55 protein-coding genes, 1 tRNA gene and 2 pseudogenes (1 of these 58 running past the window's edge) are annotated in these 56012 nt (G+C 67.7%); 28 read left to right on the top strand and 30 right to left on the bottom strand.

All coding sequences use genetic code 11. From position 1 onward, the window contains the following. Positions 1–214 (bottom strand): annotated as a pseudogene (locus ABD830_RS47925) (hypothetical protein); the annotation flags it as partial. Between the two features lie 213 nt (positions 215–427). After that, on the bottom strand, positions 428–877 hold the full coding sequence (locus ABD830_RS47930; RefSeq protein WP_345002271.1) for a cytochrome P450 family protein: 450 nt from the start codon (positions 875–877) through the stop codon (positions 428–430). 168 nt (positions 878–1045) lie between these two features. Between ABD830_RS47930 and ABD830_RS47935 the strand changes: the two genes are divergently transcribed. Next, entirely contained in the window at positions 1046–1168 is a 123-nt protein-coding gene (locus ABD830_RS47935; RefSeq protein ID WP_345002272.1) for a helix-turn-helix domain-containing protein, read from the top strand. Positions 1169–1298: 130 nt separating this feature from the next. Further along, entirely contained in the window at positions 1299–1559 is a 261-nt protein-coding gene (locus tag ABD830_RS47940) for a GbsR/MarR family transcriptional regulator (protein WP_345002273.1), read from the top strand. A gap of 389 nt (positions 1560–1948) precedes the next feature. On the opposite strand, the gene ABD830_RS47945 is transcribed toward ABD830_RS47940, so the two are convergent. The 3 genes from ABD830_RS47945 to ABD830_RS47955 form a co-directional block, all read right to left on the bottom strand. Beyond that, positions 1949–2230, bottom strand: a complete 282-nt coding sequence (locus tag ABD830_RS47945; RefSeq protein ID WP_345002274.1) for a hypothetical protein — start codon at positions 2228–2230, stop codon at positions 1949–1951. Beyond that, positions 2185–2571, bottom strand: coding sequence for a hypothetical protein (locus ABD830_RS47950; protein ID WP_345002275.1), 387 nt, complete (start codon positions 2569–2571; stop codon positions 2185–2187). The genes ABD830_RS47945 and ABD830_RS47950 overlap by 46 nt, the downstream gene beginning before the upstream one ends. Before the next feature lie 292 nt (positions 2572–2863). Next, the gene (locus ABD830_RS47955; RefSeq protein ID WP_345002276.1) at positions 2864–3565 is read right to left on the bottom strand and encodes a hypothetical protein; all 702 of its coding nucleotides are present in this window, start codon (positions 3563–3565) and stop codon (positions 2864–2866) included. Positions 3566–4591: 1026 nt separating this feature from the next. On the opposite strand from ABD830_RS47955, the gene ABD830_RS47960 reads away from it, so the two are divergent. Next, positions 4592–5119, top strand: a complete 528-nt coding sequence (locus ABD830_RS47960) for a GNAT family N-acetyltransferase (protein ID WP_344988999.1) — start codon at positions 4592–4594, stop codon at positions 5117–5119. 76 nt (positions 5120–5195) lie between these two features. Here the strand turns inward: ABD830_RS47960 and ABD830_RS47965 are convergent, their stop codons facing one another. After that, on the bottom strand, positions 5196–5891 hold the full coding sequence (locus tag ABD830_RS47965; protein ID WP_345002277.1) for a DUF6461 domain-containing protein: 696 nt from the start codon (positions 5889–5891) through the stop codon (positions 5196–5198). 313 nt (positions 5892–6204) lie between these two features. On the opposite strand from ABD830_RS47965, the gene ABD830_RS47970 reads away from it, so the two are divergent. Both ABD830_RS47970 and ABD830_RS47975 read left to right on the top strand, forming a co-directional pair. Continuing rightward, positions 6205–6768, top strand: coding sequence for a hypothetical protein (locus ABD830_RS47970; protein ID WP_345002278.1), 564 nt, complete (start codon positions 6205–6207; stop codon positions 6766–6768). A 220-nt stretch (positions 6769–6988) separates the two neighbouring features. Next, positions 6989–7195, top strand: coding sequence for a hypothetical protein (locus ABD830_RS47975; protein ID WP_345002279.1), 207 nt, complete (start codon positions 6989–6991; stop codon positions 7193–7195). A gap of 65 nt (positions 7196–7260) precedes the next feature. Here ABD830_RS47975 and ABD830_RS47980 read toward each other — a convergent pair whose 3' ends face one another. From ABD830_RS47980 to ABD830_RS47995, 4 genes are all read right to left on the bottom strand, one after another. Beyond that, positions 7261–8097 (bottom strand): NAD(P)H-binding protein, encoded by an 837-nt coding sequence (locus ABD830_RS47980; protein WP_345002280.1) that lies wholly within the window; start codon positions 8095–8097, stop codon positions 7261–7263. A gap of 243 nt (positions 8098–8340) precedes the next feature. Next, on the bottom strand, positions 8341–9087 hold the full coding sequence (locus tag ABD830_RS47985; RefSeq protein ID WP_345002281.1) for a TetR/AcrR family transcriptional regulator C-terminal domain-containing protein: 747 nt from the start codon (positions 9085–9087) through the stop codon (positions 8341–8343). Between the two features lie 639 nt (positions 9088–9726). Continuing rightward, positions 9727–10203 (bottom strand): NUDIX domain-containing protein, encoded by a 477-nt coding sequence (locus tag ABD830_RS47990; protein WP_345002282.1) that lies wholly within the window; start codon positions 10201–10203, stop codon positions 9727–9729. A 30-nt stretch (positions 10204–10233) separates the two neighbouring features. Beyond that, complete coding sequence (locus tag ABD830_RS47995) at positions 10234–11448, bottom strand: helix-turn-helix domain-containing protein (protein WP_345002283.1); 1215 nt, start codon at positions 11446–11448, stop codon at positions 10234–10236. A 125-nt stretch (positions 11449–11573) separates the two neighbouring features. On the opposite strand from ABD830_RS47995, the gene ABD830_RS48000 reads away from it, so the two are divergent. From ABD830_RS48000 to ABD830_RS48010, 3 genes are all read left to right on the top strand, one after another. Next, a complete protein-coding gene (locus tag ABD830_RS48000) occupies positions 11574–11945 on the top strand; it encodes a hypothetical protein (RefSeq protein WP_345002284.1) in 372 nt (123 codons plus the stop codon). A gap of 85 nt (positions 11946–12030) precedes the next feature. Next, complete coding sequence (locus ABD830_RS48005) at positions 12031–13596, top strand: IS1182 family transposase (RefSeq protein ID WP_345002285.1); 1566 nt, start codon at positions 12031–12033, stop codon at positions 13594–13596. 940 nt (positions 13597–14536) lie between these two features. After that, on the top strand, positions 14537–15424 hold the full coding sequence (locus ABD830_RS48010) for an IS5 family transposase (RefSeq protein WP_378521066.1): 888 nt from the start codon (positions 14537–14539) through the stop codon (positions 15422–15424). Positions 15425–15511: 87 nt separating this feature from the next. Here the strand turns inward: ABD830_RS48010 and ABD830_RS48015 are convergent, their stop codons facing one another. Then, a complete protein-coding gene (locus ABD830_RS48015; RefSeq protein ID WP_345002660.1) occupies positions 15512–16738 on the bottom strand; it encodes an IS701 family transposase in 1227 nt (408 codons plus the stop codon). Positions 16739–17077: 339 nt separating this feature from the next. Then, a complete protein-coding gene (locus tag ABD830_RS48020) occupies positions 17078–17692 on the bottom strand; it encodes a hypothetical protein (protein ID WP_345002286.1) in 615 nt (204 codons plus the stop codon). A 290-nt stretch (positions 17693–17982) separates the two neighbouring features. Here ABD830_RS48020 and ABD830_RS48025 point away from each other — a divergent pair, with 290 nt between their 5' ends. Further along, positions 17983–19719, top strand: coding sequence for an ATP-dependent nuclease (locus ABD830_RS48025; protein WP_345002287.1), 1737 nt, complete (start codon positions 17983–17985; stop codon positions 19717–19719). 483 nt (positions 19720–20202) lie between these two features. Here ABD830_RS48025 and ABD830_RS48030 read toward each other — a convergent pair whose 3' ends face one another. The 3 genes from ABD830_RS48030 to ABD830_RS48040 form a co-directional block, all read right to left on the bottom strand. Continuing rightward, positions 20203–21456, bottom strand: a complete 1254-nt coding sequence (locus tag ABD830_RS48030) for an IS110 family RNA-guided transposase (RefSeq protein WP_344998072.1) — start codon at positions 21454–21456, stop codon at positions 20203–20205. A gap of 344 nt (positions 21457–21800) precedes the next feature. Next, positions 21801–22217: a hypothetical protein gene (locus ABD830_RS48035; RefSeq protein WP_345002288.1), complete on the bottom strand. Its 417-nt coding sequence runs from the start codon at positions 22215–22217 to the stop codon at positions 21801–21803. Between the two features lie 85 nt (positions 22218–22302). Next, positions 22303–23172 (bottom strand): GntR family transcriptional regulator, encoded by an 870-nt coding sequence (locus tag ABD830_RS48040; RefSeq protein ID WP_345002289.1) that lies wholly within the window; start codon positions 23170–23172, stop codon positions 22303–22305. A gap of 110 nt (positions 23173–23282) precedes the next feature. Here ABD830_RS48040 and ABD830_RS48045 point away from each other — a divergent pair, with 110 nt between their 5' ends. The 3 genes from ABD830_RS48045 to ABD830_RS48055 are packed head-to-tail and all read left to right on the top strand — an operon-like array spanning position 23283 to position 26142. After that, positions 23283–24764, top strand: coding sequence for a replication initiator (locus ABD830_RS48045; protein ID WP_345002290.1), 1482 nt, complete (start codon positions 23283–23285; stop codon positions 24762–24764). After that, positions 24761–24961 (top strand): helix-turn-helix domain-containing protein, encoded by a 201-nt coding sequence (locus ABD830_RS48050; protein ID WP_345002291.1) that lies wholly within the window; start codon positions 24761–24763, stop codon positions 24959–24961. Before ABD830_RS48045 ends, ABD830_RS48050 begins: the two co-directional genes overlap by 4 nt. Next, positions 24958–26142, top strand: coding sequence for a site-specific integrase (locus ABD830_RS48055; RefSeq protein WP_345002292.1), 1185 nt, complete (start codon positions 24958–24960; stop codon positions 26140–26142). Before ABD830_RS48050 ends, ABD830_RS48055 begins: the two co-directional genes overlap by 4 nt. 59 nt (positions 26143–26201) lie before the next feature. Here the strand turns inward: ABD830_RS48055 and ABD830_RS48060 are convergent. From ABD830_RS48060 to ABD830_RS48090, 7 genes are all read right to left on the bottom strand, one after another. After that, a tRNA-Val gene (locus ABD830_RS48060) sits at positions 26202–26273 on the bottom strand. A 17-nt stretch (positions 26274–26290) separates the two neighbouring features. Continuing rightward, the gene (locus ABD830_RS48065) at positions 26291–27232 is read right to left on the bottom strand and encodes an ROK family protein (protein WP_345002293.1); all 942 of its coding nucleotides are present in this window, start codon (positions 27230–27232) and stop codon (positions 26291–26293) included. A 212-nt stretch (positions 27233–27444) separates the two neighbouring features. Continuing rightward, the gene (locus tag ABD830_RS48070) at positions 27445–27777 is read right to left on the bottom strand and encodes a hypothetical protein (RefSeq protein WP_345002294.1); all 333 of its coding nucleotides are present in this window, start codon (positions 27775–27777) and stop codon (positions 27445–27447) included. Positions 27778–27786: 9 nt separating this feature from the next. Next, complete coding sequence (locus ABD830_RS48075) at positions 27787–28248, bottom strand: peroxiredoxin (RefSeq protein ID WP_345002661.1); 462 nt, start codon at positions 28246–28248, stop codon at positions 27787–27789. 31 nt (positions 28249–28279) lie between these two features. Further along, a complete protein-coding gene (locus ABD830_RS48080) occupies positions 28280–28708 on the bottom strand; it encodes a DUF3052 domain-containing protein (protein WP_345002295.1) in 429 nt (142 codons plus the stop codon). 117 nt (positions 28709–28825) lie between these two features. After that, complete coding sequence (locus ABD830_RS48085; RefSeq protein WP_345002296.1) at positions 28826–29233, bottom strand: secondary thiamine-phosphate synthase enzyme YjbQ; 408 nt, start codon at positions 29231–29233, stop codon at positions 28826–28828. Between the two features lie 9 nt (positions 29234–29242). Further along, entirely contained in the window at positions 29243–29425 is a 183-nt protein-coding gene (locus ABD830_RS48090) for a DUF1918 domain-containing protein (RefSeq protein ID WP_345002297.1), read from the bottom strand. Positions 29426–29531: 106 nt separating this feature from the next. On the opposite strand from ABD830_RS48090, the gene ABD830_RS48095 reads away from it, so the two are divergent. The 5 genes from ABD830_RS48095 (at position 29532) to ABD830_RS48115 (ending at position 37200) form a co-directional block, all read left to right on the top strand. Beyond that, complete coding sequence (locus ABD830_RS48095) at positions 29532–30950, top strand: sensor histidine kinase (protein WP_345002298.1); 1419 nt, start codon at positions 29532–29534, stop codon at positions 30948–30950. Next, a complete protein-coding gene (locus ABD830_RS48100; RefSeq protein ID WP_345002299.1) occupies positions 30947–31600 on the top strand; it encodes a response regulator in 654 nt (217 codons plus the stop codon). The genes ABD830_RS48095 and ABD830_RS48100 overlap by 4 nt, the downstream gene beginning before the upstream one ends. Before the next feature lie 388 nt (positions 31601–31988). Further along, complete coding sequence (gene aceE, locus ABD830_RS48105) at positions 31989–34736, top strand: pyruvate dehydrogenase (acetyl-transferring), homodimeric type (protein ID WP_345002300.1); 2748 nt, start codon at positions 31989–31991, stop codon at positions 34734–34736. Between the two features lie 184 nt (positions 34737–34920). Then, the gene (locus tag ABD830_RS48110) at positions 34921–36426 is read left to right on the top strand and encodes an alpha/beta hydrolase (protein WP_345002301.1); all 1506 of its coding nucleotides are present in this window, start codon (positions 34921–34923) and stop codon (positions 36424–36426) included. A 39-nt stretch (positions 36427–36465) separates the two neighbouring features. Continuing rightward, positions 36466–37200 (top strand): maleylpyruvate isomerase family mycothiol-dependent enzyme, encoded by a 735-nt coding sequence (locus ABD830_RS48115; RefSeq protein ID WP_345002302.1) that lies wholly within the window; start codon positions 36466–36468, stop codon positions 37198–37200. 213 nt (positions 37201–37413) lie between these two features. Here the strand turns inward: ABD830_RS48115 and ABD830_RS48120 are convergent, their stop codons facing one another. Together ABD830_RS48120 and ABD830_RS48125 are read right to left on the bottom strand one after the other, a co-directional pair. After that, the gene (locus ABD830_RS48120) at positions 37414–37773 is read right to left on the bottom strand and encodes a VOC family protein (protein ID WP_345002303.1); all 360 of its coding nucleotides are present in this window, start codon (positions 37771–37773) and stop codon (positions 37414–37416) included. An 81-nt stretch (positions 37774–37854) separates the two neighbouring features. Continuing rightward, positions 37855–38583, bottom strand: coding sequence for a helix-turn-helix transcriptional regulator (locus tag ABD830_RS48125; RefSeq protein WP_345002304.1), 729 nt, complete (start codon positions 38581–38583; stop codon positions 37855–37857). A 507-nt stretch (positions 38584–39090) separates the two neighbouring features. Between ABD830_RS48125 and ABD830_RS48130 the strand changes: the two genes are divergently transcribed. After that, complete coding sequence (locus tag ABD830_RS48130; protein ID WP_345002305.1) at positions 39091–40752, top strand: TROVE domain-containing protein; 1662 nt, start codon at positions 39091–39093, stop codon at positions 40750–40752. 7 nt (positions 40753–40759) lie between these two features. On the opposite strand, the gene ABD830_RS48135 is transcribed toward ABD830_RS48130, so the two are convergent. Together ABD830_RS48135 and ABD830_RS48140 are read right to left on the bottom strand one after the other, a co-directional pair. Further along, on the bottom strand, positions 40760–41737 hold the full coding sequence (locus ABD830_RS48135) for an aldo/keto reductase (protein WP_345002306.1): 978 nt from the start codon (positions 41735–41737) through the stop codon (positions 40760–40762). Positions 41738–41769: 32 nt separating this feature from the next. Continuing rightward, a complete protein-coding gene (locus ABD830_RS48140) occupies positions 41770–42168 on the bottom strand; it encodes a sensor histidine kinase (protein ID WP_345002307.1) in 399 nt (132 codons plus the stop codon). Positions 42169–42261: 93 nt separating this feature from the next. Here ABD830_RS48140 and ABD830_RS48145 point away from each other — a divergent pair, with 93 nt between their 5' ends. The 7 genes from ABD830_RS48145 (at position 42262) to ABD830_RS48175 (ending at position 51393) form a co-directional block, all read left to right on the top strand. After that, the gene (locus ABD830_RS48145) at positions 42262–42738 is read left to right on the top strand and encodes a GNAT family N-acetyltransferase (RefSeq protein ID WP_345002308.1); all 477 of its coding nucleotides are present in this window, start codon (positions 42262–42264) and stop codon (positions 42736–42738) included. Between the two features lie 206 nt (positions 42739–42944). Further along, entirely contained in the window at positions 42945–44255 is a 1311-nt protein-coding gene (locus tag ABD830_RS48150) for an MFS transporter (protein WP_345002309.1), read from the top strand. A gap of 1 nt (position 44256) precedes the next feature. Beyond that, positions 44257–46269 carry a molybdopterin oxidoreductase family protein gene (locus ABD830_RS48155; RefSeq protein ID WP_345002310.1) on the top strand — a complete coding sequence of 671 codons (2013 nt, stop codon included), beginning with the start codon at positions 44257–44259 and terminating at the stop codon, positions 46267–46269. Next, positions 46266–47663, top strand: a complete 1398-nt coding sequence (locus ABD830_RS48160) for an FAD-dependent oxidoreductase (RefSeq protein WP_345002311.1) — start codon at positions 46266–46268, stop codon at positions 47661–47663. The genes ABD830_RS48155 and ABD830_RS48160 overlap by 4 nt, the downstream gene beginning before the upstream one ends. Beyond that, on the top strand, positions 47660–50089 hold the full coding sequence (nirB, locus tag ABD830_RS48165) for a nitrite reductase large subunit NirB (RefSeq protein WP_345002312.1): 2430 nt from the start codon (positions 47660–47662) through the stop codon (positions 50087–50089). Before ABD830_RS48160 ends, nirB begins: the two co-directional genes overlap by 4 nt. Further along, entirely contained in the window at positions 50086–50409 is a 324-nt protein-coding gene (gene nirD, locus ABD830_RS48170) for a nitrite reductase small subunit NirD (protein WP_345002313.1), read from the top strand. The genes nirB and nirD overlap by 4 nt, the downstream gene beginning before the upstream one ends. A gap of 396 nt (positions 50410–50805) precedes the next feature. Next, the gene (locus ABD830_RS48175) at positions 50806–51393 is read left to right on the top strand and encodes a nuclear transport factor 2 family protein (RefSeq protein ID WP_345002314.1); all 588 of its coding nucleotides are present in this window, start codon (positions 50806–50808) and stop codon (positions 51391–51393) included. A 43-nt stretch (positions 51394–51436) separates the two neighbouring features. Here ABD830_RS48175 and ABD830_RS48180 read toward each other — a convergent pair whose 3' ends face one another. Next, positions 51437–51583 carry a hypothetical protein gene (locus ABD830_RS48180; protein WP_345002315.1) on the bottom strand — a complete coding sequence of 49 codons (147 nt, stop codon included), beginning with the start codon at positions 51581–51583 and terminating at the stop codon, positions 51437–51439. Between the two features lie 63 nt (positions 51584–51646). Beyond that, positions 51647–52597, bottom strand: a complete 951-nt coding sequence (locus ABD830_RS48185) for an RNA-guided endonuclease InsQ/TnpB family protein (RefSeq protein ID WP_345002316.1) — start codon at positions 52595–52597, stop codon at positions 51647–51649. Between the two features lie 287 nt (positions 52598–52884). Here ABD830_RS48185 and ABD830_RS48190 point away from each other — a divergent pair. After that, a pseudogene (locus tag ABD830_RS48190) lies at positions 52885–53033 on the top strand (IS200/IS605 family transposase); the annotation flags it as partial. A 263-nt stretch (positions 53034–53296) separates the two neighbouring features. On the opposite strand, the gene ABD830_RS48195 reads toward ABD830_RS48190, so the two are convergent. Both ABD830_RS48195 and ABD830_RS48200 read right to left on the bottom strand, forming a co-directional pair. Continuing rightward, a complete protein-coding gene (locus ABD830_RS48195; RefSeq protein WP_345002317.1) occupies positions 53297–53956 on the bottom strand; it encodes a FadR/GntR family transcriptional regulator in 660 nt (219 codons plus the stop codon). Positions 53957–54031: 75 nt separating this feature from the next. Next, a complete protein-coding gene (locus ABD830_RS48200) occupies positions 54032–55069 on the bottom strand; it encodes an ADP-ribosylglycohydrolase family protein (RefSeq protein WP_345002318.1) in 1038 nt (345 codons plus the stop codon). Between the two features lie 74 nt (positions 55070–55143). On the opposite strand from ABD830_RS48200, the gene ABD830_RS48205 reads away from it, so the two are divergent. Both ABD830_RS48205 and ABD830_RS48210 read left to right on the top strand, forming a co-directional pair. After that, complete coding sequence (locus tag ABD830_RS48205; protein ID WP_345002319.1) at positions 55144–55491, top strand: hypothetical protein; 348 nt, start codon at positions 55144–55146, stop codon at positions 55489–55491. A gap of 99 nt (positions 55492–55590) precedes the next feature. Continuing rightward, on the top strand, positions 55591–56012 hold the 5' end (the start) of the coding sequence (locus ABD830_RS48210; RefSeq protein ID WP_345002320.1) for an RNA-guided endonuclease InsQ/TnpB family protein. 778 nt of this gene lie beyond the right edge of the window; the window shows 422 of its 1200 coding nt (coding positions 1–422); the start codon lies at positions 55591–55593; the stop codon falls past the right edge of the window.

The following is a 56012-nucleotide window of genomic DNA, read 5'->3' on the forward strand; positions in this document are numbered from 1 at the left end:
CTGCCGCCGAGCTCCACGTCCTCCAGCACGCCGCGCATACCGGTGGCGGCGACGGACAGGTACGCAGCAGCTCCTCCACGGCGCCGATGGCCAGGTCGGGGTCGCCGCGCAGGGCGGCGAGCTGGGCCGGGTTGCGCAGCAGGGCGAAGGCGCCGAGCGCGGAGCATGTTGGGCGGTGGTGTCCGAGCCCGGCGCCGAGCAGGAACGCGGCCACGCCGCCGAGCTTCCTCGTCGGTCAGGTCGCCGCCGGTGGCCAGGTCGCTGAGTCAGGTCGTCGGTCGGCTTGGCCCGCTTGGCGAGCGCGAGCTCCGCAGGTACGTGCCGAGCTCGACGAAGGCGGCGTACTGCGCCTCAGCGGTCCGGCGTCCGACAGGGCCTGGGTGGAGCTCTGAACTGGTCGCGGTCCTCGTACGGTACGCCGAGCAGCTCACAGATCATCAGCGCTGGAACGGCTGCGCGAAGACCTCGACGAGGTCGGCGGGCGGCCCTGCCGCTCCATCGCGTCGAGCCGCTCACGGGTGATCTCGGTGACCCGCTCGGTGAGCAGGTTCATCCTGCGGGCGGTGAACTTGCCCGCCAGCAGCCTGCGGAAGCGGGTGTGCTGGGGTGCGTCCATGCCGGTCAGGTCACCGACGGGGGCCGGCGGCAGGTGCCCGCCCGCCAGGGGGTGGTAGTGGGTTTCGTAGCGGGAGCTGAACCGTGGGTCGGCGAGGATCTGGCGGACCAGGTCGTATCCGGTGATCATCCAGACGCCGGGGGCGCCCTCGGGCACGGCCAGGCGGGCGATGGGTTGGCTCTGCGCGCAGGGCGGTGAGCGAAGGGGCGGGATCGAAGGGACAGGCGGGTGAGCGGTCGAGGGACGGAGCGACCGGCTCATCGCGATAGTACGTGTTCATCACAACTGAAGCTACGTTGCATTCAGAAATTATGTCAATCAGGTGAGGCACATCATCCCAGGCCAGAGCCGATAAATTGATGCGTTGACGCTGAAACTGAATGCAATGAAACATTGCATTGTGTGGCCCCCGAACGCAATAGTGGTGTCATGTCAGAAGGAAGGTTGACCCTGCAGGACCGTCACCGCATCGCGACCGGCCTCGCCGAAGGCCGCTCCTACGCCGAGATCGCCAGGCGGCTGAACCGGCCGGACCTCGACGATCAGCCGTGAGGTCGGCCGCAACGGCGGCCCCAGCGACTACGCCTGAGGCGGGCGCACCAGGCGACAGCGCGGCGGGCGCGGCGCCGGCACCCCGGCACGTTCGCGCCGAGGCGCGAACCCAGGACCGCAGGTCGTCGAGGTGCAAGAGGAAGCCGTCGAGATGGCGGTCGGGATGGGCCTGCCGAAAATGATGGCGCGCGTGCTCATCGGCCTGTGGCTGAGCGAGGACGGCAGGCTCACCGCGGCCGAGCTGTCGCGTGGGCTGAACGTCAGTCCCGCCTCGATCTCCATGGCAGTGGGCTACCTGACCCAGCAGGGGCTGATCAGGCGCGAACGTGATCCGCAGCGGCGGCACGACATCTATGTGGTCGACGACGACGCCTGTACCACTCGACGGTGATCAGCTCGAGGCAGACGCTCGAGGCGGCTGAGCTCACGAAGGCGGCGGGGCGGCGGCTCGGGCTCGACACACCGTGGGACGCCGCCTGGCCAGGGGCGGCGCGTTCCTGGAGCGGATCAGCCTGGACGCTCTGGAGTCGGCCGAACGCTGGCGCGACCTCCCGCCATGATCAGACCGCAGGCGGATGTCAAGTGCTGTCGTGCAAGAGCTCCCTCAATGCCCAGCGAGACCTGTTCGACCCGCGTAACGAAACCCCCGCTCCCAGCCGGAACCCCCTGCGAGGCTCCCGAATGCAGGCTGACCGTCAGCCGGCCTGCGACGGAACGTCGCCGCCGCTCCTGCTCAACCGCCTGCCGAGTTCGCGCGTCGGACTACGACGCGATCGCGGCCTACTCCGGATTGCCCGGCTGCGCGACATCCCCGCTCAGCGCCAGCCGCTGGCGACGTCCAGTCGGTACCTCGCCGTAGGGCGGGACGTGCTGCCAGAGCGCCTGCTCCGAGGGCTCGGAGAGGCGCGTGGGTGGGACAGCGGTCCGCCGCGCGGTCGCCGATGCTGGTGCTCTCGCGCTCGGCGAGTCAGCATGCTCCCGCAGTGCTGGCAGGAGTATGCGGTGCCACTCGACCGTCACCCCGATCTCGCGGTGGTGGTCGAGCAGTGCCTCCGCGCGCATGTCGGCCAGGAGTTCCGATCGTCTATGCCGTCGGCGTCGCTGTCCGGCTCCGGTTCGCCTCCGACGTGGTCGTAGTCGTCGTCGAATCCCATTTCCGCGAAGCCGGGGATCTGCAGGCGGAGCAACGGGATCAGATCATGCTCCGCCACAAGTGCGCCCTGCTGGTAGATCCGCAAGGATAACTCCTGGCCCGCCGACGCGGTCAGCTCGAAGCCGCCGCCCGAGCGGACGTAGTCCCGGATGGCCGACTCCGCCGCAGCCACGCTCCGGTGGACCCCCGCATACTCCGTCACCACGCTGCCCGACGTGTTCGAGCCTTCAACGAGAAGAAAACTGTGCATGGCAGCCATGCATACCAGGCGGGTGGGCGACGTCGCGAGGGAAGAGGGGTTCGATCAGCCATGATGGCAGAGCAGGCACAGGTCTCCTCAATGATCTCAGAGCGCTGCAACTCCATGATCGCCAAGCCCTGCGCCCGCTCAACTCCCTGGGTACTCCATCGCGCCTATCTGCGCGGCCTCTAAGGCACATCAGGAAGGGGTGGGATCTTGGCCGATACTTGCCCCCCACCTGGGGTTATCGTCCTCTGTGGTCCTCTGGAGTCCAGGGCCGTCCGGGACGATTGTCGCTCACTTAGTCACCCAGCATCTGGCCCGTGGGCTGGGGCTGCTGCCATACGTCACGGCCGTTGCTCCACAGCTCGGAAGCGTGGTACGCGAATCGGTCGAACAAGCCGTCGTCCTGGTACCGCCGCAGGTGCAGCATCGGCGAGTCGTGCCCCACTAGCTTGGCCAGGTGAGGCGTGACCAGCATCTCCGAGTCGAAACGGAACACGCTCATGGCGATGTGCTCGTCGCCGTACCGGGCCTCGATGCCGGGGACGTCGCGTAGCTGCTCGATCTCCGAGAGCGTGATCCGGATGCGCGTGGATACGGTCAGCGGGACGTTCTCCACCTCCTCGCGGCGGTGGGTGACCTCGCTGTCCGGGTCGCCGACGAGAAACCGGATCTTGCAGCCCTGCTGTGCTTTCCGCTTGAGAACCTTCGCCAGGTTCGGGTGTTCCAGCCACAGGAAGTAGTTCGTGTAACCGGCGAACACAATCTCGTTGCGCGCCGCGTTGATGAGGTTGCGCCAGATTGATTTCGGGCACGCGGAGCGATACGGATAAACCGTCAATACTTCCTTGTCCGGCCCTGTTTTCACCGTATTGCGAATTGCGTCTGGCCATAGCACGGCTGTCTCAACTCCTAGTGCCTCTGCGGCGGCCCACTGGTGCCGCAGGTGCGGGACACGAGCCTCGTCCTGCAGCCAGCGTTCCACCGTCTTGACGTCCACGCCACACCGGTCGGCCAGGTTTCTGGTTCGTGACCTTGGCGTTCAGCATGGCGCTGCGTAGGGCGACGTTGGCCACGGTACACCTCGGGACGGAGGACGTCAGGGACGTTTTTGAGCGTAACGCCATAACGTCCTGGACGTCTCTATAACGCGGTGGGTTCGTCACGCAAAGGTAAGCACGCTGATCCCATGTCAACCCCGGTAATTCTCGGAGACCTCCAAGCGGCTTTTCCCGGTTGGTGTATTTGGCGTAGTTCTGTGGGGCGTCTCTGGGCAACTCGAAACGGCCGACGTCTATCCCAGTACGAGGTAGACCACGGTCTCTGCCAGACGATCGACGCGGATGGCGTCGCTCAACTCAGCATGCGACTACCGGCTCGGCCTGTCCGACCACGAGAGGAACTCTGTACAGCATGCCGTACGGGCCAAGCAGAAGATCGGCTTGTGCGGCGAAGCAGTGAGCCCGCTGCCGACCCTTGGCTGGTGCTTGCCTTTCCTACCCACGGCTACGCGCGCCTGCCCGGCGTGCGTCCATCTGGCCGAACGGCCTGCGGAAGAGGGGGCGGTGCCTTCCACGGTCCCTCTTCCCTCGTCGTGATAGCCGCTCAACCGTGTTCCGGCTGAGCGGGCAGGTTGGTACTCACCTCGTACGCCGTCGACTCACCGCGTAGCGGCAGCGGGCCGGGGACGGAGTGTCAAGCCCGGCTTCGTGTGTACGTTCGCTGGTCGCCGTTCCTCGGTCATGCGTTGTCCTGCGGTCAGGGCCGGGTTTGATGCGGAGGAGGCGGGCTGCTGGGCTTGCCTGAGTCGATGGTGTGCGAGGTGACCACCTCGGTGCCGGAGCGCTCCCGCCGGAGGCATAGGGCTTGAAGAGTCGTCCCGTCTTATGTGAGCGGAGCGGCCGGCGCCCATGCGAAGCACCCGGAGGGCCGCGAAGTGGGTGCGGGCCGGCGGCAGAGTGGCGACGACGTCGCTGAGCCCGATAAGGGCTTGGTGCCACCCACCCTCGCAGGCATCATGGTCGCCATGCCAGAGTTCATCGATCCGATCGGCACGTTGCGGACGTCGTTTCTGGCCGCGGCGGCCGAGTTCCGTGCTGACCCTGACTATCCGGTTCCGTGGTACATCGACGATGTCGACCCGCAGGCTCTGGTGGACCCGGCGGCCTTCGAGGCGTACACCGCGCGAGTGGTCGACGAGCGGAACTCATGGGGTGTACGCCCCGGATTCGTGCCGATGACCACCCTATGGTGGGTCGACCGCGAGGAATTCCTGGGAAGATTGGCCATCCGTCACCGGCTCACCCCGGCACTGGAGAAGTTCGGCGGCCACATCGGCTATGACGTCCGCCCCAGCGCACGCCGCCAGGGTCACGCGACGGCTATGCTCGCCGCGGCGCTGCCGATCGCCCGATCTTTAGGCATCTCTCAGGCTTTGGTCATGTGCGACAAGACGAATATCGCCTCTCAACGGGTCATCGAAGCCAACGGCGGACGGCTGCTCGACATCACCGAGCAGAAGCGTCGCTACTGGGTCCCGACCACGAGGTCTTGATCCCCGCCACCGCCCCGAAAGGAGGGGGCTCGGCTTTGAGCGTTCACGCTTCCTATACGTCGCGCTCTGTCAACGTTCAGATCGCCGGGGTAGCGACTCCGCCTGCGGAATAGAGTGACGAGGTCGGGTAGCGGGGTACCTGCGTCGCCAGCAGGTCTTCCGTCAGCCGAAGTCCCGTCAGGCGGGTGGCCAGGGCCAGCGCGCAGCATAGAGCGAGTTGCCGTTTGCCGGGTGTCGCGGCGTAAATGTCCTCTTCTTCGTCTTCGTTCTCGTCTTCTTCAAGGTCGTCGTCGAAAGTTGGGAAGCCGAGATCCGCTATGTGGGCCGCGATGGTGTCGGGCGAGCGTCCGCGCCTGGTTGCCGGATCGTCAATGGTGAAGGCGGAGATCACCTCGCCGTTTTCCGCGTAGGCGAAGTAGACGTCGGTCTCGAATGTCCGTGAGACGCCGGCGGCTGCCGCGCCGGTGGACAGGCTCTCCATGATGGGGTGGAGGGCGCCCATGTAACCGCCACGTTCGACCGTGATGGTGCCTGCCGGATGAGCGTGGACGGACGCGATGAAAGGCCCTCCTGGAGTGAGCATGCTTGCCACATCCACTGGCGTACGTAGGTCCAGTGCTCCTAGCAGCGATGCACTATCCCGATCGCGCACGAAAATCACCGAAAATCCGGAAATCCGCAGCCCGGCGTAGCGTTCATGGGTTATCCATGCATATGAATCCGCCGTGGCTTCGCCAGGCATATCAGGTCCTTTCTTAATCTGTTCGTCCATGGCGGGTCCGGCGTTGCCCACCGTACCCGCCATGGTGGCGTATCAGCTTCGAGCACGTCCGGGATACAGCCGAGGATGACGGCAGCACCATTCGCGTGCTGACCTGCCGCCGGTGCGGTTCATGCAGGGCGGCGCCGTTTTTCCACCGACCCCCTCGGGTCGCCGAAGTCGTTTCACCCCTGCCTTTATCGGCGAGTTCTACTCAAGAAGATCAACAGAAGGGATTCTGGACCGAGCTCGGCGGCTCGGTCACGATGAGAGAATGGCGAAGAACGGATCAGCGCAGCCGCCGGGGGCGGGCGGAGGAGCAGGATTGCGCCTGAACTGGCCGGCTGTGAGCGCTCTGGCGGGTGCGGTCGCCGCCGTCGTCGCGCTGGTCGCCTACCTCATGCCGCCGGTCTCGCCTCAGCAGCCCCAGTCCGACGCGGTAGGCCCCACCACGGCCGCGCAGTCATCGTCACCAGATCCGATCACCACCCGGCCCGTACCGCCAACCCCGAGTCCATCGCCTGAGTCCAGCACGCCCCAGCCACCGATGCCAAGCCCCACGCGACCGGTTCCGGTTTCCTCCGCACTGCTGTCAGCGGTCCGTCCTGGCGGCTGCGACGAGGCGGCGGCGGCGCTGACCGCATACCGCCGGAACGCCGGGACCGTCCGCAGCAGCCAGGCAGCAGCGGCTCAGCATACGTACCACGACCTGATGGGCGCAGTCCTCAAAGCGGAAGGAGTGGTAGGGGCGAAGATCAGCCGGCTGGCCGCCGAATTCCAGGAACTGAACTTCCGCTTGAACGGCATGACCGGCGGCGATCCCAACCAGGTGATCGCGGATATCGATACAGACGTCGCGGAGCTCTACAGGCTGTGCGGATCCAGCTGACCTGATCACACGTCAAGGCGCACAAGCCCGATCGGCTCGGCTACGCCGGTCGGCGAGTCCTGGTTTCCGCAGGTGGTCCAACAAGACCCTGGCCGAGCAGAAGCAAGGCCGCCGCGCCTGGGTCCTGGAAGCTCTCGGCCGGACCGACCAGGACCAGACCCCCAGCGCTACGTGGTAGACGCCGCTGCCGAGTGATTCGCCCGCGAGCAGGAGCGGGCTCGTGACAGGTGAGGTGTTGTCCACGCAACTCGGTGATCAGGAGCCTGCGGTTGTCTGTCTACACGTCCGCGCTCTTGAGCGCCACTGGTTGTACCTCGCCTCCATCCAAGACCGCGACGGCGCGCACCCGCTGCCGGAGAAGTGCTCCACCATCGCGCCGGAAGCCCGTGATCTGCCTTCCTTCTTTCTGATGGAACACCCGATCTGAGGTTGAGCTGAGGCCGGATACCGGACCCGCCGGTGGCCTCAGCATGAGCACCCTGTCAAAGGTCTTCAGGCCGAGGTGCGGAGGAAGTCGTCCGCGTGGTGGGCGGCCCACTGGGCGTAGGTGTGCGCCGGGCGCCCGGTGACCTTCTCGACGGTGGGCAGCACCTCCGCCGGCCGGCCGACCGCCGAGGCGAGCGCGTCGAGCAGGAGGTCGGCCACCTGCGGGGGGAACTGACCGATCATGCGTTCCCTGGCCTGCTCCCTCGACAGCTCCTCGAACCGTAGCTCGCGGCCGATCGCCTCGCCGAGGATCCGCACTCGCTCGATCTGGGTCAGCGACTCCGGCCCGCCGATCAGGTGCGCCTCCCCGACCTGCCGGTCGAGCAGGGCGCGGACGGCGACCGCGGCGATGTCGCGCTCATCGATCGGCGCCGCGGCCGCGCCCCCGTACGGCGCCCGAACCACATCGCCGGTCGCGATCTGCGCGGCCCAGGCGAGGTCATTGGCCATGAACATGCCCGGCCGCACATGGGTCCACGACAGGCCGGACTCCTCTACCGCCCGCTCGCACTCGAGGTGCCGGTCCCCGATCCAGTTGGGTGTCAGTGAGGTCACCGCCGCCGAGGAAAGCAGCACGACCTGCTCCAGCCCGGACTCCTTGCCGATCCGGAGGAAGTCGTCCAGCGAGCCGAACACGGGGAAGAGGAAGGCCTGCTCGACCCCGCGCAGCGCGGCGGGCAGCGTCTCGGGCCGGGTCAGGTCGCCGGGGAGCACCTCGACGCCGTCCGGCAGCCCGGCACTCTCGGGATGGCGAGTGATCGCCCGCACTTTCTCGCCCGCGTCGAGCAGTTGCCGTACTACGTTGTGGCCGACTTTTCCGGTTGCGCCGGTTACCAGAATCATGATGAGTATCTCCTTGGTGTGGGCGTGTCCCCTGTGCGGGACTGTCGAGTCGGAATGTTTCAAAGGATCTCTGGCGGGCCGTGGGAGAGGCCGTTTCGGGGTCGTGCCGGTCCATCGCTCGCCGGAACTCTTCCGTCCGGCGATGAGGGTCGCCAGGCAGAGGAAGGCGGCGCCCGCTGTCCGTTCGCGCCGAGGCGGCGCATGCGCGGCCCAGACGATCTGCGGGGTGTCAGGTAGGTCCGGTCACGAGTTGGCATTTTCGGTGGGTCTTGCGGTGCTGCGCACTCTGGCTGCGACCCCGTCAAGCACGCAGGCGAGGCCGAAGTCGAAGCGCTCGTCTTCGGTGGCGTCTTCGGCGTCGAGGACCCGGCGGGCGAACTGCGGGTAGGCGCCGCCGGCGATGACATCGCGGATGTAGGGAGCGACGCTGTCTCGCCATTGGTCCTCGGTCAAGCCGGATCGTCGCCGTGCCTGGTCTTCGGCGAGTTCTCGGGCGACCGCGCCGAAGACGTACGCCAGGACCGTGTCGACCACCTTGGAGGCAAGGGTGATGTCAGAAGTGAGCGCGGTGGCGGCGGTGAGCGCGACGTCGTGCTGGCGTAGCGAGTTCGCGCCGAGAGCCGGGCGGCCGGCGAGCTCAGGGCCAAGCCACGGGTGGCGAAGCAATGTGGCGCGTACGTGGCCGGCGACGCTGGTGAGGTCGGTCCGCCAATCGCGGGACAGCGGCGGCGGATCGGTTTCGCCCTGCACTGTGTCGATCATCAGATCCAGCAGGTCGTCGCGGCTGGCCACATACCGGTAGAGCGAGGCCGTCCCGGAGTTGAGATCGGCGGCGACGCGACGCATCGACAGCGCAGACAGCCCTTCGGCATCGGCGATCACGATGGCGGTGTGCACAATCTGCTCCACGCTCGGGGCCTGACGGCGGGGGGTGCGCCGGTTCTTGCTCCACACCAGGACAGGTGCGGGCTCCTTCGCCGGATCGGTCATTGCGAGGCCCCTCCTCTTGCGAACAGCGTATCGGCACTGGCTACGTTGTAGCCGATTGCGAACAGTGTAGCCACAAAGGGGGAGAACCACATGCCCTTTAACGAGAAGGCAGCACCACCGTGCTGTTGCCAGGGCTCACCGCGGCGTCCACATGGCGGGTCTGGGCAGGACACGGCTGCGTTCCGCGAGTGGCGGGCCATGCTGCTCGGCTACAGCAACGGCAACGGCGAGTCCGAGGCAGCCAAGGCCGGGCCGAGATCGAGGGGGCTCGTCGAGTAACTGGGGGTCGAGGACAGCCAGCCACCTACCGGAAGCAGGGCGATACGAACATCTTCGACATTGTGTCGCCAGCGAGACAATATGGGCCCTGATCGGGTCAATCCGGTCAACACGTGTGCCTCTGGAATGCTTGCTTGCGCTTGCTAATGGCACGTTGATGGCACGAAGCCCCGTTTCCATGATCGGAGACGGGGCTCTTCCTGCTGGTGGGCGGTACTGGGTTCGAACCAGTGACCCCTCGCTTGTAAGGCTCGCCGCGAGAAGGTGGGACCTCGGGCGATTCGGGGTCTCACCTCGGCGAACGTTCCGCCCTGGTCCTCGATCGTCCACGCTCGTCCTGGGCCGTTGTCACTCAGATAGTCACTCAGTGGGAACGGCCTCGCCCTGCTCCAGATAGACGGTCTTGCCAAGCTCGCGTGCAGTGGCGGCGGCCTTGACGCGACGAGCAAGCCGCTCGATCAACAGTCCGTCCAGTTCCTCGACGGGATGAAACTCGTAGGCGCTCAGCTCGTTGTCCACGAACCTGATCTGCTTGAGCAACTCGCCGTCCAAGGTGCCTCCGTCGAACACGAACAGGACCTTGTCGCCCTCCTTAGGGAGAGGCGCCCAATCGACCACGAGGAGGCGACCGATGGCCGGCTGAATGCCCAGCTCCTCTTGCACCTCTCGAATGCACGCCTCGTACGGGGTCTCCCCCGGCTCGACGTACCCGCCCGGGATGTCCATGGAAGGCTTGTACGTAGGACGGACGAGAAGCACACGGCCACTGTTATCGAAGAACAGCGCACCGGCGGCGGCACGGGCCTGGGCGAACGGCGGAGCCTCCTGATCGTTCACAGCCCCGACCTTACGCCACAGGGACTGCCTTCACACGATGTGCAGTCGCCGGGCGAGAGCTGCGAGCTGGAAACTGGGTTTGCCCTTCTGCCTTCTGATCCACGACATCGTGAGCTGGCGGCTGAGGTAGTGATGGCGCACCTGCTCGGGAGCGATGGTCTCGGCCTCCAACAGCGCGGTCATCGCGTCGTCGGTACGGTTCCACAGGCTCAAGGCATGCGCCACGGCCAGGCCGTGACGAGCGCGACGTTCGATCGGAAGCCCGCTGGTATCCAGCTTCGGCCCGAGCTCCACAGCCACCTGGATGTCACCCAGCTCGATTGCCGTCGCCACTTGATGGATGCGGACGTTCGTCGGCCCGAACGCGGTCCAGACATGGTTGGCGTCACTACCAAGCCGCACTGCCGCTTGCTCCGCCTCGGCGATGAACGCGCGTGTCGTGCTGCGGTCGTCATCTCGCGCCGCCGCCATCGACCCCGCGAGGTACAACGTGCCGTACACCGAAAGCAGCTCAGCCGTGGCGTGCGGGAGGTCAGGAGACAGCAGGTCGGCGGCGTCCATCGTGAGCTGCTTGGCTGCCTCGTAACGGCCATTGGACAGAAGGGCGTGGGTCACGGAGCGAAGCAATGAGGCCGTCACGAGCTGATCACCGGATTGCCGTGCGAAGGACAGTCCCCGCTCAGCGGCGATCCACGCGAGGTCAGCCTCACCTACCTTGGTCAGGATGCTGGCAGCGACGTGGTAGACCTGCCCGAGCACTCCCGACGCCGCCATGCGCGCGTCACCGTCCGCAGCGCGTGCAGCATGATGCGCCTCCCCCAGGAGCCCAGGCAGAGTCCGAATCACGTAGCTGTACCGGGCTCCCTGGTACGCCCGCCACACCTCGGCAAGAGCTCGTCGCAGGTCGGCCTGACCGGAGGGTTCCGCGCTCTCCACGAGCTCGGCCATTGGCGAGAGTTGCCGATAGTCGGTGATCGCGGCGCGCAGTGCGGGGATGGTCTGATCGCCGCTTCCGTCCGTCCACTCGAACAGGTGTGGCTCGGCCAGTAGATCACCGAGGGACACGTCCAATACGCTCGCCAGGGACTTGATGACGGACAGACGATCCAAGGTGATGCGGTCGTTCTCCACCTTGCTCAGCCAATCGGTGGTCCGTCCCACCAGCCCGGCCAATACGTCTTGAGACATCCCACGCCGTCGCCGGTACCAGGCCACGCGCTGGCCGATGGACAGATTGCTGGTCATTCCTCGCATGCACCTCATCCTCATCGGATGCCTACGACGGCCCCCTGAATTTCTTTCCGGCCTCACAGCTCAGCCGACACATACCGTCACGCTACGTCACTGCTGTACGTGATGGGAGGCCACTCATGCAACCGCCGAACCGACAGTTCACGCCAGAGAAGCACGCCGCCGATGCCCTGGCCGTCGCCCTCGCCGCTCATGGCGTATCCGCAGACGTGCATGACGGCTACGGCCTGAGCCTGGTGTCCGTGTGGGTCGGGCTCGTCGTCTGGTGCGACGGGGATTGGTACTGGTGGCGGGCAGGCTGGGACGACCGCCGCAAACGGGTGCTGTACGCCCGCCATCCGGCCATCGAACCGTCGAGAGCCGCGCGCCGGGTCGCCTTCCGCTACGCGGACCTCCAGCGACGACACCCCCTTTCGGAAAGGATCCGCGATCTAGGTGACTGGTGTTTTTTGATCTATCTCGCGTCGGTCTCGCCTGTTGTGCCATGGTGATCGGTGTTGGTCACCGGGAGCGGGGAGAGACCGAGCGATGGCAGTGGGCCAGACTCCGATGCAGCCGGGGTTGCTGTCTTCCACGGTGAGTTTTGTCGAGGGTCGGCTGGCGCCGAACTCGATCTACACGGTGCTGCACCGTGAGTGCCGGAATCTGTTTCCGGACGAGATGTTCGCCGACCTGTTCGCTGAGGATGGGCGCCGGTCGGTGCCGCCGATGATCGTGGCGGTGGTGATGGTGCTGCAGCGGCTGGAGGGGCTGTCGGATCGCGAGGCGGTGGATCGGTTCGCCTTCGATGTGCGGTGGAAGTACGCCGCCGGCGGGCTGGACTTCGACCATCCAGGGTTCGTGCACACCGTGCTGGTGGACATGCGGGCCCGGCTGGCCGCCTCCGACCGGCCAGACCGGATCTTCGAGCGGACCGTGGAGGTGGCCGCCCGGGCCGGGCTGATCGGCCGCAAGCGGGTGCTGGACTCGGCACCGATCTATGACGCGGTGGCCACCCAGGACACCATCACGCTGATCCGCTCGGCGATCCGGGGCGTGCTGCGCGCCTCCGACCGGGAGTTGCGGGTCGCGCTGCGGGCGGTGATCTCCAGCGGGGACGCCTACACCGATCTCGGTAAGCCGGTCATCGACTGGACCGAACAAGCGGAGCGGGAGGCGCTGATCGACTCGCGGGCCCGCGATGGGTTCGCGCTGCTAGCCGTGCTGGACGGACGGAAGGTGGCTGAGGAGGTCGATCAGGCGGCACGATTGCTGGCCACCGTGCTCGGCCAGGACCTGCAGCACGGCGAGGACGGGGTGTTTCGGATCGCCCGCAAGGTGGCCAAGGACCGTGTCATCTCCACCGTCGATGCCGAGGCGCGACACGGCCGCAAGACGGTGGAGCGCTCGTTCGACGGATACAAAGGCCACATCGCCGAAGACCCCGACAGCGAGATCATCACTGCCACCCGGGTGACGGCAGGCAACGTGGGCGATGCCGAACCGGCCGCCGAACTCCTGGCTGACCTCCTGTCCGAGCAGGCCGAGCAGGCCGAGCAGGCCGAGCACGCCGAGCAGGCCGAGCAGGCCGAGCAGGCCGAGGTTTATGGTGATGCCGCCTACGGCACCGGGCCGATGCTTGCCAAGCTCGACCGGGCGCAAATCGAGGCGATGGTCAAGACGCAGCCCTCCAGCGCGCCCGGAGGTCGCTTCACCAAGGATGCCTTCACCGTCGATCTGGAGGCCGGGCGGGTGATCTGCCCGAACCAGATCGTCAAGGAGATCCGCTGGCATCGCAATGGCAGTGGCGTGGCGGCCTTCGGCTCCGCATGCGCGGGATGCCCGCTCCGGGAGCGGTGCACCACCGCCAAGGACGGCCGCGACATCAACCTCAGCCCGCACGAGGCACACTTGGCCCGGGGCCGGGCCAACAGTGCCGATCCCGGCTGGCTGGCCCGATACCGCGCCACCCGGCCCAAGGTCGAACGCAAGATCGCGCATCTGATGCGGCGACGGCATGGCGGACGCCGCGCCCGCATGCGCGGCACCGCCAAAGTCGACGCGGACTTTTCTTTGCTGGCCGCCGCTGTCAACCTGGCACGCCTGGCGGTGCTCGGCGTTACTTCCACCTCAACCGGGCGATGGGCAGCGACAATGGCCTGACCAGGGAGAACAACCGCACGCCACGGTTACGGAAGGCCAGCGGACACCCTTCGGAACCCCTGTGGATAACTCGGCAGAGCAGGGCTGACCCGAACCCCGCAAAGGCCGGGCCACCCAAGCTCGATCACAGGCCCGGCTCAGCAGATCGCGATCGAGATTCAACCGGCCGGGATCGACCGCTTAACACCAGCGACCTAGGCCGGGAGACCAGGGAAGCGAGCCCTCAGTGAAGGAAGCTCGCGAGAAGTTGGGATGTCGGGTCGAAATCGTGGCCATGCTCCACAGTCCCGCCCGCACTCGGGCCGTTGGAGATTTGTTGATCGGGCAGCGCGGAATGGTGGTGGAGGTCCTGCGTAGTGGCACTCTGGCGCTCGTAGAACTGGAAGCCGACTGGGCCGACCTTCCGGGCGGGGTGCGGCGCTGGCCAGTCCAGTGGGACGACTTGTTCATCTGCTCGGTAGAGGGCGAGCCAGACGCCGTTCACGCCGACTATCGCCTTGGCCTGTCTGGCTCAGGCCGCGAGGCGATACGGCATGCAGTTCCAGCGGACACCGAGGACAGTCTGTGCGGGCAGGAGGTGTACCCGCTGCCCATCTGCGGTTGGTCCGTCTCCTTTACCTCAACATCCAAGCGTGCTTGTGTGGTCTGCGCTCGGCTCGTGCTGGAACAAGCCAGCCCCTGACAGGTGAATCATCCACACGTCGTGGCCTACGACAAGGCTCGGGCGTTGCGGCTGCCGGTAGCCCAAGCAGGCTTCGGACCACGACGAAGTTCCAATGTCGATCAACGACGCCTGGAACTCTGGGGTGCACTCCTAGGCCGTGTTTCGAAAGATCACGTGTGTGAGGCGTGTCGGTGATCGTTGAACGAAGAGGTCTCCGGTAGGTGGTTCAACGACCAAGAAGAACGAAATACCGGAGACCTCGTGACCAGCGTAGTGGTGACGAGGCGGCACGACCTCACTGATGCGCAGTGGGCGGCGCTGGAGCCGCATCTGCCTGCCGCATCGGGCAAGGGGCGTCCGCCGAAGTGGAGCAAGCGTCAGTTGATCGACGGGATCCGGTGGCGGATCCGGACCGGGGCGCCGTGGCGGGACGTTCCTGCCTGCTACGGCCACTGGTTCACCGTGTATGGCTTGTTCCGGCGCTGGCAGCGGGAGGGGATCTGGGCGCGGATCCTGGCGGCCTTGCAGGCGTGTGCGGACGCCGCCGGGAAGATCGATTGGACGGTGAGCGTGGACTCCACCATCACCCGGGCTCACCAGCACGCGGCCGGAGCACGCCGGGACGGTCACCTGCAAAAGGAACCACCCGGCGGGGTGCACAGCGAGCCGGCCGATCATGGCCTGGGGCGCTCGCGCGGCGGGCTGACCACCAAGACCCATCTGGCTTGCGAGCAGGGCCGCAAGCTGCTGGCTGCGGTGGTGACCGCCGGGCAGCGGGGCGACAGCCCGCAGTTCATACCGGTGCTCGGCAAGATCCGGGTGGCCCGCCTCGGCGGTGGCCGTCCCAGGACCCGCCCGGACCGGGTCCTGGCCGACAAGGCCTACACCAGCAAGGCCAACCGGACTCATCTGCGCCGGCGTGGGATCAAGGCGTGCATTCCGAGCAAGGCCGACCAGGACGCTCACCGGCGAGCCAAGGGATCGAAGGGAGGTCGCCCGCCCGCCTTCGACCCCGCGTTCTACCGGCTGCGTCACGCTGTGGAGTGCGGCATCAACCTGCTCAAAGGCAACCGCGGCATGGCGACCCGTTACGACAAGCTCGCCGTACGCTACGAAGCCGTCGTCATCATCGCTGCGATCAACCAGTGGCTCAATGCCTTATGAAACACGACCTAGACGGAGCTGCCTGAGCACCAACTCCGTGAAGAGTAGCGTCCGTGAGACAGCTAGTACTCCAGTGACATTTCGCGATCATGGTTGGGATCTGCGCTGGTAGTGACAGCGTCGGGCGGTGGCTTGATGATGGCGGCGCCAGTGTGACCAGTGCAGAACGTGCTGGGTGGTGTGGTAGCGGGTCAGAATGAGCATGGCCAGCAGTCGGCGGATTTCGGGCATGGTCAGCGCGATGTGTTCCTCGTCGCATGGCCGTTGGTGGGCGGCGAGGGTAGCCAGGAAGGCCAGGGCGAGCATGGCCAGGGTGATGTGCCGGTGCCATGCCTTCCAGGTACGCACCTGGTAGTGGTCCAGCCCGACCTGGCCCTTGGCGGCCTGGAAGGACTCCTCCACCGCCCATCGCATGCCGGCGATCTTCACCAGGGCCGTCAGAGGCACCGGGGTGCGTGCGTAGCAGCGGTAGAAGGCAAGTTCGCCGGTGGCCAGGTTGCGGCGGATCAGCAGCCACCGATATCCGTCGGGTTCGGCTTCGTCGATGCGGGCCCAGGCCCAGGCGTACCAGCGCGGGCCCTTGACGCCTTGACCGGCGCGGTAGCGGTGCCAGTGGCGATCGGCCACGCCGGCGGCGATGTCGGCCGCGCTGCGGTCGATTCCGTCCAGGTTCACCCGCCGGTTGCCGGCAATGGCCAGCACGTAGCCGATCCGGCGCTGTTCCAGCAGGCCGCGCAGGCGCGGGTCTTGGCCGTAGACCTCATCGCCACTCACCCATCGCGCCGACAGCCCGGCGTCCAGCGCATCGGCGATCATCTCGGCCGCGAGGGCGGGCTTGGTAGCGAAGGCCGTCTGCTCGGGTACCCCGGCTTTGGCGCACCGGCCCCGGTCGGCCAACCAGGTGTGTTCGGGCAGGTAGAGCCGCCGGTCGAGCAGCGCGCGTCCCCGCGGTGTGGCGTAGGCCAGGAACACGCCGACCTGGCTGTTTTCGATTCGCCCGGCGGTGCCGGTGTATTGCCGCTGCACCCCGGCCGAGCCGCCGCCCTTCTTCAGGAAGCCGGTCTCGTCCACGATCAGTACCCCGTCCTGGCCGAGCTGTTCGATGACGTAGCCGCGCACGTCATCGCGTACGGCGTCGGCGTCCCAGCATGCGGTGCGCAGCAAGCGTTGCATGGCCTGCGGTCCGGTCAATCCAGCGTGCTCGGCCAAGTTCCAGCAGTTCTTGGCTTCGAGGTCGGACAGCAGTCCACGGACGTACGCGGTGGCGGTGCGACGTGGCTCGATGCGACCGAAACGGCTCGCGATCCGGCTCATGAGGTCGTTGAAGGTGACCATCCAGCCGTCAGGGTCTACAGTGTTGGCCACGGCCGTCACGCGATCTTCAGATGTCTTCACAAACTCCGAATGATCACGTGGTGGCCGTCTTCATGCCATCTCAGTACCCAATGTCGCTGTGCAGGGAAGCTGACCGTGATCGGCACCAACGAGCAGGGCGTTGACAACTGGCTTGAGGTGGGTTGAACGGCTTTTCGCTCAATCCACCTGTCATGTTCCTGGCGGAGCCATCGCATCACCGGTGCCCCAGACATCGGCCTCGATCAGGCGGTCTGACCGTGGCCGGACGTCTTGGGGAAGGGAACGGTCGAGTGCGGGTCAAATTGGCAGTCCGATCAGCCCCCACCCGCGACTGTCGGCTTCGCCCACCACCTCACCCCAATCGTTGAGCAGGTCGGCGAATTCCTCGAAGTTCTTGATCCAATGTCCTGGAGGGCGCGCGGCGTGCGTGGCGAAGGGCTCACGAAGTTCCTCAAGGCGCGGTGCGGCCCTGACCCAGGATTTGACTAGGGTAGGTACGGCCTCTGGAGGGTAGGCGAGCGATACGCCCGGGCTCCTGTCGATATCAGCAGGAAACAGGTCACCATGCACGTGGACAGCATCGTTGGCGGGGTCAGGCCCGTACCAGAACAGCCCTGACAAGAAGCCGTCCAGCGACACGCGCAGATCCGGGTCGGCAAAGACACGAATCTTCTCCCAGGCTTGGCCGGCCCAAAAATGTGCCTTGAACGAGCCTAGCGTGCGATAAAACTCGTACCTCGCGAACCATGGTGCGGCCAACACCGAGGGCCACACCCACCCGCGCTCGGGATCCTCAAGGTCCGAATCATCAGCCGAGCATGCGACGTCCATGAGCAGTTCCAGGCGCTGGTCGGGTGGGGCCTCCTTGACGTGCGCCCAGTCGACAATGAGGACCGTAATGTCCAATCCCATGTGAGAAGGCTAGGTCCAAAGCGTGATCAACACCGCGAGATCAACAACCAGCGGGCAGCTTCATGTCAACAGCCACCCCTGGTGAGCAACGACAACCAAGATCGCGAAGTGTCACTGGAGTACTAGGCCCATATGCTTCGTTTTAGGTGATTCGCCCAGCGTTCGGTTCCAGGCACCCGGAACCAGAACTCCACACGTTCGCGGGTCATGCCGAGACCCGAGCACCCAACTGCAAGCCGTCGCGAAAAGTAGCTGGTGTCTCGCTTCAGGTAGTCATACACTAGCAACCTATGTTGGACAAGCTCGAACTATTCCGCTACAAGGGATTCGAACGCTTCACGATAAAGTTCGCGCGCAAGAATATTCTTGTTGGCCCCAATAACGCAGGCAAGAGCACCGCAATCTCAGCGCTACGATTGTGTTCTGCGGCGGTTATCCATGCGAGAAAGAAAACGCCAGCACGGCAATTTCTGGATCCTGCGATCCAACGGCAAGTAGCGGGATTCCTTCTTTCTGATCTCGCGAAGCGTGAAGCAGAAGGCTTCATCTCAGAAAACGTACGTCATGAATTCCATCACGAAGAGACGAGTAAGCTAGAGCTTCACTTTTCCGGCAGGGGCATCCTATCCATAGTTTGGCCACCCGGCATGGACCCGCCCTTCTTTTATCTTGACAAACAGCGCGGTACTCTGGCTCGTACAACGACTGCGGCAGTTGCAGCGACTAGCATGGTGGGAATCGTCCCCATGCTGGTACCAATCGAGCATCAGGAAACAGTCCTCAGCGATAGCCACGTCGCCAGGCATCAACTGTCACGCCTAACCAGCAGGCATTTCAGGAACCAGCTCTACCACCTTCGATCACGCGATCAGGCCGCTTACGAAGCATTCACATCTTTCGTCCTGGATAACACTCCTGAGCTAGACTCCTTCCGGCTACACGTGAGCGATGGGATAAATCTGGACGTTTACTATCGCGAGGTCGGCGCCCGCACGGAGAAGGAGATTTTCTGGGCGGGCGACGGATTGCAGATATGGGTTCAGGTCCTATATCACCTCTGGCGCCAACAGGAGAGTGACACACTCGTCCTAGATGAGCCTGATGTGTTTCTTCATCCAGACCTCCAGCGCCGCCTAGTAGGGATAATCGAAGAGTCTCGCCAGCAGGTCATCTTCGCCACACATGCGCCAGAGATCCTGACAGAGGCAGCAAGAGAATCGATAATCTGGATCGATCGAACCAAACAAAACTCGAAGCGTGTGCACGATGAATCTCTCCTGAGCGATATAAACCTCAAGCTTGGAAGCGGATTCAATCTTGGCATGGCCAGGGCGCTTCGAAGTCGAGTAGCTCTTTTTGTTGAGGGCTATGACATGAGAGTGCTCCGCAATATGGCGCGTATCGCACGCGCGAAACGACTAGCCGGAGAGCGCGGAGTCACTGTTATTCCACTACGCGGCTTCACTAATTGGAGTCACGTTGAACCATTCGCGTGGATGACACGAGATCTGCTCGGCGAGGCTATTGAGATATATGTGATTCTGGATCGGGATTATCGCACCAATGAGCAGGTCTACGACGTTACTCACGCACTTCAATCAGCCGGAGTCCGCCCTCATGTATGGAGAAGAAAAGAGCTTGAGAGTTATCTGCTCGTCCCCTCCGCCATCGCCCGCCTTGTTGATATAGAAGCGGATGAGATAGCCCAAATTCTGGAGGCGGGTGTGGCGGATGCGCGGGATGGCGTGTTCGCCAACTTCGCCTATGAGCGGAAAAAGACCGACCCCAGCAAGCACGATGTGACTCATACGCAAGAAGCACTTAAGGAGTTCGAGCAGCTCTGGAAAATTCCAGAGAACCGCCTGCACATGAGCCCACCCAAGGATCTACTCAGCCATCTCAACCGTCATTTCGCGGCTAACAAGATAAAAACGATATCAACACGAGCGATCTCAAATCGCCTAAGACTCGATGAACTCACATCTGAGATGATTGACCTTTTCTCATCTATAGAAGAACACCTATAGATAGGCATGCCTAGACCTCAGCGTCGAAGGATATCTCAGATGATCACCTCGTACGCCGTCGACTCACCGCGTAGCGGCAGCGGGCCGGGGACGGAGTGTCAAGCCCGGCTTCGCGTGTACGTCCGCCGGTCGCCGTTCCTCGATCACGTGTTGTCCTGCGGTTAGAGCCGGGCTTGATGCGGAGGAGCCGGGCTGCTGGGCTTGCCTGAGTCGATGGTGTGCGAGGTGACCCCACCTCGGGGGCAGAGCGCTCCCGCCGGAGGCATGAGGGTCGAAGAGTCCCCCGTTCCTGGTGAGTGGAGCGGCCGGCGCCCATGCGAAGCACCCGGATGGCCGCGAAGCGGTGGGAGCCGGCGGCGGAACGGCGGCGACGGCGCGGAGATCGGTCACGGAAGGTGTACGGTGGCGCGGCGACCGTGCGGTGGTACGGCCCGAGCCGCTGCCGCCCGGGACCGGCCCCCAGACATCCCATGCGCTTAGATGTCAAGCCGCGATCTTGGATGTCTTTTCCGATCTCTGCCGGGGCTCGCCTTCCGTGCGATGCGACCAGGCGGTTGCTTCGTCGTATTTGGTGCGTGTTTTCAGGCATCCGTGGAGGATCCCCACGAGCCGGTTGGCGAGTTGGCGCAGAGCTGCGTGATGACCTACGTCGCGTGTTCGCAGCTCGTCATAGTAGGCGCGGGCACCTGGTGAGGCGCTCAGCGCGGCGAATGCCTGAGCCCCCAGGGCATCGATGAGCCTGTCGTTGTGCACGAATCGTGCCAGCACGACCTTCTTCTTGCCGGAGGCCCTGGTGATCGGGCTGGTCCCGGCATAGTTCCTGCGGGATTTGGCGTTGTCGTACCGGTCGGGGTCGTCGCCGAACTCACCCAACACCCGGGCACCGAGTAGGTGTCCCAGCCCAGGTTGGCTGAGGTAGATCTCAGCGTCCGGGTGCCGGCCAAAATGTGCCTCGACCTGGTCTTCCATGGTCTTGATCTGCTCGTTCAAGGTAGCCAGGATCGCTGCTTGGGCGCGCACCGAGGCGGCGTATGCGGCAGTGACGACCTCAGGCTGGCTCAGATGGCGAGCCTGCAGAGCCACCTGTATCGCCGCTGCCTTGTCGGCCACGTTACGCCGCCGGGCTCGCCTGAGTGCCGCGCTGATCTGCTCAAAGGTCAGTTCGGCCGCCGAAGCCGGATCTGGTGCCGTAACCAGCAGTTCCAGGGTGTCTGCCCTGGACAGATCATCGAAGGCGGCCAGAGCTGCGGGAAAGTACTCTCGCAGTGCATGGCGTAGCCGCTGCACGTGGCGGGTGCGCTCCCAGACCAGCGTCTTATGCGCCCGGGCCACCACCTTGATCGCCTCCCCCTGAGGAGTATCACCGGCGATCACGCGATGCTGGTGCCGATCGGTTCGCACCATGTCGGCCAGTGTGCGCGCGTCCGCGGCATCACTCTTGGCCCCCGATACGCTGTGCCGCTCGCGGTAACGTGCCACCGACAACGGATTCACCGCATACACCCGGTAGCCCGCCGCGATCAACGCCTGCACCCACGGACCTCGATCGGTTTCAATGCCGATCACCACCTGATCCGCCTCTACGCCCTCAGCCACATGCCGGCCGATCAACTCATGCAGTTTCGCGATCCCGGCAACGCCTTCCTCCAACCGCGCCTTGCCCAGCCGTCGCCCCGTCTCGTCTTGCAACTCGACATCATGGTGCTCCTCAGCCCAGTCATCCCCGACGAACAGCACCTCAGTTCCTCCTACCCATGGACGGCAACCTGGTTCAGCAGCTCGCGGGAGGACTGTCCCAACCTAATGATCTAGTGCTCAAGACCGACTGCCTGGCACGACATCCCATCAGCGATCAACCCTCCCGACCACCGACAGGGGCACGATCTGGGGGTAGAACTCCCGAAAGGTCCCGGCCGCACGAGTGCTCACCTGCCGACGGCTACTGTCACCGAGTCTGCCCCAGCTCGAAGCCGACCCGGTAGCTCTCATTAGGCCGCACGCCCGGACGGCGAGCGGGCGCGGGGCCGTGCGCACGGCGCGGAGCGCCGTCGCCTTGAACCAGTAAAGAAACTCTGAGCCACTCAGACCTGTGCTGTCTGAGCTGTGCTGTCGAGTCTCATGCCCCACACCGAAACCTCAGTAGTGACCTTGAGGTTGCCGAGCGGGTCAGCCCTGATCAGCTCCTCCACGAGCGCCTCCGGAGAGAGGCCGGGCGGCCCATAGTGGGCGTACCACTTCTGACCATCGATTGTGGAGACGGAGATGCGTTGCTCATCGTCGATAAGAGTCGCTTCGCGTACCTTGCCTTCACGCGCCTTCTGAAGAATGAACGAGATATCACGCTTGTCGTAAGGGTCGTATGTTGCGAAAGCCACACACGCACCAGCAAGTACATGCGCAATGACCAGCATCGTCAGCAGCTTGACTCTTGGCCTAGAAGGGCTGCGCTCCAATAAGGGATTGACCACGGCACCTCTTTCGTTCGGCTGGTCACCCATGCCATGCACCTTCGTCGCAAAACGACGAGGATTGCACTGAGACCGTTTAGGAAGGCCAAAAGTATCCCACGGCTGGCAGTGACAACTAGATCACGAGGTCTATGCCGTTGTCGCTGAGTTCCTGCGGTGTGAAGTCGGCTTCGGCGTTGTCGGCGAGTTCGCGGTGGTAGCCGATCTCGTAGCGGTTGGCGGGGGCTTTGACCTCGGTGACCTCAATGGGGTGGCCGTTGGGGTGGGCCATGGTTCGGCGGATGATGAGGACGGCTTCGGCGTAGTCCATGCCGAGGGCGGTTCGTTCGTCTTCGTAGGCGATGCGGGCGGTGGTGAGGGTCATCCATCGGATGGGGCCGTGTTCTCGGATGAGGGACTGGTAGAAGAGGCCTGGGCGCTTGCGGTACTGGGCGTGGCGCTTGGGGTCGTCGTAGTCGGCGAGCATGTCGGCGTTGGTGTAGGAGTTGATCTCCAGGCGGGCCGATGCGCCGTGAATGGCGGCGGTGTGGCCTCGGTGCCACATGCTGCGGCGGTGGATGACCGGGTGGCCGGGGCGGACGCTGAGCATGATCGCGACGTCGCGGTTGGCGGTGGTCTTCTCGCCGGTGAACAGCGGGGTCTCCTGGTCGCGTTGGGCGAGGTCCCACCCGAAGGCTTGGACATCCGGGTGGTTGCCGGGGGCGGCGAGGTCGGGCCGGTCTCGGTCGGTGATGAGGATGGTGCGGCGTTCGGGCATGGGGCGGACGAAGGAGCCACGTCCGCGCATGACGTAGGCCAGTCCTTCGGAGACGAGGGTGTCGATGGCCTTGCGGGCGGTGGGGCGGGAGACGTCGTACTTCCTGACGAGTTCGGGTTCGCTGGGCAGTGCGCCGCCGGGGGGATAGCGCCCGTCCAGGATGGCGGCTCGTAGGTCGGTGGCGATGACGCGCCAGCGGGCATCCTTGTCGTCGGTGGCGATCTCCATGGTGGCCTTCCTCGGTAAATCCTCACGACTACTTGTACTACAGGTTGACGAGCAAGCGCCATGTCTGTCAACCTGTAGTACAAGTGGTCCTATGAAGGAGGTGGTGCCCTATGAGCAAGGAGGAACAGCGCGACGATCAGCCATCCGGCGCCGAGTGGATGGCCGATTTGGCCCGCCTGGTCAACGCGCCGGGCTATGGGCGGTGGCGCTCCATGGTCGCGGCGACCGGCGGATGCGCCCATCCGGTGCACCTGGCCGGACAGTCGATGATCGTGGACGCGAGCACGGGTGAGATGCTGCATGCGTACACAACCGATGGTGAGCCTTCGGGGCATCTCCTGGTGGCCTGCGGCAACCGGCGCGTCTCGGTGTGCCCGGCATGCTCGCAGACCTACCAGGCCGACACCTTCCACCTGATCAGGGCGGGCCTGTCTGGCGGCAAGGGCGTGCCCGAGACGGTCAGCGCGCACCCCCGGGCGTTCGTCACCCTGACCGCCCCCTCCCTCGGCCCCGTCCACTCGCACCGCGACGGCCGTCCCTGCCGTCCCCGCAACCGCGACAGGCTGTGTGAGCATGGGCGGCCGGTCGGTTGCCACCTCCGGCACGACTCACACGACGAACGGCTCGGCCAGCCGATCTGCCCCGACTGCTACGACTACACGGGCGCGGTGCTGTGGCAGGCACACGCAGGCGCGCTGTGGCACCGGTTCGCCCTCGGCCTCAGGCAAGAGCTGGCCGTCCAGACCGGGATGAGTCGCCGTGCCTTCGCTGAGCAGGTCAAGGTGTCCTTCGCCAAGGTAGCCGAGTATCAACGGCGCGGCCTGATCCACTTCCACGCCATCATCCGCCTCGACGGCGCCGCCGGACCGAGCCAGCCGCCACCCGACTGGGCCGACCACCACATGCTCATCCAGGCGATCCCACCCGCCGTGCGGCATGTCACCGTGACCACACCGCCGAGCGATCTCGGGCGATGGACCCTCACCTGGGGCGACCAGCTCGACATCCGCCCCATCCTGATCGACTCCAGCGCCGACGGGCTCAGCGAACGAGCCGTCGCCTCCTATATCGCCAAGTACGCCACCAAGGGTGCCGAAGCCTCCAGCACCGTCGATCACCGCCTGTCCTGCCGGGCCTGCGCCGGACGCGGGCGGCTGAGCCTGATGGCCGCCTGCGGACACTGCCACGGCACGGGCCTCAAGCCCGGCCTGAACCTGGATGCCTTGCCCGTCACCGAGCACGCGCGGCGCATGATCCGCACCTGCTGGGACCTCGGCGGACGTTCTGAGTTCAGGGCGCTCCGGCTCCGCCCTTGGGCGCACATGCTCGGCTTTCGCGGCCACTTCTCCAGTAAGAGCCGCGCCTACTCGCTCAACCTCACCGACCTGCGTAACGCTCGTGCCGCCCATCGCGCGGCCGAAGCCCGCGAGCGTCACGGCCTGCCCGCCCTCGGCGACGCCACCACGCTCGTCCTGGGCCACTGGCGGTTCGCCGGAATCGGCTACACCCCCGGCGAAGCGATCATGGCCGAACACATCCGCCAGCGTGTCCAGACCGCCCGCAAGATCGCGGCAGATCAGGCGGATGGATGACCCCACCCCTACCCGCCCACGACCGGCGGCTCTACCGCGTCTGCGAGGCCATGTACCTGCTCAGCCTCAGCCGAAGCGTGATCTACGAACTGATCCGCTCAGGACGTCTCCGTTCCGTGACCCAGGGGCGTACCCGGCTCATCCCCGCCTCAGCCATAGAGGACTACATCTCCCTACTCGAACAGGAGGCTTCATGACCGAACGACGCAGCCGAGGAGACGGCGGCTTGCACTGGGACGAGCAGCGGCAACGCTGGATCGCCTCGGTGACGGTCGGCTACACCCCGGCCGGCAAGCGCATCGTCAAGAAAGCCAGCGGCAAGACCAAGACCGAAGCCAAGGCCAAGCTCAAAGAGATCGTCCGCGACCATGAGGACGGCCTCGCCATCGCGCCCACCAACTACACGGTGGCCAATGCGGTCCGCTACTGGCTTCAGCACGGCCTCGGCGGGCGTTCTCCCGCAACCGTCAAGATGTACAACACCTACGCCGACACGCACGTGATCCCCGCCCTCGGTGCCCGTAAGCTGCGGGATCTGTCCGTGGAAGACGTTGACAAGTGGCTGGCCAGCAAGACGGGCGAGCTGGGCACTCGGTCACTCAAGCTGATCCACGGCATCCTCAACCGGGCGGTCAAGAGCGCGATGCGTCGCGACAAGGTGAAGCGCAACGTCGTGGACCTCTGCGACATCCCGGAGGGGCGCGCGGGTCGTCCGTCGAAGGCCCTGACGCTGGCTCAAGCTCTCGCCGTCCTCACACAGGCCGAGGGGAGCGGGGAGCGCATGCGGGCCTACATCGTTCTCTCGCTGCTGATCGGCGCTCGTACGGAGGAACTGAGGGCGCTGCTCTGGTCGCACGTCGTGGCCTACGACGAGGCTCGGGCCGCGTGGCTGCCGGTGGGGGAGACGGGCTGGGAACACGAGGAGTTCGCGATCTACGTCTGGCGGTCCGTCCGGCAGAAGGGCGACACCAAGACGGTGAAGTCCCGTCGGTCGCTCAAGCTGCCCCGGCGCTGCGTGGAGGCGCTGTGCCTGCTCAAGGAAGCCCAAGAGATCGCGCAGGAGAAGGGAGGAGATCGCTGGAAGGGTTCGGATCTCGTGTTCTGCACGCGGACCGGCACGCCCGTCACGGCCCACAACGTACGGCGTGACTTCCGGAAGGTCGTGGAGGCGGCCGGGCTCAGCGGACGGGAGTGGTCGCCTCGCGAGCTGCGGCACAGCTTTGTGTCCGTGCTGTCAGACTCCGGCGTCCCCATCGAGGACATCTCGCGCCTGGTCGGGCACTCCAACACGGTGGTAACCGAGACGGTCTATCGACACCAGATCAGGCCCGTGATCATGCAGGGAGCTGCGGCGATGGGCAAGATCTTCGGGAGTTAGTCACTCACTTAGTCACTCAGACGCCGTTTTCAAGATCAGAGATCAAGTGTTTACGCAGGTGGGCGGTACTGGGTTCGAACCAGTGACCCCTCGCTTGTAAGGCGAGTGCTCTACCGCTGAGCTAACCGCCCCTGATCGGCACTACACCTTACGACACCACAGGGCCCGATCGCACATCCACCACCCACCCAGGCCCCAGTTCGGGGCGGTCGGCGGCGCGCCAGCCCAGGAGGGCGGCTCCGAGCATGCTGGCGTCCACCCCGAGCGCCGCCGGGACCAAGGGGGGTGCGTCGCGGAAGGCCAGGCGCTTGACGAGGCGGGTGCGTACCGGGTCGAAGAGGGCGGGGCCCGCTTCGGCCAGGCCGCCGCCGAGGACGATCACCGAGGGGTCCAGCAGGAGCGTGTACGTGGCCAGGGCCAGCGACAGGGCCTCCACAGCCTCGTCCCAGACCTCGACGGCGATCGGGTCGTCGGAGGAGACCACCTGCTCCGCCTTGACGCCTTCCACGCCGGCTCGCTGGCTGTAGCGGCGTCCCACCGAGGCCGCCGAGGCGTACGTCTCCAGGCAGCCGAACTGGCCGCACGCGCACTGCTCCCCGTCCGGGAAGACCGGGGTGTGGCCGATCTCGCCGGCCCAGCCCGAGGAGCCGCCGTACGGCTCGCCGCGGATGATCGAGGCACCGGCGATTCCCGTGCCGATGGGGAGGAAGAGGAAGTCCGAGAGCCCCCGGCCGGCGCCCAGGATGCTCTCCGCGAGGCCGCCGGTTCGTACGTCGTGGCCGAGCAGGACCGGGATGTCGAGGCTGGTGAAGCTGGCGGCGGGGACGTCGCGCCAGCCCAGGTTCGCCGCGTAGACGGCGGCGTTGTCGGACACCAGGCCAGGTACGGCCAGGCCGACGCCCGCGGGGATGCCGTCGCCCGAGGAGGCCAGGTGGCTGATGAAGTCGGAGATGGCGGCCACGACCGCCTCAGGGCCCTCGGCCCGGGGGGTCGGGCGCCGCTCGCTCAGCAGCACCGCGCCGGACTCGCTGACCAGGCCGCCCTTCATGGACGTGCCACCGACGTCGAGCGCGACTACGAACGAACTCATTGCGGACACGGAAAGAGACGATAGCGCAGCTCAGTAAATGTCTGGAAAGGGTCTGCGGTCCGTTGTCCGGACTTCCCGGGAGTTCCAGCTACTTCTCGGCCTTGGGTTCCAGCTGCCCCAGGGCTCATGCCACGGCCGTCCGCGCCTCCTGGGGGCCTCATGGTCCCGGGCCGCTCCACCGGCCATTCCCGGGAGAAGGCGGTCGGAGCCGCTCAGGCGCGCCCCAGCACGCGGTTGAGCGCCGCCTCGACCTCCGCCGAGAGCCCCGGAGGCGGCGCCACGGCAGGGGCCGTGAGGGCGTCCGAGCGGGCCGTCCGTACGGCGCCGCAGGACCGGCACTCCACCTCGCCCAGCCGGCAGATCAGCGCCGAGGACCCGCACGTCGAGCACGAGTCCAGGTCGAGGTCGTGCAGTCGTTGACAGTCCGGGCAGATCAACACCTGGGTCTCGTGGCGCACCCCGCGCTGCCACGGGCTGGCGCCGCGCACCGGGTCGGTCTGCCGGGCCCCGCAGCGGTAGCAGGGCATCGTTCCCTCCGAGGTCAAGATCCGAAGTCAAGAAATGTCGGCGAGTGCCTTCACGTAGTCGGCGACGTCACGTGCGGAGGAGATCGGATTGACGACCGACCACCGGATCACGCCCTCGCCGTCGATGACGAAGGTCCCCCGAAGGGCGAACCCCTTCGCCTCATCCAACACACCGTACGCCCGCGCGACCTGTCCGTGTGGCCAGAAATCGGAGAGCAGCGGAAAGGTGTAACCCTCGCGATCCGCCCACGCACGGTGCGTGAACATGGAGTCGACGGAGACCGTCAGCAGCTGTGCGCCCTCGAGAGGCTGGTCGCGCAGGGCGGACAGCTCGCTGTGACAGATCCCGCTGAAAGCAAGCGGGTAGAAGACCAGCACGACCTTGGAGCCCCGGAACTGAGACAGGCTCACCGGGGTGCCGTGCTGGTCCTGCAGCTCGAAATCCGGAGCCAGGGCGCCGACCTCGGCAGGATGCGCTTTCACAGGCATCATCCTGCCGCATGGAAGGCGCTCGGACCCCCTACCGTTTGCCCTTGGGCGTGACGAGCCTGGTGCCGGACCAGTCGGGTGCGGCGGAGATGCTGCTGGTCTGCGAGAGCCCCGCGGTAGCGGCATCCTCCCCAATGTCGCTCGGCTCCACGTGGCCGTCGCGTCCGGCCTTGGGAGTCAGCAGCCAGATCTGGCCGCCGTCGGCGAGTGCTCGCATGGCGTCGCTGAGGGCGTCGAAGAGGTCTCCGTCGCCGTCGCGCCACCACAGCAGCACAACGTCGACGACGTCGTCACTCTCCTCGTCCAGCAGCTCGTTGCCGGTCAGGTCCTCGATGGACTCGCGAAGCTCGTCGTCGACGTCCTCGTCCCAACCGATCTCCTGCACCACCTGACCCGGCTTGAGGCCGAGCCGTTCGGCCAGGCCGCGCTCGCCCTGCGCCTGACCCGCGGTCGCGCTCACGTTTATCCCTCCTGCTTGAGTGGCCCCGCTTATGCGGTTTATCGCTTCGGCACAGTCCACACGCTGTGACCCTCAGTCGTCAACGGTCGCCACGGGTGCGGCCGTAGTCGGCCAGAATCAATCAGACAAAAACGACAGGCGAACCTGGCGTTGCGGGTTGTCGACGTTCAGGTCGACAAGTGCGATCGACTGCCATGTGCCGAGCGTCAATCGCCCGCCCAGCACGGGCACCGTGGCGTACGGCGGGATCAGTGCCGGCATGACATGCGACCTTCCGTGACCCCGCGAACCGTGCGCGTGACCCCAGCGGTCATCGGGCGGCAGCAGCTCGCGCAGTGCGGCGAGCAGGTCGTCGTCGCTGCGCGAGCCCAGCTCGAGCAGGGCGACACCGGCCGTCGCATGGGGCACGAAGATGTGCAGCAGCCCGTCGCCGCCCTGCGCGCGCACGAAATCGGAGCATTCGCCCGTGATGTCGTGCACCGTCTCTCGTGACCCTGTGGCCACAGAGATGATTTTAGATCTCACACGGAAATCCTACTTATGCACCACGACGGCATCCGGCCCGGGAAACACCAGTCCGGTGTGCCCGTCGTCGAAGCGCACCATGTACGGAGGTTCGCCCTCGGGGCCCTGGACCTCCGTGATCACACCACTCCGGTCCCTTTCGCCGACGATATGCCCGTGCACCAGGAGCCGGTCTCCTACCGCAGCATTCATACATCCCACATTGGTACGCGGAAAGCCATACGAAAAGAGCGATTCGCAACTTTTGCTCCCCCTGCAGGGGGAGGAAGAAAAATGACCGAAACGTTACCCTTCGCTGATGTGGCGTTTCGGGCTCCGCGGCCGGATGGCGATGTCGTACGTGCTGGTCACGGCCACCGCGGTACTGCTGGTCGAGGCCGTGATCGTGGCCCTTTACGTGATCCCGCAGGCCAGCGCGACCGACCTGGCCTCGGTGCTGCGGGACCAGGCGGGGCGGGACGCCAAGGCGCTCAGCCAGGACGCGGCCAGGCGGCCGCCACCGCTGCCCGACGCCTCGGGCCGCGATCTCCTGCAGAGGGCGATGTCCACGGCGGAGCCGCGAACCCTCCTGAGCGGCGTCAGGCCGCCCGAACCGGGCTTCGCCATGCTGGAGACGCTCGTCGACACGGAAGGCGTGATCGTCGGCAGCTCCGCGCCCGAGATCTACGGAGTGGGCACCGGCCTGGACGTCCCCCTGCCTGGCCGCGAGGGAGGCGGCGGCACGGCCAGGACCAGGACGGGCGCGACGGTCTGGCACTTCAGCCCCGTGACCGTGAAGACGCCCGTGGGTCTGCAGATCCTCGGGTACGTGTACGTCCAGGCCCCGGCGGAGGCCGCACCCGCCGCGCCGGTCGTGGGCTCGCTCGCGCCCTTGCTGGTGCCCGGTCTGCTGGCGGTGGGGCTCGTGGTGCCGGTCGGGCTGGTGTTCGGCCTGCTCAGCACGCGCCGGCTGACCACCAGGGTGCGCCGGCTCGCCGGCGTCACGACGGCCGTGGCCTCGGGCGACTTCCGGCCACGGGTGGCGGTCACGGGGAGCGATGAGGTGAGCACGCTCGAGCATTCGTTCAACCTCATGACCGACCGGCTCGGCGCGGCGGTCGAGGCGGCCAGGCTGACCGCGCGGGCCGAGGCCCGCCAGGCCGAACGCGGCAGGATCGCCAGGGAGCTGCACGACTCGATCTCCCAGGATCTGTTCTCGCTGAGCCTGCTGGCCGGGGGCATGCGCAGGGCCGCGCCGGACGCCCTGCGCGAACAGGCCGAGGCGATGGAGCGCACCGCCGCCCGCGCGATGCGCGAGATGCAGGCGCTGCTGCTGGAGCTGCGGCCGGTGGCGCTGGAGGACGCGGGCCTGCTGCCCGCCCTGGAGGAGCTCTGCCACGCGTACGAGACGCGGCTCGGCGTCAAGGTCCGGGCCGAACTGGCGGAGGTCGTGCTGTCGCCCCCGGCCGAGCACGCGGTGCTGCGCCTCGTCCAGGAGGCGCTCGGCAACGCGATCAAGCACGCTGAGCCGACCAGGATCACGGTACGGCTGGGCCGCCACGACGGCCCGGTCACCGTGGAGGTGTCGGACGACGGCCTGGGCTTCGACCCCTCCGGCGTGGCCGCCAAACACGGCATGGGCCTGGCGCTGATGCGCGAGCGGGTGGAGGAGCTCGGCGGCCGATGGGAGATCCACAGTGACGGGAGCGGCACCACAGTGAGAGCGAGCCTGCCATGACCATCCGCGTCCTCATCGTCGACGATCACGAGGTGGTGCGCCAGGGGCTGCGGTTCGTCCTGGAGCAGGAGGAGGGGATCGAGGTCGTGGGGGAGAGCGGCGACGGGGCGGCGGCGCTGCACGCCGTCCGGGGGCTGCGGCCCGACGTGGTGCTGCTCGACCTGGTCATGCCCGTCATGGACGGGCTCGCGGTGCTGGAGAGGCTGCGCGGGGAGGCGGAGCGGCCCGCGGTGATCGTGCTGACCTCGTTCCAGGAGGAGGACAGGGTGGTGGAGGCGGTACGGCTCGGCGCGCTGTCGTACCTGTCCAAGACGACCGCGGTCGACCGGGTGGTGGAGGCGGTGCGCGCGGCGGCGCGGGGCGGCAGCGTGCTGGAGCCCGGGATCGCGGCGCTGCTGCTCGGGCGGGTGCGCCAGGGCGGCCGCCCGAGACCGCTCGACCTGCTGACACCCAGAGAGCGGCAGGTGCTGTCGGCGATGGCGAGGGGGCGGTCGAACTCGGAGATCGCCAGGGACCTGCGCATGGGCAGGGAGACCGTCAAGACGCACGTCTCCAGCATCCTGGCCAAGCTCGGCGTGGCCGACCGCACCCAGGCCGCGATCTTCGCGCTCCAGCAGGGCCTCGTCCCGCTGGACGAGGCCCTGGGATAGGGCCCTGAGGTAGGTGGGCCGCACCCTCGGGAGCCGCCCCGGGAGGACGGCCGTTAGACTCCCTCGGTCACATCGCGCTGCCGCGGGTGAGAACCTCTCCTCTTCGGGGGAGAGAGGAGAGTACGGGCAGCGGTGGCAAGGGAACATTCGAGCGAAATTTCGTCTGTTTTCCTGTCTTGTTAAATTGCTCCCGGGATGTAACCTTTGGGGGCGATTCGTCCTACCATCGGTGGTCTAGGCCATCTGATCGTCTCTGCCAGCAGGGACGCCTCTGGTTACCGGCCAGTAGAGATGCGTTTTCTACGGCTAGCGACCAGGATGGAAGGCGACCGCGAGGGCTAGACACCCAAAAGACCAGACATCAGTCATCCTCGGAAGGCGAGACCCAGTGGCTTCCGGACGCCAGCGATTCTCGATCATCAGCGACGGCCTACCCAGCCAGCTGCCTGATGTCGACCCCAGCGAGACCAACGAGTGGCTCGAGTCTCTCGACAATGTCGTCAAGACCGAAGGCCGCACCAGAGCCCGCTACCTCATGCTGCGCATGCTGGAGCGGGCCCGCGAGCACCAGGTCGGCGTGCCGGGTTTGCGGAGCACCGACTACATCAACACGATCCCGCCGGAGCGCGAGCCCTGGTTCCCGGGTGACGAGCACGTCGAGCGCCGCATCCGCGCCTACATCCGCTGGAACGCGGCGATCATGGTGTCCAGGGCCAACGCCCGCACCAACGTCGGCGGCCACATCGCCACCTACGCCTCCGCCGCCTCCCTCTACGAAGTGGGCTTCAACCACTTCTTCCGCGGCAAGGACCACGGCGAGTCGGGCGACCAGGTCTTCTTCCAGGGGCACGCGGCGCCCGGCATCTACGCCCGCGCCTTCCTCGAGGGCCGGCTCAACGAGGCGCAGCTCGACGCGTTCCGGCAGGAGCTCTCGCACGGCTTCCACGGCCTGCCCTCCTACCCCCACCCGCGCCTCATGCCCGATTTCTGGGAGTTCCCGACGGTCTCCATGGGCCTCGGCCCGATCGGCGCGATCTACCAGGCGCGGTTCAACCGCTATCTGCTCAACCGGCAGCTCAAGGACACCAGCCGCAGCCACGTATGGGCGTTCCTCGGCGACGGCGAGATGGACGAGCCCGAGTCGCTCGGCGCGATCGGCCTGGCCGCCCGCGAGGAGCTCGACAACCTCACGTTCGTGATCAACTGCAACCTGCAGCGGCTCGACGGTCCGGTACGCGGCAACGGCAAGATCATCCAGGAGCTGGAGTCGTACTTCCGCGGCGCCGGCTGGAACGTGATCAAGGTCGTGTGGGGCCGCGACTGGGACCCGCTGCTCGCGGCCGACGTCGACGGCGTGCTGGTCAACCAGATGAACACGACCCCCGACGGCCAGTTCCAGACGTACTCGGTCGAGTCCGGCGGCTACATCCGCGACAACTTCTTCGGCGGCGACCCGCGCCTGCGCAAGATGGTCGAGCACCTGACCGACGACGACATCCGCAAGCTGTCGCGCGGCGGCCACGACTACCGCAAGGTCTACGCGGCGTTCAAGGCGGCCCGCGAGCACGTCGGCCAGCCGACCGTGATCCTCGCCCAGACCATCAAGGGCTGGACGCTGGGCAAGGACTTCGAGGCGCGCAACGCCACCCACCAGATGAAGAAGCTCACCAAGGCCGAGCTGAAGGAGTTCCGCGACCGGCTCTACCTGCCGATCCCGGACTCGGCGCTGGAGGGCGACCTTCCCCCGTACTTCCACCCGGGCGAGAACGACCCCGAGATCCAGTACATGAAGGAGCGCCGCGCGGCGCTCGGCGGCGTGCTGCCCAAGCGGGTCATGCGCGCCAAGCCGGTCAAGCTGCCCGGCGACGAGGTCTACAGCACCTTCCAGAAGGGCTCGGGCAAGCAGCAGGTCGCCACCACGATGGCGTTCGTGCGGCTGCTGAAGGACCTCATGCGCGACAAGGAGATCGGCCACCGGTTCGTGCCGATCATCCCGGACGAGGCCCGCACGTTCGGTCTCGACGCCATGTTCCCGACGGCCAAGATCTACTCCCCGCACGGCCAGACGTACGAGGCCGTCGACAGGGAGCTGCTGCTGTCGTACAAGGAGGCCGTGCAGGGGCAGATCCTGCACGAGGGCATCAGCGAGTCGGGCTCGATGGCCTCGGCCATCGCGGCCGGCACCGCCTACGCCACGCACGGCGAGCACATGATCCCGATCTACATCTTCTACTCGATGTTCGGGTGGCAGCGCACCGGCGACCAGATGTGGCAGATGGGCGACCAGATGGGCCGCGGCTTCCTGCTCGGCGCCACCGCCGGCCGCACCACGCTGAACGGTGAGGGCCTGCAGCACGAGGACGGCCACACGCCGCTCATCGCCTCGACCAACCCGGCCGCGGTCTCCTATGACCCGTCCTGGGCGTTCGAGGTGGCCCACATCGTCAAGGACGGCCTGCGGAGGATGTACGGCGACCAGCCGGAGGACGTCTTCTACTACCTGACCGTCTACAACGAGCCCTACCTGCAGCCCGCCCAGCCCGCCAACATCGACGTACAGGGCCTGCTCAAGGGCCTGTACAAGTTCGCCGACGGGCCGCAGATCCAGGGGCCGAAGGCCAACATCCTGGTCTCCGGCGTGGCGGGCCCGTGGGCGATGGAGGCGCAGCGCCTGCTCGCGGAGGACTGGGGCGTGTCGGCCGACGTGTGGTCGGCGACGTCGTGGTCCGAGCTGCGCCGCGATGCCATGGCCTGCGAGGAGCACAACCTGCTCAACCCCGACGCCGAGCAGCGGGTGCCCTACGTGACCCAGGTGCTCTCCCACGCGCAGGGCCCGTTCGTGGGCGTCAGCGACTACATGAAGGCCGTGCAGGACCAGATCGCGCAGTGGGTGCCGGGTGACTGGTCCTCGCTGGGCACCGACGGGTTCGGTCTGTCCGACACGCGCTCGGCGCTGCGCCGCCACTTCCACGTGGACGCCGCCTCGATCACGCTGGCCGTGCTGACCAGCCTGGTCAAGCGGGGCGAGCTCGACGGCGAGGTGCTGCGCGAGGCCATCGCCCGCTACCACCTCAAGAACGGCGTCACCGAGGCCGGCGGCGCCGAGAGCAACGACACCCAGTCGATGGGCGTCTGAGTCATCCACGGACGGCGCTCCCGCGAAGATTCTTTCGCGGGAGCGCCGTCATTTCAGCGCCCACGCCGGTTGGCCTGTGAGGCGGCACGTCGAGGAGGGGTACGGGCCGCCTCACGCGGGTATGGTGCGGCGTCACGTATTGTGGGCACTACTTCCCCCTGAGAGACGAGGGGAAATCAGTTTCATGCGACGCGTCCTAGCCGCCGCCCTGCTCATGACGGCCGCCGCCGCCGGCTGCTCCACCGTGCCGGCAGCGGAGCCCGCCACGAAGTCCACGGGGGGCATCGATACGATCAACTGGGGACCGTGCACCGACATCAAGCGCCCTGACGGCGAGCCGCCGGCCCGCCAGGACGCGTCCGTACGATGTGGGAAGCTCGCGGTGCCCCTGGACTACGCCAAGCCCGACGGGGAGAAGATCGACCTGGCGCTCATCAAGCTCCAGGCCACGGGCAAGGCCAAGAAGCTGGGCTCGATGGTGTTCAACTTCGGCGGGCCCGGCGCCTCGGGTGTCGACACGCTCGACCAGGCCGGCAAGGCGCTCACCGCGCTGCGCGACCGCTACGACCTGGTCAGCTTCGACCCGCGCGGCGTCGAGCGCAGCGCCGGGGTGCGCTGCGGTGACAACGCCGAGATGGACAGGTTCACCGCCCTGGACACCTTGCCGGTCGACAACAAGACGCATCAGGAGGCCGCGCAGGCCAACAAGCAGTTCGCCAAGCTCTGCGAGCAGAACTCCGGCAAGATCCTGCCGTACATCGGCACGGTGAACGCCGCCCGCGACATGGACAGGATCCGTGCCGCGGTGGGCGATCCCAAGCTCAACTACGTCGGCATGTCGTACGGCACGCAGCTCGGCGCCGTGTACGCCACCGAGTTCCCCAAGAACGTGGGGCGCATGGTGCTCGACGCGCCGCTCGACCCGACGGTGACGTTCGAGCAGCGGACGCTGGTGCAGACGCGCGGGTTCCAGCGGGCGTACGAGAGCTTCCTGCGGGCGTGCGTCAAGAACAAGTGCGACCTCGGCGCGGACCAGACCACCGCCGACGCGAACGTCGAGAAGCTGATGAACCAGCTCACCACGCAGCCGCTGAAGGTCGGCCAGCGCGAGCTCACCCAGGGTCTGGCCTCCACGGGCGTGGCGGCGGCGCTGTACTCGGAGATGACCTGGCCGTTCCTGGAGCAGGCGCTCAGCGAGGCGCTCAAGGGCCGGGGCGACGGGCTGATGTACCTGGCCGACTCCTACACGGGCCGCTCCGAGGACGGCTCGTACTCGACGCAGATGACCAGCTTCCCGGCCATCACCTGCGTGGACACCTCCGAACGGCCCAGCGAGGCGGAGATCAGGCGCACCGAGGCGGCCGCGATGAAGATCTCGCCGCTGTTCGGCAGCGAGGGCTCGGGCGGGCTGTGCCGGGTCTGGCCGGTCAAGGGCAGCGATCAGGCGCGGCACGTGAACGCCACCGGGTCCGCACCGATCATGGTGGTCGGCGGCAAGGGCGACCCCGCCACGCCGTACGAGTGGGCGCCCAAGCTGACGGCCCAGCTCAAGACCGCAACCCTGGTCACGTACGAGGGCGAGGGGCACGGGGCCTACCTGTCGGGGAGCAAGTGCATTCAGGGGCTCGTGGACGGGTTCCTGATCGACGGCAAGCTGCCGGCGAGGGGCACCACCTGCCCGGCTGCCTGATGTGGCCCCGTCTGATGTGGCCCCGTCTAATGTGGCGCTGTGACGTACGACTTGCTTATCGAGACTGAGGCCGCGCGGCTCGGCGCCCTGGCCACGGACCTGTCCATCCCGGTGCCCACGTGCCCGGGATGGACGATGGCCGATCTGGTCACGCATGTCGGCCAGACGCATCGCTGGGCCGTCCACATCCTGCGTAACCAGGTCCAGGAGCGGATCTGGTCGCGCCAGGTGCCCAGCGGGCTGGCCGAGGGCCAGAGCGGCGACGCGGCCTGGCTGGCCGCCGGGGTGGCCGAGCTGCTCGACACGCTCCGCGCCACCGACCCGTCGATGACGGTGTGGACGTGGGGCCCAGACAAGCAGGCGTCCTGGTGGCCCCGCCGGATGGTCTTCGAGCTGGTGGTCCACCGGGCCGACGCGGAGCTGGCGCTCGGCGTCGACCCGGTGGTCCCGGCCGACGTGGCGGTCGACGGTGTCGAGGAGTTCCTGCACAACCTGCCGTATGCCGGCTGGATCACGCCGCGGCTGGCGGAGCTCGGCGTGGAGGGGGCCACGATCCACCTCCACGCGACCGACGCCGACGGCGAGTGGACCATCACCCAGGGGCCGGCCGGGAGGATCTCCTGGGAGCGCGGGCACGCCAAGGGCGCCAGCGCGGTCCAGGGGACGGCCCAGGACCTGCTGCTCCTGATGTACGGCCGGCGCTCGCCGGAGGAGCTGACGGTCTACGGCGACGCGGATCTCCTCGGCCGCTGGCTCACCACGGCCGCCTTCTGACTGGGCTCCTCGGCTTGCCACCGCCCTCGGCCGCCGGCTTGCCACGGCCCGCCTGCCGACTGTGCTTGGCCCTGGGCGCGCCGCCGCTCGGCGATCGGCGGCGTGCCCAGGGCGCCGGGTGAACCGCTGTGAAGCGACCCCGTCCGGATGCCGGAGGCCGCGGGGAAGGCGCTCGCTCCGGCCGTCGGACGGTTGATCACCCAGGCGTCGGGGTCACCTCCGGTGGAAGATCCCGAAGACGCTGCCCGACGTGTCACGGAGGTAGGCGAAGTCGGTGCCGGCGCCGTCGTCGATCACCTTCATGATCACCTTGCCGCCCAGCGACTCGCTCTTGGCGCAGGCCGCCTCGACGTCGGCAACCTGCACGTGGAAGATCGCGTGCGCGGGGAACTCGCCCTTGGTGTTGAACAGCCCGCCGGTGGGGCGCTCACCGTCCGGATAGCTGATCATCCGGTAGTCGAGCGGCCCCTCGTCGTCGCGGGCGAACGTCCAGCCGAACAGCCCGCCGTAGAACGCCTGAGCGCCCTCGGGGTCGTCGGTCGCCACCTCGAACCAGGTCACCGTGTTGTCCATCGTCGTCTCCAGGTCGTATTTCTCGAACAGGACAACGATCTAACGTGATGGCGACAACCCTATGTCGGTGTTTTCCATTGACTAATCGAGCACAGTGCCGTGAACAATCATCTCGGGCACGTCGGGGGCGAAGCCTTCGAGCGGGCGGTCGGGACAGCGCTCGGCGGTCACGGTCGCGGCGGCGATCCGATCGAGGCGGAAGACCCGCACGTCATCGCGGAGCCGGCACCACGCCACGAGATACCAGAACCCGCCCCGGCCGCCCAGGAACACGCCAGGCTCGACGTCGCGCGAGGTCAGCATGCCCTTGGCGTCGGCGTAGTCGAGCCTGAGCACGCGCCGGCGCAGCAGCGCCTCCTCGATGGCCCGGGAGATCCCCTCGGCGCCGAGGGGCCGGCTCTGCGCTCCGGGCTCGGGCGGCTGGTGGATGAGCTGCACCCGCCGCGCCAGCTCCCTGGCGAGCTCGCCCTCCGAGCCCGGCATCGCGGCCACCACCTTGCGTAACGCGCTGCGCGCCTGCCGGCCGAACGGCTGGTCGCCGGCCCGGCTGAGCGCCACCGCGATGGCCACCGCCTCGGCGGGGGTGAAGTTGAGCGGGGGAAGGGTCATCTTCTTGTCGATGGCATAACCGCCCTTGCGGCCCGGCTCGGCGTAGATCGGCACCCCTGACTCCTGCAGGGCGGTGATGTCGCGCTCGATCGTGCGCACGCTCACCTCGAACCGCTCGGCCAGCTCGCGTGCGGAGCGGCAGCGGGGGGCGATGGCGCGCAGATCCTCGACGAGCGCGTAGAGCCGGTCGGTACGATTCACAGCCGCGACGCTACGCGCCGCCACCGACAATCGCGGCGCGTCCGCCGTCCCCGCAACCCCTGCCTCACCGTACGGCCACAGGGGTCTCACGGCGCCGAGAGAGGCAGGGCGCGTGGTCCCTGAGCCGTGCGGCGCCTGCGGCGTTTTCCGCGCCGAATAATGAGATGTGATCCGGCGCGTTGATCGCTACCGTTGGAGACAGTTCACGGGACAAGAGGGAGGTGCGGGTCGAAATGGTGTCGGTTATCTTTTTCGAGAAAAGAACCCATCCGGCGCCGGGCATACATCCGCACCCTCTGGGTCCATTCCAGCTGGTCAGGTCCGGTGCCGGCACGGGTCGAATCTCGTCGGTTATCGACTGATAATCGGGTTGTTGCGGGTTCGAGTCCCGCCGCGGATCTCGCGTCCGCGTAGCTCAACTGGCAGAGCACCAAAACGGCCGGTGAGTCCACCATATCCGTGCCGGTTCCAGATCTGATCTCCCGTAGTCCCCAAGGAGCGCAGGCAATGGCTCATGATCCCCTCGCAGCGGTCTCGGCGTTCGCCACCCCGCAGACGCGCCCCATCCCCGGCCGTGCCGACCAGGTGCGGAACGCGGCGGGCGGCTACGTCTTCGGCAAGGACCTGTGGCGCAAGCTGGAGGACTTCCTGATCCTCGGCACCACGGGCGGCACCTACTACGTCACCGAGGACAGGCTGACCGCCGACAACGCCGGCGTGCTCTTCCAGGCGATCGCCGAGAACGGCCCGCGCGTGGTCGAGCTGCTGACCGCCGTCTCGACGGCCCGGCCGCCGCGGGCGCCGAAGCAGCGCCCTGCCCTCTTCGCCCTGGCCGCCTGCTACGCCAAGGGCGACGCGGACACGCGGCAGGCCGCGAAGCTGGCGCTGGCGAAGGTGGCGCGCACCACGGACCATCTCGCCCAGTTCTTCGGCTACTACAAGAACCTGGGCGGTAAGGCGACGGCTCGGGGCACCGCTCCCGTCGCCGGCCGATCTATGCGTACGGCGCTCGGCTCCTGGTTCCTGACCGGGAGCCCGGACGATGTGGCGTTCAAGGCGTGCAAGGCCCGCCGGCGCAAGACGCCGCAGGGCGAGGCGTTCGACCTGCGTGACGTGTTGCGCATCGCCCACCCGGCCGCGGACGACGAGCAGCGCGGGACGCTGTTCGGGTGGATCGCGGGGAACGTGGCGGACGAGCGGGCTCGCGAGGCGCTGCCGGCCGTTCACCGCTTCCTCACGGCGAAGGCCGTCACGAGCGCGGACGAGGCCGTGCGCGTGGTGACGGAGTCGCGGGTGCCGTGGGAGTTCCTGCCGGACGCGATGCTGCGCGAGCCGGAGGTGTGGGAGGCCCTCGTCGACACGATCGGCATGACGGCCCTGCTGCGCAACCTCGCCAGGATGACCCGCATCGGCGCGCTCACGCCGATGGGCGACGCCACCCGGCGTGCGGTCGCCCGGCTCACCGACCGCGAGGCGCTGCTGAAGGCCCGCGTCCACCCCATGGACGCCTGGCTGGCCATGCGCGTCTACGCGTCCGGCAAGGCCCGGCCGAACCCGCGCGCCGACCTCCAGACCTGGCGGCCCGTGCCCGCCGTCCTCGACGCGCTGGAGGAGACGTACGAGCTCTCCTTCGGCGCGGTCGAGCCGTCGGGCAGACGGCTGCTGGTCGCGGTGGACTCGTCCGGGTCCATGTCGTGGGGCCACGTCCACGCGGGCGGCTCGCCGCTCGGCACCCCGTACGAGATCGGCTGTGCGATGGCCGTCATGCTGGCGCGCATCGAACGGGGCGACGTGCACGTCATCGACGTCGACACGGAGGTCCACGCCTCGAAGGTGACCCCTCGCACGAACCTGCGCGAGATCGCCTCCTGGCGGCCCTCGGGCGGCGGCACCGACCTGTCGCTGCCGTTCACCTGGGCGTCCAGGAAGCGGCTGCACGTGGACGGGACCGTTGTGTTCACCGACAACGAGACCTGGGCGGGCCGCTCCCACCCGGCGCAGGCCATGGAGGCCTACCGCCGGGAGATCAACCCGCGGGTCCGTGTCGTCGTCGCCGCGATGACCGCGGCCGGTTACTCGATCGGCGACCCGAAGGACGACGGCGTGCTCAACGTCGCCGGGCTGGACGCCTCGCTCCCGCTCGTCGTCAACGGCTTCATCCGCCCCTGAGCCCGCTCTACCAGCGGTGGTGGACCTGGGGGCGGATCAGGTCGTCGTAGATCTCCTGGACCGCCTTCATGGTCGCCGCGTCGAGCGCGGGCACGGCGGCCGCGGAGGCGTTGGCGGTGGCCTGGGCCGGGTTGCGGGCGCCCGGGATGACCACCGAGACGCCCTCCTGGTCGAGGATCCAGCGGAGGGCGAACTGGACCATCGTCACGCCCGAGGGCACCAGCGGGGCCAGGCGGCGGACCGCCTCCAGGCCTGTGCCGAAGTCCACGCCCGAGAAGGTCTCCCCGACGTCGAACGCCTCCCCGCGCCGGTTGTAGTTTCTGTGGTCGTCGGAGCCGAAGGTGGTGTGCTCGTCGTACCGGCCGGACAGCAGGCCGCTGGCCAGCGGGACGCGGGCGATGATGCCCACCCCTGCGGCGCGGGCGGCGGGCAGGACCTGCTCCAGCGGCTTGAGCCTGAAGGCGTTGAGAATGATCTGCACGGTCGCCACCCCCGGCCGCGCGATCGCCGCCAGCGCCTCCTCGCACGTCTCCACGCTGACCCCGTACGCCGCGATCTTCTGCTCGGCCACCAGCGTGTCCAGGGCGTCGAAGACCGCGTCCGTCGAATACACCGGAGTCGGCGGGCAGTGGAGCTGGACCAGGTCGATGGTGTCCACGTTCAGGTTCCGGCGGGAGCGCTCGTTCCACGCGCGGAAGTTGGCCATCACATAGTTCGAGGGGATCTGTTCGAGCCGGCGGCCCATCTTGGTGGCGACGGTCAGCTCCGGGCGGTCCTTGGCGAAGCGGCCGACGATCTGCTCGCTGCGCCCGTCGCCGTAGACGTCGGCCGTGTCGATGAAGGTGACGCCCGCGTCCGCGGCGGCACCGAGGGTGGCGACGGCGTCGTCCTCCGTCACCTGCCCCCAGTCGGCGCCGAGCTGCCACGCGCCCAGGCCCACGATGCCCACCTGGCGCTCTGTCCGTCCCAACGTGCGTTGTTCCATGGGTAACAGTGTCCTGGATGGTCAACGGGCCGCTAGCCCAGGGGCGCGACGGCGCTCACCGTGGTGCCTCCTCCCAGCACGCTGTTGATCTGCAGGATGCCGGAGATGTTCGCCAGGCCGGCCTTCATGACCCGCAGGCCCCGCCCCTCCGTCTCCAGCGGGAAGCCGACCCCGTCGTCGCTGATGGTCAGCCGCAGTCCCCGCGCCCCCGCGGTGACGGCGACCGACACGGTACGCGCCTTGCTGTGGCGCTCCACGTTGTCGAGCGCCTCCCGAACGGTGCTGAGGACCACCTCCGCGACCTGGGAGGGCACGTTCCTACCTGGCAGCGCCCACACCTCCACCGCGATCCCCGTCCGGTCCTCCCACTGCCCGAGGTAGTCCTCCAGGAGCTGCGAGAGCCCTCGCTGTTCGTCCAGATGAAGCTGCATATAACCCCCGTCTCGATCTTTCACCTGTTTGATTCACATAACTGGTGAAAGGTTCCGTCCGCTCTCTCCCTGGGATGACCGATACTGAACGGCATGATTCGACCTGCCACGCCCGCCGATGTGCCCCAGATCCTCAGCATGATCCGTGAGCTCGCCACGTACGAGAAGGCCGAGCACGAAGCGCAGGCGACCGAGCAGCAGCTGCACGCGGCGCTCTTCTCCGACCACCCCGCCGCGTTCGTCCACATCGCCGAGCAGGACGGCGAGGTGGCCGGCTTCACGCTGTGGTTCCTCACCTTCTCGACGTGGCGGGGCGTGCACGGCATCTACATGGAGGACCTCTACGTACGCCCCCAGCACCGCGGCGCCGGCCACGGCGTGGCGCTCATGAAGGAGCTGGCCCGCATCTGCGACGAGCGCGGCTACCAGCGGCTCGAATGGTCGGTCCTCGACTGGAACGAGCCCAGCATCGCCTTCTACGACAACCTCGGCGCGGTGCTCCAGGACGAGTGGCTGAGGTACCGGCTGACCGACGAGCCGCTCCAGCGCCTGGGCGCCCGCCAGGACTGATGGTTACGTACCGTGACAAAGGTGACGCCCACGTTTCGGCGGGCAGCAGTTGATCATTACGAGCATGTTTCGTCAGTGACGCTTGTGCGTGGCTTGTTACAGCGGTGAATCACACGTAACGAACGCACGGCCACGGATTGTCAAAGTGCGTAACGCGCGCTTCCTACCTTGGAGATCCCCGGACACCGAGCGTAGGAGAGAGTTCGATGGCGCGCTGGATCGCCGAGTGGCACCCCGATGACCCAGCCTTCTGGGAAAGTTCAGGCAAGCGTGTCGCACGGCGCAACCTGATCTTCTCGATCCTGGCCGAGCACCTCGGTTTCACGGTGTGGACGCTGTGGAGCATCGTGGCCACCAAGATGGGGGCCTACGAGTTCTCCACCGACCAGCTCTTCTGGCTGGTCGCGCTGCCCAACCTGGTCGGCTCGGTGCTCCGCGTGCCCTACACGTTCGGCCCGGCCAAGGTCGGCGGGCGCAACTTCACGGTGATGAGCGCGATGCTGCTGCTCATCCCCGCCGTGCTGCTGGGGGTGGCGGTCAACAACCCGGCCACGCCGTACTGGCTCTTCCTGGTGATCGCGGCCCTGGCCGGGTTCGGCGGCGGGAACTTCGCCTCCAGCATGGCCAACATCACCTACTTCTACCCCCGCAACAAGCAGGGGGTCGCGCTGGGACTGAACGCGGCCGGAGGCAACATCGGCGTCAGCTCTGTCCAGCTCGTCATGCCGCTGGTCATCGGCGCGTTCGGCCTGGCCGCCGCCGGGTGGTTCTGGATCCCGTTCGTCGTCGTGGCCGCCGCCTGCGCCTGGTTCTTCATGGACAACCTCACCAGCGCCAAGGCCGACCCGCGCCAGCAGCTCGCCGTGGCAGGCAAGGCGCAGACGTGGATCATGTCGTTCCTGTACATCGGGACGTTCGGCTCGTTCATCGGCTACTCGACGGCCTTCCCGCTGCTCAGCAAGAGCCTCTTCCCCGAGGCCCCGTTCGCCGCGGTGGCGTTCGTCGGGCCGCTGCTGGGCTCGCTGATCAGGCCGGTGGGCGGCTGGCTGGCCGACAGGCTCGGCGGCGCCCCCGTCACGCTCTGGAACTTCGCCGGGATGGGCGGCGGCGTGCTCCTGGTCTGGCTGGCCAGCGGCTCGGGCAACTTCTGGCTGTTCTTCCTGGCCTTCCAGCTGCTCTTCGTGACCGCAGGCATCGGCAACGGCTCCACGTACCGCATGATCCCGGCCATCTTCCAGGCCAAGGCGATCGCCGAGCGCGGCGAGAGCGAGGAGGCCCTGATGTACGGCAAGCGCCAGGCGTCGGCGGCCATCGGCATCATCTCGGCGGTCGGCGCGCTGGGCGGATTCCTCATCAACCGGGCGTTCGGGATGGCGTTCGCCGCCGCGGGGACCCCCGCACCCGCCTTCCTCGCCTTCGGGGTCTTCTACGTGTCCTGTTTCGCCCTGACCTGGTGGTGCTACACCCGCAAGGTCGGCGCCTCGGTCGTGGCCAGCCTCGCCTATGCCCGGGTCTGAAGTGACGAAGACTCACTGCCCGTACTGCGCGCTCCAGTGCGGCATGGAGATCGGCCCCGGGGTGGCCATCAGCCCCAGGACCGACATCCCCGCCAACGCCTCGGGCGCGCTGTGCCAGAAGGGCTGGACGGCGGGCGAGCTGCTCACCAACGGCGAGCGCCTGACCGCCCCGCTCCTCCACGGCGAGCCCGTGGAGTGGGACGTCGCCCTCGATTACGTGGCGGAGCGGCTGGCCGCCATCCGCGCCGAACACGGCCCCGACGGCGTGGCCGTGTTCGGCGGCGGCGGGCTCACGAACGAGAAGGCCTACACGCTCGGCAAGTTCGCCAGGGTCGCGCTGGGCACCAGCCAGATCGACTACAACGGCCGGTTCTGCATGTCGTCGGCCGCGGCGGCCTCGATCAAGGCGTTCGGGATGGACCGGGGCATGCCGTTCCCGATCACCGACCTGGCCGAGGCCGACATCGTGCTCCTGGCCGGCGGGAACGTCGCCGAGACCATGCCGCCGTTCGTGCGCCACCTGAGCGGCCCGCGCATGATCGTCATCGACCCGCGGCGCACGCAGACGGCCAAGCTGGCCTGGCTGCACCTGCAGCCCATGCCCGGCACCGACCTGGCGCTGGCGCTCGGGATGCTCCACCTCGCCATCGCGGACGAGCTCGTGGACGAGCAGTACGTGGCCGCCCGCACCACCGGCTTCGAGGAGGTCCGCACGTCGCTGGCCGCCTGGTGGCCGGAGCGGGTCGAGCGGATCACCGGCGTGCCGGTCTACCGGATGCGGCAGGCGGTCAGGGCGCTGGCCGCGGCGGGCAACGCCTACATCCTGACCGGGCGCGGCGCCGAGCAGCACGCCAAGGGCACCGACACGGTCACCGCGTTCATCAACCTGGCCCTGGCGCTGGGGCTGCCCGGCCGGCACGGCTCCGGCTACGGGTGCGTCACCGGGCAGGGCAACGGGCAGGGCGGCAGGGAGCACGGCCAGAAGGCCGACCAGCTCCCCGGCTACCGCAAGATCGACGACCCGGCGGCCCGCGAGCACGTGGCGAGCGTGTGGGGGGTCACCGCGGACAGCCTCCCGGGGCCGGGGCGGTCGGCGTACGAGCTGCTCGACGCACTCGGGACCCCGGAGGGGCCGCGGGCGCTGCTGCTGTTCGGGTCCAACCCGGTGATCTCCGCGCCGGCCTCCGAGCACGTGGCCGAGCGCATCGCCTCCCTCGACCTCCTCGTGACCTGCGACTTCGTGATGTCCGAGACCGCCGCGCTGGCCGACGTGGTGTTCCCGGTGACGCAGTGGGCCGAGGAGAGCGGCACCATGACCAACCTCGAGGGCCGCGTCCTGCTCCGCAACCAGGCCGTCGCGCCGCCCGAGGGCGTCAGGAGCGACCTCGACGTGATCGCGGCGCTCGCCGAACGGCTCGGGCACCGCTTCGAGACCGAGCCGGTCAGGATCTTCGACGAGCTGCGCCGGGCGAGCCGGGGCGGCCTCGCCGACTACTCGGGCATCACCTACGAGCGCATCACCGCCGAGAAGGGCGTCTTCTGGCCCTGCCCGGAGCCCGGGCACCCCGGCACGCCGCGCCCGTTCCTCGACTCCTTCGCCACCCCGGACGGCCGGGCCAGGTTCGTGCCCGTCCAGCACCGGCCCGCGGCCGAGGAGACCGACGAGGACTACCCGATCTACCTGAGCACCGGCCGGGTGCTCGCCCACTACCAGAGCGGCGCCCAGACCCGCAGGATCGCGCCGCTCGTCCAGGCCGTCCCCGAGCCGTACGTCGAGCTCCACCCGGACCTCGCCGAGCAGCTCGACATCTCGCCCGGGGACGTCGTACGGGTCAGCAGCAGGAGGGGCGAGAGCAAGGCCGTGGCCAGGATCAGCGACGCCATCAGGCGCGACACCGTTTTCATGCCCTTCCACTGGGAGGGCGCCAACCGGCTCACCAACCCGGCACTGGACCCGACGTCGAGGATGCCGGAGTTCAAGGTCTGCGCGGTCAGGGTGGAGAGGGACTCATGATGAGGCTCGTCGTCGTCGGCAACGGGATGGCCGGGTCGCGCCTGGTCAGCGAGGTACGCGACAGGGACCCGCACATCAAGATCACTGTTTTCGGCGCGGAGTCGCGCCAGCCCTACAACCGGGTGCTGCTGTCCAACGTGCTGGCCGGCAGCTCGCGCCCCGAGCAGGTGCGGCTGCTCGACTCCGCGTGGTACGACGCCCACAGCGTCGAGGCCGCGTTCGGCGACGCGGTCGCCCACATCGACAGGGACACCAGGCACGTGGTGACCGAGGGCGGGCGGCGCGAGCCGTACGACCTGCTGGTCCTGGCCACCGGCAGCGAGGCGCTCGTGCCGCCGATCCCCGGCGTGGAGCGGGCCATCCCGTTCCGCACGCTCGACGACTGCGAGCGCATCATGGAGGTCGCGCAGCGGGCCCGCAGGGCCGTGGTCGTCGGCGGCGGCCTGCTCGGCATCGAGGCGGCCCGCGGGCTGGCCGGGCGCGGCCTGCCCGTGACGCTGCTGCACCTGGCCGGGCACCTCATGGAGCGCCAGCTCGACGTCGAGGCGGGCGTGGTGCTCGGCGAGACGCTGGCCGGGCTAGGCGTGGACATCCGCACCGGCGTCAGCGCCGAGTCGGTCCAGGAGGACGGCGTCCGGCTGACCGGCGGCGAGCTCGTCGAGGCCGACCTCGTGGTGCTGGCCTGCGGCGTCCGCCCCGTCACCGGCCTGGCCGCCGACGCGGGGCTGGAGGTGCGGCGCGGCGTCGTCGTGGACGACGAGCTGCGCACGGACGACCCGTCGATCTTCGCCATCGGCGAGTGCGCCGAGCACGACGGCACCGTGTACGGCCTCGTCGCGCCCGCCTGGGAGCAGGCCACCGTGGCCGCCGACGTCATCACCGGCGGCAAGGCGCTCTACCGGGGCTCCCGGCTGGTCACCAGGCTCAAGGCCAGGAGCGTCGAGCTGGCCGCGATGGGCGAGACCCAGCTCACCGAGGAGCACGCGGAGGTGGTGCGCTTCAGCCACCGGGCCCGCGGCACGTACCGCAAGCTCGTCATCCGCGACGGGCGGCTGGTCGGCGCGATCGTGCTGGGCGAGAGCGACGCCGTGGGCACGCTCACCCAGCTCTTCGACCGCGGCGCGCAGGTGCCGGGGGACCGGGCGGGGCTGCTGTTCCCGGGGCTGTCCACGACACCGGTGGTCGACAGTCCGACGCTGATGCCGGACGCGGCCAAGATCTGCCAGTGCAACAACGTGACCAAGGGCCAGATCAGGGCGTGCTGGGAGGCCGGGGCACGCGACGTGGCCGGAGTGGCGGCCGCGACCAGGGCCACCACCGGATGCGGGACCTGCCGCGACGCCGTGGAGGGCATCGTCGGCTGGCTGTGCGAGCAGGAAGGGATCTCCGTATGAGCAGGATCGTCGTCGTGGGTTACGGGCCGACGGCCCACCGGCTCGTCGAAACCCTCGTGAACAAGGGCTTCGACGGCCGGATCACGGTCATCGGGGAGGAGCCGCGCCCGGCTTACGACCGGGTGGCCCTGACCTCCTATCTGTCGGGCATCACCGCCGAGGACCTCACCTACCAGGTGCCCGTGGGCGTCGTGACGAGGCTGAGCAGCCGGGTCACCGGCATCGACAGGGATGCCCGCCTGGTCACCACGGCGGACGGCGGCACCGAGCCCTATGACGTGCTCGTGCTGGCCACCGGGTCGGCGCCGTTCGTGCCGCCGGTGCCCGGCGCCGAGCACGCCTTCGTCTACCGGACGCTCGAGGACCTGGACGCGATCAGGGTGGCCGCCAAGGACGCGGTCGAGGGCGTCGTGGTCGGCGGCGGGCTGCTCGGCCTGGAGGCCGCCGACGCGCTGCGTGCGCTCGGGCTGAAGGCGCACATCGTCGAGATGAGCCCCTGGCTGATGCCGCGGCAGGTGGACGAGGGCGGCGGCTCGGTGCTGAAGTCCCACATCGAGGGGCTCGGTCTGAGCGTGCACGCCGGAGCGGGCGTGAAGGAGATCGTCACCGGCGACGACGGCCAGGTCACCGGCCTGCGCAAGCCGGACGGGACGCTGGTGGAGGCGCAGGTCGTGGTCTTCTCGGCGGGCATCAGGCCGCGTGACGAGCTGGCCAGGTCGTCCGGGCTCGAGGTGGGCGAGCGGGGCGGCATCGTGGTGGACTCCGCGATGCTCACCTCCGACCCCTCGATCTACGCGGTCGGCGAGTGCGCGCTGGTCGGCGGCATGGTCTACGGGCTCGTCGGGCCGTGCAACACGATGGCCGAGGTGGCGGCCGACCGGATCATGGGCGGCGCCTCGACCTTCGAGGGCGCCGACATGTCCACGAAGCTCAAGCTGTTGGGCGTCGAGGTGGCGCAGTTCGGGGCGATGACGGGAGCGCTCGACGTCACCTACATGGACCCGGTGGCCGGCGTCTACAAGAAGCTGTTCATCAGCGACGACGCGAAGACGCTGCTCGGCGGCATCTGCGTGGGCGACGCCTCGCCGTACACCTCCCTGCGGCCCTTCGTGGGCAAGCAGCTGCCCGCCTCGCCGTCCGACCTGCTGTTCAGCGGGGCCGGGGCCAGCCTGGACCTGCCGGACGAGGCGCAGGTCTGCTCGTGCAACAACGTCTGCGCGGGCGACGTCCGCACGGCCATCGCCGACAAGGGCGTCACCGACGTCCCCGGCATCAAGGCCTGCACGCGCGCCGGCACGACCTGCGGCAGCTGCGTGCCGATGCTCAAGCAGCTGCTGGAGAAGTCGGGCGTCGAGGTCAGCAAGGCGCTGTGCGAGCACTTCACCTACTCGCGGGCCGAGCTCTTCGACATCGTACGGGTCCGCAAGATCACGACGTTCTCTCAGCTCATCACCGAGCACGGGCAGGGCCGGGGCTGCGACATCTGCAAGCCGGCCGTGGCCTCGATCCTGGCCTCCCTGCACAACGGCCACGTGCTCGAGGGCGAGCGGGCCGCGCTGCAGGACACCAACGACGCCTATCTCGCCAACATGCAGAAGAACGGCACGTACTCGGTCGTGCCGCGCATCCCCGGCGGCGAGATCACCCCCGACAAGCTCATCGTGATCGGCGAGGTGGCCCGCGACTTCGGCCTCTACACGAAGATCACCGGTGGTCAGCGCATCGACCTGTTCGGGGCCAGCGTCGACCAGCTCCCGGAGATCTGGCGGCGGCTGGTGGACGCCGGCTTCGAGTCGGGCCACGCGTACGGCAAGGCGCTGCGCACGGTGAAGTCGTGCGTGGGCTCGACCTGGTGCCGCTACGGCGTCCAGGACTCGGTGGGCCTGGCCATCGCGCTGGAGCTGCGCTACCGCGGCCTGCGCTCCCCGCACAAGCTCAAGTCGGCCGTCTCCGGCTGCGCCCGCGAGTGCGCCGAGGCCAGGTCGAAGGACTTCGGCATCATCGCCACCGAACAGGGCTGGAACCTGTACGTCGGCGGCAACGGCGGCTTCAAGCCCCGCCACGCCGACCTGCTGGCCACGGACCTGAGCACCGACGAACTGATCAGGACCATCGACCGATTCCTCATGTTCTACATCCGCACGGCCGACCGCCTGCAGCGCACAGCCGCCTGGCTGGAGTCGCTGGACGGCGGTCTCGACTATCTCCGCGAGGTGATCATGCAAGACTCGCTCGGCATCTGCGCCGATCTGGACGCGCAGATGGAGAACCACATCGCCACCTACGCCGACGAGTGGGCGGCCACCCTGGACGACCCCGAGAAGCTGAGCAGGTTCGTCAGCTTTGTCAACGCCCCCGGCGTGCCCGACCCGTCGATCGTGTTCGCCAGCGAGCGCGGCCAGATCAAGCCGGTGATGGCCCGATGAGCACCTGGACGCGGATCTGCGACTACGAGACCATGCTGCCGGAGCGCGGCGTCTGCGCCCTGGTCGAGGGCCGGCAGGTGGCGATCTTCCGTACCTACGACGGCAAGCTGCACGCGCTGGACAACCTCGACCCGTTCAGCGGCGCGTACGTGCTCTCACGCGGCATCGTCGGCACCAGGAAGGGCGAGCCGACCGTGGCCTCGCCGCTGCACAAGCAGGTGTTCTCGCTGGTGTCGGGGCAGTGCCTGGACGAGGAGGCGGTGGCCGTGCCGGTCTATCCGGTACGGGTGGCGGACGGCGGAGTGGAGGTCGGTCTCTAGCTCTGCGGGGAGATGCTGCCCGGCGCTGCCGTTATGGCATATCGGCTGCGCCGGCGGCCCATCGGCGGCTATGCTCCAGTCTCCACCGGGGGATAGACGTGGGGGCTCCGATGAGCCGCCGGCAGCACGCAGCGCCGTTCTGCGTCGACGCTGTCGCAACGTTCGGCGTCCTCGCGCTGGGGGAGAGGTTCGGGGTTCGCCTGAATTCGCGGCACCGGAGGGACGCTATCGGCGGCGCCAGGTGATCTGGTTGCGGAGCGGCAACGATCAAAGCTCTGACCGGTCTCACCAAATCCCGTGAACCGTTACTGTGAGTAACACCCGGCACAGGCAAAGGCGTCGTGCTGAGTGGCCAAACCCGCATTCGCTCAAGACCTTCCGGGGCATCAAGCGGCCATGAGCAAGATTTTTCAGCGCAGAGGGCTCCTGCTGGCGGCGGTCATCCCGGCCTTCCTGGTCGCGGGCTGCGCCGTGGGCGGTAACGGTACGCAAGCGATGAAGGGGGAGGCGGCCCAGGAGACGCCGACGGAGGAGACGACGGAGGAGACCTCGCCCGGCGAGACCGAGTCGCCCGAGAGCGGGCAGCCGGAGGAGACGGGGAGCGCGGGCGCCACGCCGACCGCGACGAGCAGCGGCGCCGGGCTGCCCCGCTCGGCCGTCGAGGACTTCTTCTCCGCGCTCAAGTCCGGCAACCTGGACCAGGTCGTCAGCGCGTTCGCCGGCACCGCCGTGGTCGAGCTGGACGGCGCGCCCACGGCGGAGAGCACCGACGCGATCCGCGCTCTCGTCCAGAAGGTGCTCCAGGGCGAGGGCGCGAAGCAGGCCACGTACACCGTCGACGACGTGCGCACGATCGGCGACAAGAACGCCGTCGTCCGCTCGACGAGCAAGGTGGGGAACAGCACCCATCGTGAGCTGTTCCTGCTCATGAAAGACGGCGCCGAGTGGAAGATCACGGAGCTGATGAACAACAGGCCGTCCTGAACCCGGTCGCGCACATCAGCATTTACCGCGAAATTGTGACGGGCTACGTTTGCGGGGTGTCGCCGGGAATGCGCGGAGTGATACGGCGCTGGTCCACGAGCGCCAGATACACGGCGAAGGCGCCACGCGCCCACATTTCCGCCTGTCGCGTGGTCAGCCGGATCTCCTCGCCCTCGTGCGAGACGATCATGTAGCCGACCCAGGGAATCCTTCGCCCACGCGACCAGGACGTTCTCTTGACCTGCTCTCCGCCCTAAAGGGACGGAGATTCCCGTGCCGCTAACGCGGCAGCTCGTGCCGCTTGCGCGGCTCGTGCTGTGGAACGGGGTGCTTGACGCTTCACCGACCCGGATGGGTCTCCACGCCCTGGGACGGCAAGCCCTGCCGTCCGATATCTGGCTAACGTGTTCTTCGCCCCCACGATGTCGGCGTGCTCGGCGTGCCCGCAGGAGGTGCAGGAGAAGACCGCTTGGCTCTCGCGACTCTTCTCATCCACCTTCCCACAGGCAGCTGCCGGGCACGTCTGGGACGTGTACGGGGCCGGGACCTTCGCGACGACCGTCCCGGTGTAGCGGGCCTTGCTCCGGAGGGCGGTCTCCAGGCCGTACCAGCCCTTGTCCAGGATCGCCTTGTTCAACCCGGACTTCGCCGCCGCCCCATTACGCAGGTATCGACCCGCCTGGTCGGGGTCGGGCTTGGGCCGGGCGGCGGTGGTCATACCGTCGATGTTGAGGTTCTCCAGGACCACGACGCCGTAGCGGCGGGTGAGGCGGTGCGCGGTCTGCGCGTTGAAATCCGCGCGACGCCACCGAACGCGGCGCATGATGTCGCCCATCGCCGCGACGACCTGTTTACGCCGCCGGGAGCCCTTCTTCGACCGGGCAAGCCGCTGCTGGAGCCGCAGATAGCGTTCCGCCTCCCCCGGAGCGAGGAACCCGAGATCGGTCCGCCTGTCCTGTTTCCGCTCAGGGAGCGGCACCAGGCTGGACACGCAGTCGGGTCCGGCGTGGCGGCGGTCGAAGAACTCCCCGTCGGAGGTGACCGCGGCCGTGACCACACCCCGGTCCACCCCGGCGTGCGCGTCGGGATGGATGTGGTGTTCAACCTGAGTGAGGCCGTCCTCCACCAGGAACGAGATAAACCAACCCTTGCCGTCACGGGAGACGGTCGCGGACTTCACCACCCCGCCCAGCGGACGTGACATCCGCAACTTCACCCACCCGAATTTCGGCAGGAACACCCGGGCCCACTTACGGTTGATCCGCTCGACGGGGGTGTGTTTCGCGGTCGGGAACCGAAACGACGGCTTCCCAGCCGCTCGGCGAACACCCGTTGCCCGAAGTCGAACTCCAGCCGGTACCTACGACCTGCCAACACGATGGAACCCCCCCTTCCCCGTACGACACCCACCTCTCATCAACTCGAACATATTATCGTCTGGTCTATGAGTCAGGAAGTGAATCCCGACGAGGCAGGCATGTGGTTTCCGCGATGCACGTCCACCTGGTCTTTGTGACCAACTACCGGAGAGCGTGTTCAACGACGAGATGCTGCGCCGCTGCCAGGGCATCATGATCGAGGTGTGCGACAGCTTCGAGGCCGAACTGCGCGAGTTCAACGGCGAGGACGACCATGTCCACCCCACCGAAGATGGTGGTCTCCAAAACGGCCCGCGGGAAGAATTCTCTTCAGGGGGCCGATGATTACACCCCCGCCGCAGGGGCAGATGGTGCCATGCCCCGTGCCACGAGGCCGCTGAGCGGGGCTTGGGTAGATCGCCGGGGTGTGCTCTGCGACGCCGCTTTCCCGAGCGGCACCGCGTCGCGGCTCACCCCGGCTTTCGCTGCTCTGCCGCCGAAGTGCATACGACCGAACCACGCCCGGAGGTCGTCCTGCCGGCGCGTCAGAGGTGGCGTTCCTGCTGGTCGAGGATGGCGACCGACACGGCGACCGCCCGGGTCACGTCAGCGTCCTCGATCGCGCGCAGCAGGTCGTCGTGGGAGCCGTCCAGGTCGAGCTCCGCCTGCTCCTGAGGCCTGATGCTGTCGCGCAGGGCGTCGCTCATGCTGCGGTAGAGGTCGGCGAGGAGCGCGTTGTGCGCCGCGTCCGCCACCCGCACGTGGAACTCCACGTCCGCGTCCGCGAACCCGTCGAGATCGCCCGCCCGGCCGGCCGCGTCCCTGCGGGCCAGCGTCTCGCGCATCGCGGTCAGGTCCTCCTCCGTGCGCCTGCCGGCGGCCAGCCGGGCCGCGACGAGGTCGAGGCCGCGGCGCACGTCGATGATGTCCATGGCGGCCGCCGTGTCGAGCCGCCGGCGCAGGGCGACCTTGGACTCGTCGGTGGCGGTCACGTACGTGCCGTCGCCCTGGCGGGTGTGCAGCAGCCCCGCGTGGGCCAGCACGCGGACCGCCTCGCGTACCGACAGCCTGCTCATGCCGAGGGTCTGCGCGAGCTGGCTCTCGGAAGGGATCTTGGTGCCGACCGGCCACACCCCACGCGCGATCTCCCTGCGGAGCTCGTCGATGGCGGCGTCCACCAGCGAGGTCCGAGCGACGTTTCGCATGCACCTTCTCCTCATCGGCTGGAGAGGATCCAGCCTAGACGCCGACCCGGCGGCCTGGACACGATGTGGCCTGCGTCACCCGGCCAGCTCCGAGGCGAGGCGGTCGATCGTGTCGCGGCCCTCCAGCGGTCGCAGCCAGGCGGCGGGCAGGGCGGCGACGCCGTGGAGGGCGCCGAGCAGGTTGCCGCAGACCGAGCCGGTGGAGTCGCTGTCTCCCGAATGGTTGACGGACAGCAGGAGCGCGTCTTCCACGGAGAGTTCGGCCAGGGCGCAGTACACGCCGATGGCCAGCGCCTCCTCGGCCACCCACGCGCCGCCCAGCGACTCGACCTGCTCCGGCGAGTGCCCGCCACCGGCGGCCAGCGCCACGGCCGCGCGCAGGGCCGCGGTGGTCTCGTCGTGTGCCGGGTACGTGGCCAGCAGTTCCAGGGTGCTGTGGACGGCGGGCTCCAGCGCCTCACCCGCCGCCAGGTGCGCGATGATCGCCGCGAACGCCCCCGCGGCGAGGTAGCCGGTCGGGTGCCCGTGCGTGATCTGCGCGCACGCCGCCGCCACCTCGAACGCCTCCCTGGGGTCGTGCCGCGCGATCAGGCCGAAGGGGGCCGAGCGCATGACGGTGCCGCAGCCCTTCGAGCCCGGGTTCACCGGGCCGGGCTCGCCCAGCGGGGACGGGCCGGGGAACGGCCGGTGGAGGCCGGACAGGCAGGCGTTGCCCGGGGCTCTGCGCGAGTACAGCCAGCCCTCCTCGCGCAGCCACCCGCTGCGGTGCGGGCGGTCCGCCGGCGGGGGAGTGTGGTGGTCCTGGGTGTCGAGCCAGCGCAGGTACGCCTGCCGCACCGCGTCCACCACCCGCGCCGCCCCGCCTCCGGGGGCGCCGTCAGCCCCTGGGCCGGTACGGGCGCGGAGGAGGCCCTCCACGGTGAAGAGGGTCATCTGGGTGTCGTCAGTGATGAGGCCGGATTTGCCGCGCCAGGTCGCGACATATCCGCTGATGCCCTCCACCCCGTGATCCCTGCGGATCTCCCGCAGCGACTGGAACTCGATCGGCGCCCCCAGCGCGTCGCCGATCGCGCCACCGAGGAGGCAGCCCCGGACTCGATCCACTACATCCATACGGGAAATCTTGTCAGCTATCGGGCGGTCTGAGAGATTGCGGTGTATTTGGCCAACTGTCCCGGAGGTCACGCGTGCCACAATTACGACCGGCCGTGCTCGCCGTCGCCCTCGCCCTGGCGATCGCGACCCCTGCCCAGGCGGCAGCCGGACCAACCATCACCGTCGAGAACGGCCGTACGCAGCCGGTCTTCTCGTACGCGGACGCCGTCCGCGAGCACGTGTACGTCGAGTCCACCGTCGACAGCGACCTGGACGGCAGGCTCGACAAGGTACGGGTGGACATCATCAGGCCCAAGGAGTCCGGCCCGGGGCTCAAGGTGCCGGTGATCATCGATGAGAGCCCGTACTACGACAACTCAGGCCGGGGCCAGCCGAGTCAGACGGGTGCCCGTGAAGACTCAATGCAGGAACTTTGGTGACGAAAGCCAAATGTGCATGTAAGACAAAAGGCAGTGTCTGCCGGTTCTGATATCGCTGTTCTCCGCTATAAACCAACAACCTCAAGATATGATCGGCTTGTGCAGTTGCGGTACTCCTACCGGATCGACCCGACAGCGGGCCAACGGATCGCGCTGGCCAAGGCGTTCGGGTGCGCGCGCGTGGTATTCAACGACGCGCTTCGTCTGCGCAACGAGGCTTACGAGCATGGCCGGAGATTCGTCACGGATGCCGCGTTGTCGCGTCGGGTGATCACAGAGGCCAAGAAGACCCCGGAACGGGCGTGGCTGGGTGAGGTGTCGGCGGTGGTGCTCCAACAGGCGCTGGCCGACTGCACCAGGGCGTTCGGTAACTTCTTCGCCTCGGTCCGTGGTGCGAGGAAGGGGCCGAGGATAGCCCCACCCCGATTCCGGTCCCGTAAGGATGCCCGGCAGGCGATCCGGTTCACCAAGAACGCGCGCTTTGCCGTCACGCCGGGTGGCAGACTCTGCCTGCCGAAGAT

Source organism: Nonomuraea helvata, from assembly GCF_039535785.1.
Taxonomy (GTDB): domain Bacteria; phylum Actinomycetota; class Actinomycetes; order Streptosporangiales; family Streptosporangiaceae; genus Nonomuraea; species Nonomuraea helvata.

What these genes read in the sequence shown, in the direction of transcription:
- ABD830_RS47930 (WP_345002271.1), bottom strand. Translation starts at nt 877, where the DNA reads ATGAGCCGGTCGCTCCGTCCCTCGACCGCTCACCCGCCTGTCCCTTCG.
- ABD830_RS47935 (WP_345002272.1), top strand. Translation starts at nt 1,046, where the DNA reads ATGTCAGAAGGAAGGTTGACCCTGCAGGACCGTCACCGCATCGCGACC.
- ABD830_RS47945 (WP_345002274.1), bottom strand. Translation starts at nt 2,230, where the DNA reads ATGCGCGCGGAGGCACTGCTCGACCACCACCGCGAGATCGGGGTGACG.
- ABD830_RS47950 (WP_345002275.1), bottom strand. Translation starts at nt 2,571, where the DNA reads ATGCACAGTTTTCTTCTCGTTGAAGGCTCGAACACGTCGGGCAGCGTG.
- ABD830_RS47960 (WP_344988999.1), top strand. Translation starts at nt 4,592, where the DNA reads ATGCCAGAGTTCATCGATCCGATCGGCACGTTGCGGACGTCGTTTCTG.
- ABD830_RS47965 (WP_345002277.1), bottom strand. Translation starts at nt 5,891, where the DNA reads ATGGACGAACAGATTAAGAAAGGACCTGATATGCCTGGCGAAGCCACG.
- ABD830_RS47980 (WP_345002280.1), bottom strand. Translation starts at nt 8,097, where the DNA reads ATGATTCTGGTAACCGGCGCAACCGGAAAAGTCGGCCACAACGTAGTA.
- ABD830_RS47985 (WP_345002281.1), bottom strand. Translation starts at nt 9,087, where the DNA reads ATGACCGATCCGGCGAAGGAGCCCGCACCTGTCCTGGTGTGGAGCAAG.
- ABD830_RS47995 (WP_345002283.1), bottom strand. Translation starts at nt 11,448, where the DNA reads ATGACCAGCAATCTGTCCATCGGCCAGCGCGTGGCCTGGTACCGGCGA.
- ABD830_RS48000 (WP_345002284.1), top strand. Translation starts at nt 11,574, where the DNA reads ATGCAACCGCCGAACCGACAGTTCACGCCAGAGAAGCACGCCGCCGAT.
- ABD830_RS48015 (WP_345002660.1), bottom strand. Translation starts at nt 16,738, where the DNA reads ATGAGCCGGATCGCGAGCCGTTTCGGTCGCATCGAGCCACGTCGCACC.
- ABD830_RS48020 (WP_345002286.1), bottom strand. Translation starts at nt 17,692, where the DNA reads ATGGGATTGGACATTACGGTCCTCATTGTCGACTGGGCGCACGTCAAG.
- ABD830_RS48025 (WP_345002287.1), top strand. Translation starts at nt 17,983, where the DNA reads ATGTTGGACAAGCTCGAACTATTCCGCTACAAGGGATTCGAACGCTTC.
- ABD830_RS48035 (WP_345002288.1), bottom strand. Translation starts at nt 22,217, where the DNA reads ATGGGTGACCAGCCGAACGAAAGAGGTGCCGTGGTCAATCCCTTATTG.
- ABD830_RS48040 (WP_345002289.1), bottom strand. Translation starts at nt 23,172, where the DNA reads ATGGAGATCGCCACCGACGACAAGGATGCCCGCTGGCGCGTCATCGCC.
- ABD830_RS48045 (WP_345002290.1), top strand. Translation starts at nt 23,283, where the DNA reads ATGAGCAAGGAGGAACAGCGCGACGATCAGCCATCCGGCGCCGAGTGG.
- ABD830_RS48050 (WP_345002291.1), top strand. Translation starts at nt 24,761, where the DNA reads ATGACCCCACCCCTACCCGCCCACGACCGGCGGCTCTACCGCGTCTGC.
- ABD830_RS48055 (WP_345002292.1), top strand. Translation starts at nt 24,958, where the DNA reads ATGACCGAACGACGCAGCCGAGGAGACGGCGGCTTGCACTGGGACGAG.
- ABD830_RS48065 (WP_345002293.1), bottom strand. Translation starts at nt 27,232, where the DNA reads ATGAGTTCGTTCGTAGTCGCGCTCGACGTCGGTGGCACGTCCATGAAG.
- ABD830_RS48075 (WP_345002661.1), bottom strand. Translation starts at nt 28,248, where the DNA reads ATGCCTGTGAAAGCGCATCCTGCCGAGGTCGGCGCCCTGGCTCCGGAT.
- ABD830_RS48090 (WP_345002297.1), bottom strand. Translation starts at nt 29,425, where the DNA reads ATGAATGCTGCGGTAGGAGACCGGCTCCTGGTGCACGGGCATATCGTC.
- ABD830_RS48095 (WP_345002298.1), top strand. Translation starts at nt 29,532, where the DNA reads ATGTGGCGTTTCGGGCTCCGCGGCCGGATGGCGATGTCGTACGTGCTG.
- ABD830_RS48100 (WP_345002299.1), top strand. Translation starts at nt 30,947, where the DNA reads ATGACCATCCGCGTCCTCATCGTCGACGATCACGAGGTGGTGCGCCAG.
- ABD830_RS48110 (WP_345002301.1), top strand. Translation starts at nt 34,921, where the DNA reads ATGCGACGCGTCCTAGCCGCCGCCCTGCTCATGACGGCCGCCGCCGCC.
- ABD830_RS48120 (WP_345002303.1), bottom strand. Translation starts at nt 37,773, where the DNA reads ATGGACAACACGGTGACCTGGTTCGAGGTGGCGACCGACGACCCCGAG.
- ABD830_RS48130 (WP_345002305.1), top strand. Translation starts at nt 39,091, where the DNA reads ATGGCTCATGATCCCCTCGCAGCGGTCTCGGCGTTCGCCACCCCGCAG.
- ABD830_RS48135 (WP_345002306.1), bottom strand. Translation starts at nt 41,737, where the DNA reads ATGGAACAACGCACGTTGGGACGGACAGAGCGCCAGGTGGGCATCGTG.
- ABD830_RS48140 (WP_345002307.1), bottom strand. Translation starts at nt 42,168, where the DNA reads ATGCAGCTTCATCTGGACGAACAGCGAGGGCTCTCGCAGCTCCTGGAG.
- ABD830_RS48145 (WP_345002308.1), top strand. Translation starts at nt 42,262, where the DNA reads ATGATTCGACCTGCCACGCCCGCCGATGTGCCCCAGATCCTCAGCATG.
- ABD830_RS48150 (WP_345002309.1), top strand. Translation starts at nt 42,945, where the DNA reads ATGGCGCGCTGGATCGCCGAGTGGCACCCCGATGACCCAGCCTTCTGG.
- ABD830_RS48160 (WP_345002311.1), top strand. Translation starts at nt 46,266, where the DNA reads ATGATGAGGCTCGTCGTCGTCGGCAACGGGATGGCCGGGTCGCGCCTG.
- nirB (WP_345002312.1), top strand. Translation starts at nt 47,660, where the DNA reads ATGAGCAGGATCGTCGTCGTGGGTTACGGGCCGACGGCCCACCGGCTC.
- nirD (WP_345002313.1), top strand. Translation starts at nt 50,086, where the DNA reads ATGAGCACCTGGACGCGGATCTGCGACTACGAGACCATGCTGCCGGAG.
- ABD830_RS48175 (WP_345002314.1), top strand. Translation starts at nt 50,806, where the DNA reads ATGAGCAAGATTTTTCAGCGCAGAGGGCTCCTGCTGGCGGCGGTCATC.
- ABD830_RS48180 (WP_345002315.1), bottom strand. Translation starts at nt 51,583, where the DNA reads ATGATCGTCTCGCACGAGGGCGAGGAGATCCGGCTGACCACGCGACAG.
- ABD830_RS48185 (WP_345002316.1), bottom strand. Translation starts at nt 52,597, where the DNA reads ATGTCACGTCCGCTGGGCGGGGTGGTGAAGTCCGCGACCGTCTCCCGT.
- ABD830_RS48195 (WP_345002317.1), bottom strand. Translation starts at nt 53,956, where the DNA reads ATGCGAAACGTCGCTCGGACCTCGCTGGTGGACGCCGCCATCGACGAG.
- ABD830_RS48200 (WP_345002318.1), bottom strand. Translation starts at nt 55,069, where the DNA reads ATGGATGTAGTGGATCGAGTCCGGGGCTGCCTCCTCGGTGGCGCGATC.